Annotated in this window: 50 protein-coding genes, 4 tRNA genes and 1 pseudogene (1 of these 55 cut by a window edge); 43 read left to right on the forward strand and 12 right to left on the reverse strand. The window is 69.9% G+C overall.

The features are described 5' to 3' along the window. The 4 genes and pseudogenes from ACFY0I_RS00005 to ACFY0I_RS00020 form a co-directional block, all read right to left on the reverse strand. Window positions 1-218: pseudogene (locus ACFY0I_RS00005) on the reverse strand (2-oxoglutarate ferredoxin oxidoreductase subunit alpha); the annotation flags it as partial. 301 nt (window positions 219-519) lie between these two features. After that, window positions 520-1,179: a LuxR C-terminal-related transcriptional regulator gene (locus ACFY0I_RS00010; RefSeq protein WP_281210401.1), complete on the reverse strand. Its 660-nt coding sequence runs from the start codon at window positions 1,177-1,179 to the stop codon at window positions 520-522. A gap of 241 nt (window positions 1,180-1,420) precedes the next feature. Beyond that, on the reverse strand, window positions 1,421-2,722 hold the full coding sequence (locus tag ACFY0I_RS00015; RefSeq protein ID WP_388887977.1) for a sensor histidine kinase: 1,302 nt from the start codon (window positions 2,720-2,722) through the stop codon (window positions 1,421-1,423). 343 nt (window positions 2,723-3,065) lie between these two features. Continuing rightward, a complete protein-coding gene (locus tag ACFY0I_RS00020; protein ID WP_388887980.1) occupies window positions 3,066-4,223 on the reverse strand; it encodes a sensor histidine kinase in 1,158 nt (385 codons plus the stop codon). 156 nt (window positions 4,224-4,379) lie between these two features. Between ACFY0I_RS00020 and ACFY0I_RS00025 the strand changes: the two genes are divergently transcribed. The 12 genes from ACFY0I_RS00025 to ACFY0I_RS00080 all read left to right on the forward strand — a co-directional run bounded on the left by ACFY0I_RS00025 (window position 4,380) and on the right by ACFY0I_RS00080 (window position 16,011). Further along, on the forward strand, window positions 4,380-4,805 hold the full coding sequence (locus tag ACFY0I_RS00025) for an NADH-quinone oxidoreductase subunit A (RefSeq protein ID WP_388887983.1): 426 nt from the start codon (window positions 4,380-4,382) through the stop codon (window positions 4,803-4,805). Continuing rightward, the gene (locus ACFY0I_RS00030) at window positions 4,796-5,413 is read left to right on the forward strand and encodes an NADH-quinone oxidoreductase subunit B (RefSeq protein ID WP_388887985.1); all 618 of its coding nucleotides are present in this window, start codon (window positions 4,796-4,798) and stop codon (window positions 5,411-5,413) included. The genes ACFY0I_RS00025 and ACFY0I_RS00030 overlap by 10 nt, the downstream gene beginning before the upstream one ends. Further along, entirely contained in the window at window positions 5,410-6,792 is a 1,383-nt protein-coding gene (locus tag ACFY0I_RS00035; RefSeq protein ID WP_388887988.1) for an NADH-quinone oxidoreductase subunit C, read from the forward strand. Before ACFY0I_RS00030 ends, ACFY0I_RS00035 begins: the two co-directional genes overlap by 4 nt. After that, window positions 6,789-7,757: a complex I subunit 1 family protein gene (locus ACFY0I_RS00040; protein WP_362883857.1), complete on the forward strand. Its 969-nt coding sequence runs from the start codon at window positions 6,789-6,791 to the stop codon at window positions 7,755-7,757. The genes ACFY0I_RS00035 and ACFY0I_RS00040 overlap by 4 nt, the downstream gene beginning before the upstream one ends. After that, window positions 7,757-8,353: a NuoI/complex I 23 kDa subunit family protein gene (locus tag ACFY0I_RS00045; protein WP_388887991.1), complete on the forward strand. Its 597-nt coding sequence runs from the start codon at window positions 7,757-7,759 to the stop codon at window positions 8,351-8,353. Before ACFY0I_RS00040 ends, ACFY0I_RS00045 begins: the two co-directional genes overlap by 1 nt. After that, entirely contained in the window at window positions 8,350-9,012 is a 663-nt protein-coding gene (locus tag ACFY0I_RS00050; RefSeq protein WP_388887994.1) for an NADH-quinone oxidoreductase subunit J, read from the forward strand. The genes ACFY0I_RS00045 and ACFY0I_RS00050 overlap by 4 nt, the downstream gene beginning before the upstream one ends. Next, on the forward strand, window positions 9,012-9,371 hold the full coding sequence (gene nuoK, locus ACFY0I_RS00055) for an NADH-quinone oxidoreductase subunit NuoK (RefSeq protein WP_388887996.1): 360 nt from the start codon (window positions 9,012-9,014) through the stop codon (window positions 9,369-9,371). Before ACFY0I_RS00050 ends, nuoK begins: the two co-directional genes overlap by 1 nt. After that, window positions 9,368-11,416, forward strand: a complete 2,049-nt coding sequence (locus ACFY0I_RS00060; protein WP_388887999.1) for an NADH-quinone oxidoreductase subunit L — start codon at window positions 9,368-9,370, stop codon at window positions 11,414-11,416. Before nuoK ends, ACFY0I_RS00060 begins: the two co-directional genes overlap by 4 nt. Window positions 11,417-11,454: 38 nt before the next feature. Beyond that, window positions 11,455-13,008 (forward strand): NuoM family protein, encoded by a 1,554-nt coding sequence (locus ACFY0I_RS00065; RefSeq protein ID WP_388889259.1) that lies wholly within the window; start codon window positions 11,455-11,457, stop codon window positions 13,006-13,008. Then, entirely contained in the window at window positions 13,005-14,543 is a 1,539-nt protein-coding gene (locus ACFY0I_RS00070) for an NADH-quinone oxidoreductase subunit N (protein WP_388888001.1), read from the forward strand. The genes ACFY0I_RS00065 and ACFY0I_RS00070 overlap by 4 nt, the downstream gene beginning before the upstream one ends. Window positions 14,544-14,758: 215 nt before the next feature. After that, window positions 14,759-15,622 (forward strand): zinc metalloprotease HtpX, encoded by an 864-nt coding sequence (gene htpX / locus ACFY0I_RS00075; protein WP_388888004.1) that lies wholly within the window; start codon window positions 14,759-14,761, stop codon window positions 15,620-15,622. Further along, complete coding sequence (locus ACFY0I_RS00080; protein WP_388888006.1) at window positions 15,619-16,011, forward strand: YccF domain-containing protein; 393 nt, start codon at window positions 15,619-15,621, stop codon at window positions 16,009-16,011. The genes htpX and ACFY0I_RS00080 overlap by 4 nt, the downstream gene beginning before the upstream one ends. Window positions 16,012-16,715: 704 nt before the next feature. On the opposite strand, the gene ACFY0I_RS00085 is transcribed toward ACFY0I_RS00080, so the two are convergent. Together ACFY0I_RS00085 and ACFY0I_RS00090 are read right to left on the reverse strand one after the other, a co-directional pair. After that, on the reverse strand, window positions 16,716-18,143 hold the full coding sequence (locus ACFY0I_RS00085) for a SulP family inorganic anion transporter (protein ID WP_388888009.1): 1,428 nt from the start codon (window positions 18,141-18,143) through the stop codon (window positions 16,716-16,718). Between the two features lie 248 nt (window positions 18,144-18,391). Then, window positions 18,392-18,880 carry a YajQ family cyclic di-GMP-binding protein gene (locus ACFY0I_RS00090; protein WP_388888011.1) on the reverse strand — a complete coding sequence of 163 codons (489 nt, stop codon included), beginning with the start codon at window positions 18,878-18,880 and terminating at the stop codon, window positions 18,392-18,394. A 199-nt stretch (window positions 18,881-19,079) separates the two neighbouring features. On the opposite strand from ACFY0I_RS00090, the gene ACFY0I_RS00095 reads away from it, so the two are divergent. Then, window positions 19,080-19,161, forward strand: a tRNA-Tyr gene (locus tag ACFY0I_RS00095). A gap of 110 nt (window positions 19,162-19,271) precedes the next feature. Here the strand turns inward: ACFY0I_RS00095 and ACFY0I_RS00100 are convergent. Next, window positions 19,272-19,778 carry a hypothetical protein gene (locus tag ACFY0I_RS00100; protein ID WP_388888013.1) on the reverse strand — a complete coding sequence of 169 codons (507 nt, stop codon included), beginning with the start codon at window positions 19,776-19,778 and terminating at the stop codon, window positions 19,272-19,274. Between the two features lie 102 nt (window positions 19,779-19,880). Between ACFY0I_RS00100 and ACFY0I_RS00105 the strand changes: the two genes are divergently transcribed. Further along, the gene (locus tag ACFY0I_RS00105; protein WP_388888016.1) at window positions 19,881-20,321 is read left to right on the forward strand and encodes a DUF3574 domain-containing protein; all 441 of its coding nucleotides are present in this window, start codon (window positions 19,881-19,883) and stop codon (window positions 20,319-20,321) included. 36 nt (window positions 20,322-20,357) lie between these two features. Here the strand turns inward: ACFY0I_RS00105 and ACFY0I_RS00110 are convergent, their stop codons facing one another. Further along, on the reverse strand, window positions 20,358-21,014 hold the full coding sequence (locus ACFY0I_RS00110) for an SDR family oxidoreductase (RefSeq protein WP_388888019.1): 657 nt from the start codon (window positions 21,012-21,014) through the stop codon (window positions 20,358-20,360). 55 nt (window positions 21,015-21,069) lie between these two features. Continuing rightward, window positions 21,070-22,359 carry an amidohydrolase family protein gene (locus ACFY0I_RS00115; RefSeq protein WP_388888021.1) on the reverse strand — a complete coding sequence of 430 codons (1,290 nt, stop codon included), beginning with the start codon at window positions 22,357-22,359 and terminating at the stop codon, window positions 21,070-21,072. Window positions 22,360-22,788: 429 nt separating this feature from the next. Between ACFY0I_RS00115 and ACFY0I_RS00120 the strand changes: the two genes are divergently transcribed. The 10 genes from ACFY0I_RS00120 to ACFY0I_RS00165 all read left to right on the forward strand — a co-directional run bounded on the left by ACFY0I_RS00120 (window position 22,789) and on the right by ACFY0I_RS00165 (window position 29,814). After that, window positions 22,789-22,861: transfer RNA gene (locus tag ACFY0I_RS00120), tRNA-Thr, on the forward strand. A gap of 48 nt (window positions 22,862-22,909) precedes the next feature. Then, window positions 22,910-22,982 (forward strand) — tRNA-Met (locus tag ACFY0I_RS00125). A gap of 88 nt (window positions 22,983-23,070) precedes the next feature. Continuing rightward, entirely contained in the window at window positions 23,071-23,235 is a 165-nt protein-coding gene (gene rpmG, locus ACFY0I_RS00130; RefSeq protein WP_007265873.1) for a 50S ribosomal protein L33, read from the forward strand. 214 nt (window positions 23,236-23,449) lie between these two features. Continuing rightward, window positions 23,450-23,902 (forward strand): MaoC family dehydratase N-terminal domain-containing protein, encoded by a 453-nt coding sequence (locus tag ACFY0I_RS00135; protein ID WP_388888023.1) that lies wholly within the window; start codon window positions 23,450-23,452, stop codon window positions 23,900-23,902. A 1-nt stretch (window position 23,903) separates the two neighbouring features. Further along, window positions 23,904-24,332, forward strand: coding sequence for a MaoC family dehydratase (locus ACFY0I_RS00140; protein ID WP_388888026.1), 429 nt, complete (start codon window positions 23,904-23,906; stop codon window positions 24,330-24,332). Window positions 24,333-25,631: 1,299 nt separating this feature from the next. Then, on the forward strand, window positions 25,632-26,210 hold the full coding sequence (locus ACFY0I_RS00145) for a TetR/AcrR family transcriptional regulator (RefSeq protein WP_388888029.1): 579 nt from the start codon (window positions 25,632-25,634) through the stop codon (window positions 26,208-26,210). A gap of 135 nt (window positions 26,211-26,345) precedes the next feature. Continuing rightward, window positions 26,346-27,791, forward strand: coding sequence for a DHA2 family efflux MFS transporter permease subunit (locus tag ACFY0I_RS00150; RefSeq protein ID WP_388888032.1), 1,446 nt, complete (start codon window positions 26,346-26,348; stop codon window positions 27,789-27,791). Between the two features lie 105 nt (window positions 27,792-27,896). Continuing rightward, complete coding sequence (locus ACFY0I_RS00155) at window positions 27,897-28,295, forward strand: DUF3291 domain-containing protein (protein ID WP_388888034.1); 399 nt, start codon at window positions 27,897-27,899, stop codon at window positions 28,293-28,295. Between the two features lie 45 nt (window positions 28,296-28,340). Beyond that, window positions 28,341-29,396, forward strand: a complete 1,056-nt coding sequence (locus tag ACFY0I_RS00160; protein ID WP_388888036.1) for a UDP-N-acetylmuramate dehydrogenase — start codon at window positions 28,341-28,343, stop codon at window positions 29,394-29,396. 1 nt (window position 29,397) lies between these two features. Beyond that, the gene (locus tag ACFY0I_RS00165; RefSeq protein ID WP_388888039.1) at window positions 29,398-29,814 is read left to right on the forward strand and encodes a hypothetical protein; all 417 of its coding nucleotides are present in this window, start codon (window positions 29,398-29,400) and stop codon (window positions 29,812-29,814) included. On the opposite strand, the gene ACFY0I_RS00170 is transcribed toward ACFY0I_RS00165, so the two are convergent. Both ACFY0I_RS00170 and ACFY0I_RS00175 read right to left on the reverse strand, forming a co-directional pair. Continuing rightward, window positions 29,804-30,823, reverse strand: a complete 1,020-nt coding sequence (locus tag ACFY0I_RS00170; RefSeq protein ID WP_388888042.1) for an adenosine deaminase — start codon at window positions 30,821-30,823, stop codon at window positions 29,804-29,806. The genes ACFY0I_RS00165 and ACFY0I_RS00170 overlap by 11 nt on opposite strands. Window positions 30,824-30,995: 172 nt before the next feature. After that, window positions 30,996-32,222, reverse strand: coding sequence for a pyridoxal phosphate-dependent aminotransferase (locus ACFY0I_RS00175; RefSeq protein ID WP_388888044.1), 1,227 nt, complete (start codon window positions 32,220-32,222; stop codon window positions 30,996-30,998). 191 nt (window positions 32,223-32,413) lie between these two features. Between ACFY0I_RS00175 and ACFY0I_RS00180 the strand changes: the two genes are divergently transcribed. The 11 genes from ACFY0I_RS00180 (at window position 32,414) to ACFY0I_RS00230 (ending at window position 46,672) form a co-directional block, all read left to right on the forward strand. Then, a tRNA-Trp gene (locus tag ACFY0I_RS00180) sits at window positions 32,414-32,486 on the forward strand. Between the two features lie 105 nt (window positions 32,487-32,591). Continuing rightward, window positions 32,592-32,873 carry a preprotein translocase subunit SecE gene (secE, locus tag ACFY0I_RS00185; protein WP_030298162.1) on the forward strand — a complete coding sequence of 94 codons (282 nt, stop codon included), beginning with the start codon at window positions 32,592-32,594 and terminating at the stop codon, window positions 32,871-32,873. Window positions 32,874-32,957: 84 nt separating this feature from the next. Continuing rightward, window positions 32,958-33,884, forward strand: coding sequence for a transcription termination/antitermination protein NusG (gene nusG, locus ACFY0I_RS00190; RefSeq protein WP_388888047.1), 927 nt, complete (start codon window positions 32,958-32,960; stop codon window positions 33,882-33,884). Window positions 33,885-34,068: 184 nt separating this feature from the next. Next, window positions 34,069-34,503 carry a 50S ribosomal protein L11 gene (gene rplK / locus ACFY0I_RS00195; RefSeq protein ID WP_351821568.1) on the forward strand — a complete coding sequence of 145 codons (435 nt, stop codon included), beginning with the start codon at window positions 34,069-34,071 and terminating at the stop codon, window positions 34,501-34,503. A gap of 85 nt (window positions 34,504-34,588) precedes the next feature. After that, entirely contained in the window at window positions 34,589-35,317 is a 729-nt protein-coding gene (rplA, locus tag ACFY0I_RS00200; protein WP_281204222.1) for a 50S ribosomal protein L1, read from the forward strand. 151 nt (window positions 35,318-35,468) lie between these two features. Continuing rightward, window positions 35,469-36,365 (forward strand): LppX_LprAFG lipoprotein, encoded by an 897-nt coding sequence (locus tag ACFY0I_RS00205; protein ID WP_388888050.1) that lies wholly within the window; start codon window positions 35,469-35,471, stop codon window positions 36,363-36,365. A 49-nt stretch (window positions 36,366-36,414) separates the two neighbouring features. Beyond that, a complete protein-coding gene (locus tag ACFY0I_RS00210) occupies window positions 36,415-37,338 on the forward strand; it encodes a hypothetical protein (protein ID WP_388888053.1) in 924 nt (307 codons plus the stop codon). A 250-nt stretch (window positions 37,339-37,588) separates the two neighbouring features. Continuing rightward, on the forward strand, window positions 37,589-38,119 hold the full coding sequence (gene rplJ, locus ACFY0I_RS00215) for a 50S ribosomal protein L10 (protein ID WP_030710304.1): 531 nt from the start codon (window positions 37,589-37,591) through the stop codon (window positions 38,117-38,119). 110 nt (window positions 38,120-38,229) lie between these two features. Next, a complete protein-coding gene (rplL, locus tag ACFY0I_RS00220) occupies window positions 38,230-38,610 on the forward strand; it encodes a 50S ribosomal protein L7/L12 (protein WP_281204225.1) in 381 nt (126 codons plus the stop codon). Window positions 38,611-39,177: 567 nt separating this feature from the next. Further along, window positions 39,178-42,660, forward strand: coding sequence for a DNA-directed RNA polymerase subunit beta (gene rpoB, locus ACFY0I_RS00225; RefSeq protein WP_281204226.1), 3,483 nt, complete (start codon window positions 39,178-39,180; stop codon window positions 42,658-42,660). Window positions 42,661-42,757: 97 nt separating this feature from the next. Continuing rightward, window positions 42,758-46,672 (forward strand): DNA-directed RNA polymerase subunit beta', encoded by a 3,915-nt coding sequence (locus ACFY0I_RS00230; RefSeq protein WP_388888056.1) that lies wholly within the window; start codon window positions 42,758-42,760, stop codon window positions 46,670-46,672. Window positions 46,673-46,812: 140 nt separating this feature from the next. On the opposite strand, the gene ACFY0I_RS00235 is transcribed toward ACFY0I_RS00230, so the two are convergent. Next, a complete protein-coding gene (locus tag ACFY0I_RS00235) occupies window positions 46,813-49,299 on the reverse strand; it encodes a YfhO family protein (RefSeq protein WP_388888058.1) in 2,487 nt (828 codons plus the stop codon). Between the two features lie 401 nt (window positions 49,300-49,700). Here ACFY0I_RS00235 and rpsL point away from each other — a divergent pair, with 401 nt between their 5' ends. The 8 genes from rpsL to rplD all read left to right on the forward strand — a co-directional run. Beyond that, window positions 49,701-50,072 (forward strand): 30S ribosomal protein S12, encoded by a 372-nt coding sequence (rpsL, locus tag ACFY0I_RS00240; RefSeq protein WP_007265893.1) that lies wholly within the window; start codon window positions 49,701-49,703, stop codon window positions 50,070-50,072. A gap of 2 nt (window positions 50,073-50,074) precedes the next feature. Further along, window positions 50,075-50,545, forward strand: coding sequence for a 30S ribosomal protein S7 (rpsG, locus tag ACFY0I_RS00245; protein ID WP_266626462.1), 471 nt, complete (start codon window positions 50,075-50,077; stop codon window positions 50,543-50,545). Window positions 50,546-50,584: 39 nt separating this feature from the next. Continuing rightward, window positions 50,585-52,717, forward strand: coding sequence for an elongation factor G (gene fusA / locus ACFY0I_RS00250; protein WP_362882660.1), 2,133 nt, complete (start codon window positions 50,585-50,587; stop codon window positions 52,715-52,717). Window positions 52,718-52,867: 150 nt separating this feature from the next. Then, window positions 52,868-54,061, forward strand: coding sequence for an elongation factor Tu (gene tuf / locus ACFY0I_RS00255; RefSeq protein ID WP_281204230.1), 1,194 nt, complete (start codon window positions 52,868-52,870; stop codon window positions 54,059-54,061). A gap of 220 nt (window positions 54,062-54,281) precedes the next feature. Further along, window positions 54,282-55,469: a hypothetical protein gene (locus ACFY0I_RS00260; RefSeq protein ID WP_388888062.1), complete on the forward strand. Its 1,188-nt coding sequence runs from the start codon at window positions 54,282-54,284 to the stop codon at window positions 55,467-55,469. Window positions 55,470-55,934: 465 nt separating this feature from the next. Beyond that, on the forward strand, window positions 55,935-56,243 hold the full coding sequence (gene rpsJ, locus ACFY0I_RS00265) for a 30S ribosomal protein S10 (protein WP_003948644.1): 309 nt from the start codon (window positions 55,935-55,937) through the stop codon (window positions 56,241-56,243). 14 nt (window positions 56,244-56,257) lie between these two features. After that, on the forward strand, window positions 56,258-56,902 hold the full coding sequence (rplC, locus tag ACFY0I_RS00270; protein ID WP_281204232.1) for a 50S ribosomal protein L3: 645 nt from the start codon (window positions 56,258-56,260) through the stop codon (window positions 56,900-56,902). A 4-nt stretch (window positions 56,903-56,906) separates the two neighbouring features. Then, window positions 56,907-57,229, forward strand: the 5' end (the start) of a protein-coding gene (rplD, locus tag ACFY0I_RS00275) for a 50S ribosomal protein L4 (protein ID WP_030725940.1). 328 nt of this gene lie beyond the right edge of the window; 323 of the gene's 651 nt are visible here — the first part of the coding sequence; the start codon lies at window positions 56,907-56,909; its stop codon lies beyond the right edge, outside the window.

The raw sequence follows: 57,229 nt of genomic DNA on the forward strand, positions 1-57,229 counted from the left end.
GTCGAAAGGTCGTTGCCGAAGGACGCCGTCTCCGAAGTGAAACGGTCACCCGTCAGCTGCATACCGTCACCCGAATCACCCGCGAAACGGATGATCACACGATCGACGCGGCGGATTTCCTTGCCGGATCCATCCGTACGGGGCGCTGTGCGCTGCCCCGCGATGGCTCCTCCGGCCCCGTCGGCCTGCTCGGCCGGGCTACTGACCTGGCTGGTCACTGAACTGGACCTCCTTCGAGGCTGGGCGTTCGTTCCCAAGGCCAACCCTACGTCCGTGGGGATGTCCAACCCTGGGTTTCCCACATCGTGGAACATCGCGCTGGACCATGTGTCCAGCGGACGTCGTGCGCTACACGGATATTCCTAACCGTTCAGGGGCGATGTCGGGGGCCGACCTGCGCGACCCGCCGTCACCGCCACCGCTTCTCGTACTTTCCGGGCCACCGGTCCGGCTTTCGGCCTGCCTTTCGGCCGACTTTCGGCCGTCTCGCGGCGCCCTATCTGACAGGGTGTCAGTCGATCAAGATTTCAGATAGGTGAGAACCGCCAGAACACGCCGGTGATCCCCGTCACTCGGGGACAGCCCCAGCTTCATGAAGATGTTGCTGACGTGCTTCTCCACCGCCCCGTCGCTCACCACCAGCTGTTTCGCCACGGCGGAATTGGTCCGTCCTTCCGCCATCAGCCCGAGCACCTCGCGCTCACGGGGGGTCAGCCCCGCCAGTACGTCCTGCTTCCGGCTGCGTCCCAGCAGCTGGGCGACGACCTCGGGGTCCAGCGCCGTACCGCCCCGCGCCACCCGCACCACCGCGTCCAGGAACTCCCGTACCTCGGCCACCCGGTCCTTGAGCAGGTAACCCACACCGGTGGTGGAACCGGCCAGCAGTTCGGTGGCGTACTGCTCCTCCACGTACTGCGACAGCACCAGCACCCCGATCCCCGGGTACTCGCGGCGCAGCCGGACGGCGGCCCGCACCCCCTCGTCGGTGTGCGTCGGCGGCATCCGTACGTCGGCCACCACCACGTCCGGCAGCGCGTCCTCCGCCGCCAGCTCCGCCACCGTCTTGATCAGGGCTTCCGCGTCCCCGACGCCTGCCACGACGTCATGCCCCCGGTCGGTCAGCAGCCGGGTCAGGCCCTCACGGAGCAGCACTGAATCCTCGGCGATGACCACCCGCACCCTGTCGTCCACGTTTCAGCAGCTCCCGCATCGTCACTCGTCGTCCGCAACCCACATCCGTCACCGGGCGTGCCCGGCATGGCCAAGCATCCCAGCCCGGTGGCGCGGAACGGCCCCGTCCGGCCAACACGTGTGTGTACGGACGGAGTTTCCGCGAACGGAAGGGGCCCCGGCGGCGCGGCGCGCCGGGGCCCCGAGTGGTCGTGCGGTGGGCGGTGCGAAGAGTTCCCGGAGCCGTGGGTCAGGGCCGCCAGGGCAGTTCGGCGGTCACCGTCGTCCCGTGTCCGGCGGCCGAATCGACGACCAGGACGCCGTCCACGGCGTCCAGCCGCTCGGTCAGCCCCGCGAGCCCGCTCCCGGCGCTGACGCCCGCCCCGCCCCGCCCGTCGTCCGCGACCTGGATCAACAGGCGCTCCCCGGACTTCCAGACGTCGACGGAGGCCGAGCGGGCCCGGGCGTGCTTGCTGACGTTCTGCAGCAGCTCGGAGACGGTGAAGTAGGCGATCCCCTCGATGGCGGCCGCGGGGCGGGCCGGCAGGTCCACCGCCACCCGCACGGGGACCGTGCACCGCGAGGCCACCGACGACAGGGCCGCGTCCAGCCCGCGGTCGGTCAGGACGGCCGGGTGGATGCCGCGGGCGAGGTCGCGCAGCTCCTGGAGGGCGACCTTCACCTCGCCGTGCGCCTCGTCGACCATGCGGGCTGCGGCCTGCGGGTCCTCGGTCAGCTTCTCCTTCGCCAACCCCAGGTCCATGGCCAGCGCCACCAGCCGGGCCTGGGCGCCGTCGTGCAGATCGCGTTCGATGCGCCGCAGGTCGGCGGCGGCGGTGTCCACGACGACGCCGCGGTCGGACTCCAGCTCGGTGACCCGGCTGTCCAGGCGGGAGGGGCCCAGCAGTCCCATGACGAGCACCCGGTCGACGGTGGCCAGCGCACGGATGACCCAGGGCGCGGCCAGGGTGACGGTGAGCCCGATCAGGCTGGTCGCGATGATGGCGAGCGGCGAGTCGAGGTAGAAGGAGTAGTCGTCGTTCTGGAACAGCTGGAGCCCCGGCTGGTCGGTGAACGCGGGGAACACCCAGAACCACAGCGGGTACAGCAGGTAGGCCCACCCGGCCGCCCACAGCGTGAGCGACAGGACGAACGCGAACACCGCCCACGGGAAGTGGATCACCGAGTACAGCAGGTGCCGCCAGGCGCTGCCGCTCTTGAGCAGCGCCCCCACGGCCGGCAGCAGCCCGCTCCTGGCCGCCCGGATCGGCGCCGGATCGGCGAGCGGCACCCGCAGCAGGCCCCGCACGCGGGCCCGCTCCACCTGACCGAACCCCCGGCACATCGCCAGCACGCCCGCCAGCACCGGAACACCGACGAAGGTAACCAGCAGCCCGGCGCCGAGGCTCACGCCGGCGATGGCCAGCGAGAAGTACAGGGTGCTCAGCGGCAGGCCGAGGAGCAGGTACGCCAACTCCCGCCAGGTCCGCGCCGCCAGCGGCGCCCGCAGCACCTCGACGACCCCCCGCCCGCTGTCCTTGCCGTTGCCCATGTCCGACCCGCCCTTCGCGTCATCCCCGGTGCCCGGATGTCCCGGTGTCCCGATGCCCCGGTGTCCGGGTATGCCTCCACAGTGCCGCCGCGGCCCCGCTCCGGACCATGCGGCAGGTGGGCGTCCGCGCAGGGGGGTTATCCCCACCCCGAGGCCGCCCGGGCCGTGCCGGAGGCCGGCCGGGGCGGGGCGAGGGCGGGCAGGCGTACGGGCGTACGGGCTTGCGGTGGGGCCGGTCACGCGGACGGGACCCCCGCCCGTTCGGGCAGGGGTCCCGGTCAGTGCCCGACAGGGCCTGGGCACGGTCGCGCCAGGGGCAGTGCCCGCTGGGGCGGGGTCCTGGCTACGTGCGGTCGCGCCAGGGGAGTTCCGCCGTCACGACCGTGCCCTCGCCCTCGGGGGAGTCCAGGAGGAAGACCCCGTCCACCGCCCCCAGCCGCTCCGCGAGGCCGGCCATGCCGGTGCCGCCGGACAGCCGCGCGCCGCCCCGGCCGTCGTCGGACACCCGGATCAGCAGCCGCTTCTGCGACCGCCACACCTCGACGCTCGCCCCCCGCGCCCGCGCGTGCTTGCTCACGTTCTGGAGCAGCTCCGACACCACGAAGTACGCGATCCCCTCGATCGCCTCCGCCGGGCGGCCCGGCAGGTCCACCGCCACCTTCACCGGCACCACGCACCGCGAGGCCACCGACGACAGCGCCGCGTCCAGCCCACGGTCCGTCAACACCGCCGGGTGGATGCCCCGGGCCAGGTCGCGCAGCTCCTGCAACGCCAGCTTCACCTCGCCGTGCGCCTCGTCGACCATCGCCGCCGCCCCCTCCGGGTCCTCCAGCAGCTTCTCCTTCGCCAGACCCAACCCCATCGCCAGCGCCACCAGCCGCGCCTGCGCCCCGTCGTGCAGGTCCCGTTCGATGCGCCGCAGGTCCGCCGCCGCCGTGTCCACGACCACCCCGCGTCCCGACTCCAGCGCCGCGATGCGCCGCTCCAACTCGTCGGAGGGCGACAGCAGGCCCCGGACCATCGCGCGGTCCACGTTCGCCAAGCCGCGCACCACGTAGGGCAGCACCGGCCACAGCACGAACAGCCCGGTCAGCGCGACGGTGAAGGTGAGCACCCCCCACGGCAGCCTGACCAGCTCGTACAGCACCGTCCGCCAGGCCACCGGGTCCTTGACCGCCGCCCACAGCCAGGCGAAGAACCCGCCCGACCGCTTCGGACCGGGAAGCGGAGTCGGCTCGTCCACCCGTACGCCCAGCAGCGCCCGCGCCCGCGCGCGATCGAGCTTTCCGAGCTGCCGTGACCCGTAGAGCACGCATGCGAGCAGCGGCAGACCGATCGCGGTCACCGACAGACCACCCGCCGTCGAAATCATGACAACCGTGTAAACGAAACCGATCAGCGCCACCGGCAGGTTGCTCAGCAGGTACGCGATCTCCTTCCACGTCACCACGTCGAAGGCCGGGCGCACCGGAGGAGGGGAAGCTTGATCGTTCACTGTCATGGGCCACAGCCTGCCAATTCGGGGGCGCCGGTGCCATGGGGTGACCAGGCGCCAGTGAACGGGGGATAACCCCACCCCGCGGGGCCCAGGCCCTAGACTCCCGTCCGTACCAGATCAACAACACCGTCGACAGTGGCCGAGAAGCGAGGAACGGACGTGCCCGACCCAACGGTATCGACCGTGCCCGCGAACGCGATCGCGACCGTGCTCGCCGCGGACTATTTCCGCAGCTATTCGGTCGTCGGGCTGCTCGCCGTCCTCGGCGTGCTGTTCGTCGCCGTGGCCTTCGGCGCCGGCCGCCTGCTGCGGCCCGTCGTCCCCACCCCGGAGAAGCTGCTGACCTACGAGTGCGGCGTGGACCCCGTCGGCGAGGGCTGGGCGCACACCCAGGTCCGCTACTACGTCTACGCGTTCCTCTACGTCATCTTCGCCGTCGACTCCATCTTCCTGTTCCCCTGGGCGACGGTGTTCGCCGCCGCCGGCTACGGCGCCACGACCCTCGTCGAGATGTTCATCTTCCTCGGGTTCCTGGCCGTCGGCCTGCTCTACGCGTACAAGAAGGGCGTCCTCGAATGGACGTGACACCGGACCCGGCACCGGCCGCGAGCCCCGCCGAGCCCCAGCTGCTCCCGGAACCCAAGCGCCTGGGAGTCCTCTCCCGCCTCGCCCCGGAACCGATGAAGGTGGTCCTCAACTGGGGACGCCGCTACAGCCTGTGGGTCTTCAACTTCGGCCTCGCCTGCTGCGCCATCGAGTTCATCGCCGCCTCCATGGCCCGGCACGACTTCATCCGCCTCGGCGTGATCCCCTTCGCGCCCGGCCCGCGCCAGGCCGACCTGATGATCGTCTCGGGCACGGTGACGGACAAGATGGCCCCGGCCGTCAAGCGGCTCTACGAGCAGATGCCGGAGCCGAAGTACGTCATCTCCTTCGGCGCCTGCTCCAACTGCGGCGGCCCGTACTGGGACTCGTACTCCGTGACCAAGGGCGTCGACCAGATCATCCCCGTCGACGTGTACGTACCCGGCTGCCCGCCGCGCCCCGAAGCGCTCCTCCAGGGCATCCTGAAGCTCCAGGAGAAGATCGCCAGAGAGTCCCTCGCGGAACGCTACGCGGCGGGCCCCTCCGTGGCCCAGCTCACCAGCGGCCTGGTCACGCCCCCGCCCGCGACTCCGGGAGCCGGCGCGTGAACCTTTACGACTCCCTGCCCGACGCCGCCCCGGCCGTCTTCGGCGCCGAGGCCGTCGCCTCGTACGCGTACGAGGTCCTCACCGTCGACGTCCCCGTCGGATCCTGGATCCCCGCGCTCGAAATCGCCCGCGACAAGCTGGGCTGCACCTACTTCGACTGGCTGAGCGCCGTCGACGAACCCGGTACCGGCTTCCGGATCTGCGCGCACCTCGTCTGCCTGGAGAACCACCGCGTACGCCGCCTGCTGCTGCGCACCACCGTCCCGCACGGCGCCCCCTCGCTGCCCTCCGCCGTCGCCGTCTACGCCGGCGCCGAATGGCACGAGCGGGAGACCTTCGAGATGTTCGGGGTGACCTTCACCGACCACCCCCACCTGGTGCCGCTGTTGCTCCCCGAGAACTTCGAGGGGCACCCGCTGCGCAAGGACTTCGTCCTCGCGGCGCGCGTCGCCAAGGCCTGGCCCGGCGCCAAGGAGCCGGGCGAGGGCCACGACCCCGACGCCCCGAAGCGCCGCCAGATGCTTCCGCCGGGCGTTCCCGACCCGAACGACTGGGGCCCCCTCAAGGGCCAACTCCCCCCGGCCCCCACCCGCCCCGCCCGCACCCCCCGAGCCGGCGCCCCGACCCGCACCCCGCGCGAGGGCGCCCCGGCCCGCCGCCCCCGCCCGGGCGCGGCCCCCGGGACCCCGGAAACCCCGCTGCCCCCGGAGTCGGACGCCCCGGTCCGCCCGGCACGTCGTACCCGCTCGGTGGCGGACGGCTCGGCGAGCCAGGCCGCCGCGGAGGCTGCCGCGTCGCCGGAGTCGGCGCCCGCGTCGTCCCCGGAGTCGGACGCCCCGGTCCGCCCGGCACGTCGTACCCGCTCGGTGGCGGACGGTTCGGCGAGCCAGGCCGCCGCGGAGGCCGCGCCGTCGCCGGACTCCGAAGCCCCGCCCCGCTCCGCGCCCGAGGGCGCGTCCGCCCCGGACACCGAGACCCCGACCCGCCCGCCGCGTCGTACCCGTTCCGCCGCGGACGGGTCGACCGGCCAGGCCGCGCCGCCCGGGGCGGAGCCCGCGCGCCGCCCCGCCCCGCGCAGCGCGGACGCGCCCTGGCACGACCCGAAGCCCGCCTTCGAAGACGCCGCGGCACCCGCCGCCGGCGCCGGGCCCACCTCCGACGAGCCCGGGCCGAAGGGTGCGCCCGAGCCCGAGCCCGACCCCGCGACGGGCACGAAGCCCGAGGCGGTCCCCAAGCCCGAGGCGGCCCCCAAGCCGAAGCCGGACCCCGAGCCCGCGCCGGACCCCGACCCCGCGCCCGGCACGGACCCCGCTCCCGAACCGGAGCCCGGCCAGGGCAACGGCAATCCCGACCACGACACCACCGGAGGCGACGCGTGAACGACGTCCTCGACGTCGCCCTGCGACTGATCGTCGTCTTCGCCGTCTTCCTCGTGCTCCCGCTCGTCGTCGGGCAGGCCGAGCACAAGGTGATGGCCCACATGCAGGGCCGCCTCGGCCCCATGTACGCCGGCGGCTTCCACGGCTGGGCCCAGCTCGTCGCCGACGGCGTGAAGTTCGCGCAGAAGGAGGACATCGTCCCGGCCAACGCCGACCGACGGATCTTCCAGCTCGCCCCCGCCGTCGCACTGCTCCCGTACCTCCTCGTCCTCCTCGCCATCCCGGTGGGACCGGGCGAGGGCGCCGTCGGGCAGGTCATCGACGCGGGCCTGTTCTTCGCACTCGCCGTCATGGGCGTCGGAGTGCTCGGCTCGCTCATGGCCGGCTGGGCCTCCGCCAACAAGTTCTCCCTCCTCGGAGGCCTCCGCACCGCCGCACAGCTGCTCGCGTACGAGCTGCCCATGCTGCTCGCCGCCGCCTCCGTGGCGATGGCCGCCGGGACCGTGTCCCTGCCCGGCATCGTCGAAGCCTTCGAGTGGTGGTGGCTGCCCTGGCAGATCACCGGCGCGCTCGTCTTCTTCATCGCCGGCCTCGCCGAACTCCAACGGCCCCCCTTCGACATGCCCGTCGCCGACTCCGAGATCATCTTCGGCGCGTACACCGAGTACACCGGCCTGCGCTTCGCGCTGTTCCTGCTCGCCGAGTACGCCGGCATCGTCGTGCTCTGCGCCCTCACCACCGTCCTCTTCCTCGGCGGCTGGCACGGCCCCTTCGGCGGCGACGACCTCGGCTGGGTCTGGACCCTCCTCAAGGTCGCCGTCCTCGCCTTCGTCGTGATCTGGCTGCGCGTGAGCTACCCCCGCCTGCGCGAGGACCAGCTCCAGAAGCTCGCCTGGACCGTGCTCATCCCCCTCGCGCTCGCCCAGATCGCGCTCACCGGCATCGTGAAGGTGGCGATCCAGTAATGTCCCCGGTCCCCGGATCCGGCCTGGCCAAGGGCCTGGCCGTCACCCTGCGCACGATGACCAAGCGCGCGCACACCGCCCAGTACCCCGAGGTACAACCCGAACTCCCGCCCCGCAGCCGCGGGGTCATCGGCCTGTTCGAGGAGAACTGCACGGTCTGCATGCTGTGCGCCCGCGAGTGCCCCGACTGGTGCATCTACATCGACTCCCACAAGGAGACGGTCCCCGCCGCCGCTCCCGGCGGTCGCGAGCGCAGCCGCAACGTCCTCGACCGGTTCGCCATCGACTTCTCGCTCTGCATGTACTGCGGCATCTGCATCGAGGTGTGCCCCTTCGACGCCCTGTTCTGGTCGCCGGAGTTCGAGTACGCGGAGACCGACATCCAGGACCTCGTCCACGAGCGGGACAAGCTCCGCGAGTGGATGTGGACGGTGCCGGCGCCGCCCGCCCTCGACCCGGCCGCCGAGGAGCCCAAGGAGATCGCCGCCGCCCGCAAGGCCGTGGAGAAGTCCGAAGCCGCCGCGGCCGCGGCCGCCGCCGCAGCGGCAGCCGCCACCGGCGACGAACCCCCGACCACCCCGGAGGCAGACGCGTGAGCCCCGCCGCCACCCTGGCCGCCGCCGCCACGACGACCGGCCCCGGCTTCCTGTCGCCCACCGGCGTCGAGATCGCCTTCCTCCTCGTCGGCCTCGCCACCCTCGGCGCGGCCGTCATCACGGTTACCACCAAGCAGCTCGTGCACGCCGCCCTCTGGCTGGTCGTCGCACTCGGCGGCGTCGCCGTCGAGTACCTGCTGCTGACCGCCGAGTTCATCGCCTGGGTGCAGGTCCTGATCTACCTCGGCTCCGTGGTCGTCCTCCTTCTCTTCGGGCTGATGCTCACCAAGGCCCCCATCGGCCGCTCCCCGGACGCCGACTCCCACAACCGCTGGGTCGCGCTCGGCGTCGCCGTCACCGCGGGCGCCGCACTCGTCTGGGTGGTCGTCGACGCCTTCCGCACCACCTGGATCGACCTCGACGGACCCGCCCAAGGCTCCACCAAGGTGACCGGCGAGATCCTCTTCCAGCACTGGGTGCTGCCCTTCGAGGCGCTCTCCGTGCTCCTCCTCGCAGCCCTGATCGGTGCCATCGTGCTCTCCCGCAGGAACACCCCCGCCGAGGACGCCGAGGACGCCGCGAACGCGGCCGCCTCCGCCTCCGCCGCAGCCGCCGCGGCCGGCGACGCCGCCACCGGCGACCGGAAGGGGCGGAGCTGATGCACCTCGTCTACCCCGCCGTACTGGCGTCCCTCCTCTTCGCCGTCGGCCTCTACGGAGTCCTCGCCCGACGCAACGCCATCCTGGTCCTGATGTCCGTCGAGCTCATGCTCAACGCCGTCAACCTCAACCTGGTGGCCTTCGACGTCTGGCTGCGCGACGCCCTGCACGCGGGCCAGGCCCTCACCCTTTTCACGATCGCCATCGCCGCCGCCGAGATCGGCATCGGCCTCGCGATCGTGCTGATGGTGTACCGCAACCGCGGCACCTCGGACGTCGACAGGCTCCGTGACACCGCCGAAGGCCACGAGCCCGCCCTGCCCGACGACACCACCGCCCGGCCGGAGGTCGCCGCGTGAGCACCACGACCCTCGCGGTCCTCGTCCCCCTCCTGCCGTTCCTGGGCGCGGTGGCGGGCCTCCTCCTCGGCCGTGCCGCCCCCGGGTTCGTCCGGCCGCTCGCCGTGCTGCCGACCCTGGCCGCCGCCGTACTGGCCGTCCTCGTCGCCGTCCGCCAAGGTGGCGACGGCGCCATCGACACCGCCACCGAACTCACCCCGACCGGCTCCGTGCCGATCGAGCTGTCCCTGTACATCGACGGCTTCGCCGTGCTCGTCGCCGTCCTCGTCGGCGTCGTCGCCACCTGCGTGCAGCTGTACTCGACGGCGTACCTGCGCGACGACCCGCGCTACCCGTCCTACGCCGCGCTCGTCTCCCTGTTCACCTCCGCGATGCTGCTCGTCGTCTACTCCGGCGACCTGATGGTGCTCCTGGTCGGCTGGGAGGTCATGGGCATCTGCTCGTACTTCCTCGTCGGCCACTACTGGGAGACCGAAGCCGCGCGCTCCGCCTCGCTCAAGGCGTTCCTCGTCACCAAGCTCGGCGACGTCCCCTTCCTGATCGGCCTGTTCGCGCTCGCCACGGACGCCGGTTCCTTCCGGATCACCAAGATCCTGGACACCGTCGCCGCGGGCGGACTCGACCACCCGACCCTGATCGCGCTGCTCCTCCTCGCCGGAGTCGCCGGCAAGTCCGCGCAGTTCCCGCTGCACACCTGGCTCCCCGACGCCATGGCCGGCCCCACCCCGGTCTCCGCGCTGATCCACGCCGCGACGATGGTCGCCGCCGGCGTGTACTTCATCGCCCGCCTGCTGCCCGTCTTCGCGGCGTCCCGCGCCGCACTGGTGGTGATGGCCGTCATGGCGGCCGTCACCATGGTCGGCTCCGCCCTCGCCGCCCTCGCCCAGGACGACATCAAGCGGGTCCTCGCCTACTCCACCGTCGGCCAGCTCGGCTACATGACCGGAGCCCTCGCCGTCGGCGACCGCGGCGCCGCCGTCTTCCACCTCCTGTCCCACGGCGCCTTCAAGGCGCTCCTCTTCCTCGGCGCCGGCGTGATCATCCACGCGGCGGGCACCAACTCCCTCGCCGCGATGTCCCGCATGGACGGCCTCACCAAGCGCGTCCCCGACGCGTTCTGGACGATGACGCTCGCCCTGCTCGCGCTCGCGGCGATCCCGCCCTTCGCCGGCTTCTTCTCCAAGGAAGCCGTCCTCGTCGCCGCCGAGCAGACCGCCCTCGGACACTCCGACTCCGCACCCTCCTCGGCCGGCTGGCTGATCCTGGTCGCCGGCGTCCTCACCGCCCTGCTCACCGCCGCCTACGCCACCCGGCTGTGGCTGATGGCGTTCCGCGGCCGGGGCGCCGCCGCCCCCGACCACGGCAAGGAACCCGTCGCCATGACCGGCGTACTGTGGCTGCTGGCCGTCCCCACGGTCGGCTTCGGCCTCGCCGCCGGTCCCCTCGGCGACTGGTTCGACGGCCGACAACTCACCCCGACCGTCACCACCTCGCTGCTCGGTACGGGCGCGGCCCTCATCGGCGTGCTCCTCACCTACGGCCTCTGGCAGCGCGCCGCGGCCCGCCTCGCGACGGCCCCCGCCCCCGTCGGCCCCGCCGCCGCGGCAGCCGCGACGGACACCCCCGCCGTCACCGCCACCGTGTCCGCGGCCACCGCCGCCGCCGAGTCCGCCGCCGAGACCCCCGAGGTCGCGGAGGTCACCCACGAGCACCCCGCCGTCCCGGCGGGACCCGCCCCCGACCCCGGACGCGCCCTCCTCGGCCCCCTGCACCGCCACGCCGCCGACGGCTTCCACCTCGACGCCGTCTACGACCGCCTGTTCGTCCGCCCCGTCCGCGGGGCCGCGAGCCTGGTCCGCTTCCTCGACCGCGAGGTCGTGGACACGTACGTCCGCGGCGCGGGCACCGGCACCCGGCTGCTCGGCAGCCTCGTACGCCGCGCCCAGACCGGCAACGTGCAGACCTACCTGAGCGCCCTGCTCGCCGGCGCCGTGGTCCTGGCGATCGCCACCGCCGTCCTCGCCAACGTCAACGCCGGATCGTGAGCCGTGAGTCAGCCGTGATTGATATCAGCCCGTCCGTGATGCAGTTCCTTCTGGCGTTCATCGTGGCCGCACCGCTCCTCGGGGCCGTCGCCGCCCTCCTGCCGGCCCCGCCCGGACTCAAGGGCAGGAGCCCCGAACAGGCCGTCCTGCGCCACGGCGTGACCGTCACCGGCGTCATCCTCGTCGCCGCGATCGCCCTCACCGCCGGCTTCGACCACGACGCCCCGTCCCGCTTCCAGGCGACGACGGACATCAGCTGGATCCAGGCGCTGAACATCCGGATCCACCTCGGCATCGACGGCATCTCGCTCCCCCTCCTCCTGATGACCGCGCTGCTGTTCTTCCTCTGCGCGGTGTACAGCTACCACAAGCTCCCCGAGGGCCCCTCCCCGAAGGCCTTCGTCGCGCTGCTCCTCGTCCTCGAATCGGGGACACTCGCGACCTTCGCCGTCCTCGACCTGCTGCTGTTCTTCCTCGCCTTCGAGATGGTCCTCATCCCGATGTACTTCCTCATCGCCCGCTGGGGCGGTGCTCAGCGGCAGGCCGCCGCCTGGAAGTTCATCCTGTACACCCTCCTCGGATCCGTCGTCATGCTGCTCGGTCTCCTCCTCATCGGACTGAACAGCGGCACCTTCGACATGGTGGCACTCGCCTCTGACAACGGCCGCGAACTGACGCACACCACCCAGCTCCTGGCCGTCCTCGCCATCGGCATCGGCCTCGCCGTCAAGACCCCCATGTGGCCGCTCCACAGCTGGCTCCCCGACGCCCACACCGCCGCCCCCACCGTCGGCTCCGTCCTCCTCGCGGGCGTCATGCTGAAGATGGGCACCTACGGGTTCGTCCGCATCCTGCTCCCCGCCACCCCCGACGGCATGCACACCTTCGCCCCGTACCTCGGCGCCTTCGCCGTCGTCGGCATCGTCTACGGATCCCTCGCCTGCCTCGCGCTGGCCCGCAAGGGCAACAAGGGCGACCTGAAGCGCCTCATCGCCTACTCCTCCGTCGGCCACATGGGCTTCGTCCTGCTCGGCATCGCCTCCATGACCCCGACCGGGGTCAACGGCGCCCTGTTCGCGAACATCGCGCACGGCCTGATCACCGGCCTGCTCTTCTTCCTGGTCGGCGCCCTCAAGGACCGCTACGGCACCGCCGACCTCGACACCCTCGCCGGCGCGACCGGCGCGGCCCTGTACGGCCGCGCGCCCCGCCTCGGCGCGCTCCTCGCGTTCGCCGCCGTCGCCTCCCTCGGCCTGCCCGGCCTCGCCGGCTTCTGGGGCGAGATGCTGGCCCTGTTCGGTGCGTTCGACCCCGCCGAAGGCCTGTCGCGACCGGCCTTCCTCACCTACACGGCCGTCGGCGCGTTCGGCACCCTGCTCACCGCCGCCTACCTGCTGATCGTCGTACGGCGCGTCTGCATGGGCGACCCGAAGGCCGACCCCGGGATCACCGTCGCGGACGTCCAGCGCTACGAGTTCGCCGCCTGGACCCCGCTCGTCGCCCTCACCGTCCTCGCGGGCCTGTGGCCCGCGGTCCTCCTCGGCCTCACCGACCCGGCCGTCCAGAAGCTCCTCGCAGGAGGCAACTCATGACGGCCCCGACGGTCCTCGCCGCCGAAACCCCCGGCCTCGTCCAGAGCGTCGACTGGCTCGCGATCACCCCCGTGGTGGTCCCCGCCGCCGTCGCCCTGCTCGTACTGGTCGCCGACCTGTTCCTGCCCGAGCGCCGCAAGCCGCTCCTCGGCTGGATCTCCGTCGCCGGCCTCGCCGCCGCGACCGCCTCCCTGCTGCCCCTGCGCGCCGGCGACCGCACCACCTTCTGCCTCACCGGCGACCCGACCGCCTGCAGCTACACCGCCGACCACTTCGCGCTCGTGGTGCAGTTCCTCGTCCTCGCCGGCGCCCTCGTCACCGCCCTCATGTCGGTCACCGCCGTCCGCGAGACCCGCATGCCCGCCGGCGAGTACTGGTTCCTGCTGCTCTCCTCGGCCGCCGGCGCGGCCCTGCTGCCCGCCTCCCGCGACCTCGCCACCCTGATCGTCGCCCTCGAAGTGGCCTCGCTGCCCGCCTTCGCCCTCGTCGGCATGCGCCGCGGCGACCGGCTGTCCTCCGAGGCCGCCCTCAAGTTCTTCCTGTCCTCCGTCACCGCCACCGCCGTCTCCCTCCTCGGCGTCTCCTTCGTCTACGCCGCGACCGGGTCCCTGCACCTCGACCGGGTCGCGGACCGCCTCGAAGACGTACCCGCCCAGTTCGACACCCTCGCCATGGCGGGCGTCGCGCTCACCCTCGTCGGCTTCGCCTTCAAGACCGCGGCCGTCCCCTTCCACTTCTGGGTCCCCGACACCTACGTCGGCGCCCCGCTGCCCATCGCCGGCTACCTCTCCGTGATCGGCAAGGCCGTCGGCTTCACCGGCCTGATCCTCGTCACGGTCATCGCCTTCCCCGCGTACTCCGACATCTGGGGCCCCGCCCTGGCCGTCCTCGCCGCCCTGACCATGACCCTCGGCAACACCGCCGCCCTGCGCCAGTCCGCGGACCGCGCCAACAGCGCCGTACGGCTCCTCGCCTGGTCCTCCGTGGGCCAGGCCGGCTACCTGCTGGTCCCGATCGCGGCGGCCGCGTACTCCGAACGCGACCAGATCGGCTCCACCGTCGCCTACGCCCTCATGTACGGGGCCGTGAACCTCGGAGCCTTCGCGGTGGCCGCACTCGTCGCCCGGACCAAGCCCCTCCACAGGATCGCGGACTACCGCGGCCTCTACGCCGAGCGCCCGTTCGCCGCCCTCGCGATGGCCTTCTTCCTGCTGTGCCTCGCGGGGCTGCCGCCGGGCATCATCGGCCTGTTCGCGAAGGTCACCGTCTTCCGGTCGGCCGTCGACGCCGGGCTCGGCTGGCTCGCCGTGGTCATGGCCGCCAACGTCGTCGTCGCCCTGTACTACTACCTGCGCTGGACGGCGCTGCTCTTCCGCACCCCCGAGGAGGCCGCCCCCGCCGGGCGGCCCGCCGCGGCCAAGGTCCCCTGGCCGGTCACCGCCGCGATCGTGCTCACCGCGGCCACCGCCGTGGTGCTCTCCGGCGCCCCCCAGCTCGTCCTGCGGTTCGCCTCGGGCAGCCTCTTCCCGCAGTAGGCCGCGGCAGGACGTCGCAGGTCGGAGCAGGTTCACCCGCACGGCCCAACGCCCGCCGGCGCGCCCGGGCCGGGCCCGCGGGGGCGCCGGCCCCGCCGCGCCCCGGGAACCGTACGGCCCCATCTGGCGTTGACCAGGAAGGGAGGGTCCACTGGACGGTAGACCCTCAGACCTTGGACGGGGTCCCCCCTGCCGCACCACTTGGAGGGCGTACCGTGCACCGCCGGCACAACGGGCTCAAGACCGCCGTACTCCTCGGCGGGCTGTCCGCACTCATCATCGGCATCGGAAGCTTCTTCGGACGGACCGGCCTGATCGTCGCCGTCCTCGTCGCCCTCGGGACGAACGCCTACGCGTACTGGAACAGCGACAAGCTGGCTCTACGCGCGATGCGCGCCCGGCCCGTCAGCGAGTTCGAAGCCCCCGAGCTGTACCGCATGGTGCGCGAACTCTCCACGTCAGCGCGCCAACCCATGCCACGGCTCTACATCTCCCCGACCGAAGCCCCCAACGCCTTCGCGACCGGCCGCAACCCGCGCAACGCCGCGGTCTGCTGCACCGAAGGCATCCTGCGCATCCTCGACGAGCGCGAACTGCGCGGGGTGATCGGCCACGAGCTGAGCCACGTCTACAACCGTGACATCCTGATCTCCTCGGTGGCCGGAGCACTGGCCTCCGTGATCATGTTCCTGGTGAACTTCGCCTGGCTGATCCCGATCGGCCGGTCCAACGACGACGAGGGCCCGGGGCTCCTCGGCATGCTGCTGATCATGATCCTCGGCCCACTGGCCGCGTCCGTGATCCAGCTCGCCATCAGCCGCTCGCGCGAATACGAGGCGGACGCCTCCGGCGCGCAGCTCACCGGCGATCCCCTCGCCCTGGCCAGCGCCCTGCGCAAGCTGGACGCAGGCACCAAGCAGCTCCCGCTGCCCGCCGAACCGCGCATCGAGACGGCGAGTCACATGATGATCGCCAATCCCTTCCGGCCGGGCGAAGGACTGTCCAAGATGTTCTCGACACACCCTCCGATGGCCGAGCGCATCGCCCGGCTCGAACAGATGGCAGGCCGCAGTCAGTGAAGACCATCCTCAACATCATTTGGCTCGTGCTCAGCGGGATCTGGCTGTTCCTGGGCTACTGCCTGGCCGGCGTGATCCTCTGCATCACGATCATCGGCATTCCCTTCGGCATAGCGGCGTTCCGCATCGCCGTGTACGCCCTCTGGCCGTTCGGCTACACCGCCGTCGAACGCCGTGACGCCGGCGCCGCCTCCTGCGTGGGCAACGTCCTGTGGCTGGTCCTGGCCGGCTGGTGGCTCGCCATCGGCCACATCGTCACCGGCATCGCGCTGTGCGTCACGATCATCGGCATCCCGTTCGGCATCGCCAACTTCAAGATGGTCCCGCTCTCCCTGCTGCCGCTCGGCCGCGAGATCGTCCCGACGGACGCCCCCTTCGCCTCGCGCTGACCTCGGTCCTCCGGGGTTGTCCACAGGCTCGGACGGATGTGGGCGCCATGCGTCACCATGAACGCATGAACGAATCCGAGCAGTTGCCGTCGCAAGTCACCCGCTGTGCGCGAGGCCGCGCGGGCAGGCAGCAGGAACGCCTGCCCGCGTGGCCCGACCCCGGGGAAACGGTCCGGGCCGGCCCCTTACCCGGCCCCGCCCGCTTCCCCCCGCCGCTCCCTCGGCCCGTGCTCGCGCCGGCCGCCGCGCCCGCGCGGGCCGGGCGGCGCCGGCCGGCCCGGCCCGCTGCCGCCGCGACGGGCGGCCCCGCCCCACCCACGGCCCGCCGGTCGCCCCGTACCCGCCGGCTCCCGCCCCCACCAGGCGCGTCGCCTTCCCGAGCGCCTCCCGGAGCCCCGCCCCCGCTCGGGTCCTGACCCCGGAGCCGAGCCGACTCCGCACGCCATCGGGCCGGCGCGCCCAGGGGCGGCGCCCTCGCCCCCGTGATCACCGACGTGAGGTGCGGCGCACAGGACGGCGCCACACACCGAACGACCCGACCGCGACGACGGCATGCCCCTTGACACCTGAACCGAGAGCCCGCGCGCAGTCCACGTGCGAGCATTCGCGATCGCGTAGTGGGCCGGCGCTCCGCACCGGCGGGAAGCCGAGCGCACCCCGCGGATCGGCCGTGGCCGAGAGCACCGCCACCACCGCGGGACGGCCTAGACGACGCCTTCCCGGCCGGGGAGCGGCGTCCGCTTGCGTTCCCACCCCTCCAGGGCGGTCAGGCAGGCGTGGTCCAGGTGTCGCAGCCCGCTCAGGTCGAGCCGCACCTCCTGCCCGTTCGGCAGCGCGTCCAGGGCGTCGAGGAGCTTGGGCAGCCTCAGGAAGCTGGCGTTCCCCACGACCCGCACGCACAGTTCCCCGCCCTCCCGGACCTCCTCGATGTGCACGTGGGAGGTCTCCCAGGCCGCCTTGGCGACGGCGAGCCCCAGACCGATCAGCACCCCTTCGAAAAGGTTGGTGACCACGATCGCCGAGGCCGTGACCAGCAGGACCACGGCCTCCCCCCGGTGCGTGCGCCACAGCCCGGCCACGGCCCGGGCCGGCAACAGCTTCCAGCCCGCGTGGAGCAGCACCCCGGCCAGCGCGGCGAGCGGGACGACCTCCAGCAGCTGCGGGAAGGCGACGGCGAACAGCAGCAGCCAGGCCCCGTGCATCACCCGGGCGGCGCGCGTCCGGGCCCCCGCCTCCACGTTGGCGGCGCTGCGGACGATGACGGCGGTCATCGGTAGGGAACCGAGCATCCCGCAGACGCTGTTGCCGACGCCCTGGGCGATGAGCTCCTTGTCGTAGTGCGTCCTCGGCCCGTCGTGCATCCGGTCGACGGCCGCGGCGCTGAACAACGTCTCGGCGGAGGCGATCAGCGAGAGCGCGATCACGGTCCCGACGGCTCCGACGGAGGCGAGCACCCCGAAGTCGCCCCAGCCGGGCGGCGCCACCGCCTCCAGCACCCCCGTCACCCGCACCTTCTCCACGGGCAGGCTCAACAGCACGGCCACCGCCGTCGCGGCCGCCACCCCGACGAGCGCCCCCGGCACGATCCGGAGCCCGGCCGGCACCCGCGGCCACGCCACCAGCACCGCGACGGTCGCGGCGCCCAACGCCACGGCCGACCAGTCGGCCCGCGCCGCGAGGGCCGGCAGCCCGCCCAGCTTGGCCAGGGTGTGCCCCGGCGCGGTCACCCCGGCCAGGGCGTAGAGCTGCCCGGCGATCAGCACGAGCCCGATCCCGGCCAGCATCCCGTACACGACGGCGACCGAGATCGCCCGGAACCACCGCCCGAGCCGCAGCACCCCCATGCCCAGCTGCAACAGTCCGGCGGACAGCACCAGCACCCCGAGCGCGGGCAACCCGTACGCCCGCACCGCCTCGTAGACCAGCACGGTGAGCCCGGCCGCCGGCCCGCTCACCTGGAGCGAGCTCCCCCGGAACCACCCGGTGACCAGCCCGCCGACCACCCCGGTGACGATCCCCAACTCGGCCGGCACCCCGGAGGCGACGGCCACCCCCACACACAGCGGAAGCGCGACCAGCGCGACGACCACGGACGCCGCGAAGTCTTGGCGGAACGTGTCGGCCCCAGGCATGCGGAACTCCCTGCCATCCGATGATTGACGATTCACCCAGCGTGGAGGCCGCACCGGCCGGTGCCCAGTGATCACAGGGGGGCCGCGGAGGAGCACGCGCCGTTCACGCCCCGCACACACCCTGCGAGCGCCGACGACGAAGGGCACGACACGGGCGCCCGCCGGAAGCTCCCGGCGAACCGCCCCCGTCGTGCCCTCGGGGTTCGTTCAGCGCAGCACGAACGGGCCCGGACCCCCGGGCCCGCCGATCAGCGGTAGTTCACGAACTGGATCGCGAAGTCCAGCTCCTTGCCCTTGAGCAGCGCCTGGATGGCCTGGAGGTCGTCACGGCTCTTGGAGCTGACGCGCAGCTCCTCGCCCTGGACCTGGGCCTTGACGCCCTTGGGGCCCTCGTCACGGATGATCTTCGCGACCTTCTTGGCGTTCTCCTGGGAGATGCCTTCCTCGATCGTCGCGAAGATCTTGTACTCCTTGCCGGACAGCTGCGGCTCGCCGGCGTCCAGCGCCTTCAGCGAGATCCCGCGCTTGACCAGCTTGGTCTCGAACACGTCGAGGACGGCCTTGACGCGCTCCTCGGAGTTCGCCTCCATCAGGATCTTCTCGCCGGACCAGGCGATCGACGCGCCCGTGCCCTTGAAGTCGTAACGCTGCGAGAGCTCCTTCGCGGACTGGTTGAGGGCGTTGTCGACCTCCTGCCGCTCGACCTTCGAGACGATGTCGAAACTGGAGTCGGCCATGTGCTGTGGCTCCTTGAAGTCGGCTGTGATGTGCCCCGAAGGGCGCGGCCGGACATCCCCGGTCCGCTCGGCAAAGCCTAGCCACCGTGCCCACGTGGAGGGCTGATCAATCCGGTGGCGGACCACCCCCGCACATCGGGTATTGTTTACGTCGTTGCCACGGAGCGCCGCCGCAAGGCGGAAAGACGGCAATGATCATGGCGGTGTGCCCGAGTGGCCAAAGGGAGCAGACTGTAAATCTGCCGGCTCAGCCTACCCAGGTTCGAACCCTGGCGCCGCCACGCGAGTAGAACCCCCGTCCATCCGCGAAAATGCGGTGGGCGGGGGTTCTTTCGTACGTTCCGCACCAGGCGAGCGCCCGCGGGACGCCCCGCCGGCGTCCCCGGGGCACTCAGGAAGGCCCGGCCACCGTCAGGTGGTAGGTCGTGTCCACCCAGAAGCCGTTCGTCGCCGAGGCCTCGATCTCCAGCACGAACTGACCCGCCGGCAGCGGTTCGAGCGCGCACCACAGGCCCCACGTGACCCGCGGTACGCCCATGGACAGGAACGTCCCCGAGGTGAACTCGCGCACCGCCAGCGGGCAGCTGTTCATCGCCGCCGACGCCCGGGTCACCTCCATCCGCCACGGCTTCGTCAGCAGCGGCACCACCGGGCGCTGCGTGTTCAGGACCGGGAAGAACAGCCGACGCTCCGCCGGGACCGTGCAGCGCCGCACCACCCTGCCGCCGTACGTCCCCGCGAGGAACCAGAGGTCCTCGGGCTGCCGCCAATCGGCGTACGCCCCCGTCGTATCGCTCACCGGGCTCCGGTCCTCCGGCGCCGACAGCGCCCACTTCCACCACCGGGCCGCCAACCGGCCGCCCTCCGCCGCCCCGACCCGCCAATCGCCGTCGCCCATGCCCGACCCCGCACCTCGCGCGACCACCCCCTGCGGCCGACATCCGGGTGACCCTACCGGCGCCCCCGCGCACCGATGCGGGCGGCCGGTCGTTCACCGGCCGTGACATGGACAACGGACACACGCGGAAAGGTCGGGGGCGGCGTCCTGCTCGCCCTGCTCGGCGCCGGCATCCCCGCCCTGGTCGGGGCGGCACTGCACACGCAGGTCGGAGAGCCCTACCGGGAAACCCGGCTGTACTTCGGCACGCAGCGCCCCGACGGCCGGGAGCCCGTGGGGGAGGCGGAGTTCCTCCGGTTCCTGGACCACGACATCACCCCGGCCTTCCCGGAGGGACTCACCCTCCAGGACGGGCGCGGCCAGTGGCGCGGCGCGGACGGCACGACCGTCCGCGAGACCTCGTACGAAGTCATCCTGCTCTACCCCGAGAAGGAGGCCGAGGAGCGCACGGTCCGCGTCGAACGGATCCGGCAGGCCTACGAGAAGCAGTTCCAGCAGGACTCCGTCGGACGCTCGGACGACAAGCTGGACGCCGACTTCTGACGCCCGCTCAACGACGCCCCGGGCGCCCGCCCCCGCTCAGCTGCCCGCCATGTTCTTGACGGCCACCGACACCGGGGTGGAGCCCTCGACCAGCTCCAGGGTCAGGCCCGCCGTCGCCGGCGTCTCCAGCAGCTCGGCGAGCACCGCGGCGACGTCGTCGCGCGGGACGGACCCGCGGCCCGTTTCCGCCTCCAGGCGGACCTCGCCCGACCCCGCCTCATCGGTCAGCGAACCGGGCCGCAGGACCGTCCACTCCAGGCCCAACCGGGTCCGGACGTACTCGTCGGCCTCGCCCTTCGCCCGCAGGTAGACGTCGAAGACCTCGTCGCCCGGGTGCCGGGCGTCCGCGCCCATCGAAGAGACCATCAGGAAGCGGCGCACGCGAGCCCGTTCGGCCGCGTCGGCGAACAGCGTCGCCGCGTCCCGGTCCACGGTCTCCTTGCGGTCCGCCCCGCTGCCCGGACCGGCACCGGCGGCGAACACCGCGACGTCCGCGCCCTGAAGGATGCCCGCCACGTGCTCGACGGACGCCGACTCCAGATCGCACAGCACCGGTTCGGCGCCCGCCCGCCTGAGGTCGTCGCCCTGCCCCGGATCGCGGATGATGCCCGCGACCTCGTACCCGCGCGCGGCGAGCAGTCGCTCCAGCCGCAGCGCGATCCGACCGTGTCCACCCGCGATGACGATGCGCATGTCCCGACCGTACGTCCCACCAGGCGCGGGCGCCCGCGAGCGCCCGCCGGTCGCCTCAGGGACCGGACTCCGTACGGCCCTGCCTGGGCAGGTCCAGAGCCACCGCGACCGCCGAGTCGCAGTACTCCCGTACGGCACTCGTACGGGCTACGACGCGCCCCCGATGGATCACGATCCGGCTGTACGCCAACGACAGCACCGCGGCGATCCGATCCCCGCGCACGGCGAGCAGCTCCGCCGGGAAGCCGGCCTCCACCCGAACCTCGGGGAGCCCCATCGCCTCGCGGGCGGCGCTGCTGACGGTCTCGTACGCCTCCGCCGCCCGCAGCCCGCCCTGGGAGGCCAGCAGGTACGCGGCCTCCAGCGGATCCCCCCGCCCCACCGGGTTGCCGGCGTCCCGCAGCGCCCCGCTCCCGGCCGTGACGCGCACCCCGGCCGCCCGCAGCAGTCGTACCGGGGCGGTGCGCAGGCCGCGCCGCTCCAGGGCCGCGCAGTCGCCCTGGGGCAGGCACGTGACCCGCACGCCCGCCGCCGCCAGCTGGTCGGCGGCCCGCGAAGCCACGTCCAGCGGGAGCCGCGACAGCCCCCCGCAGGGGCCGATGCTCACCCCGGGGCGCAGCCCGCCCGCCATCGCCGCGAGCCGGGCGAGGCGACCGGGGTCGTCACCGTCGGTGTGCAGATCGACGGGGCAGCCGTGCTCCGCGGCCATTTCCAGGACCGCCTCGACGAAGCCCGTCGGATCGGGATCCAGATCCGGGCAGCCGCCGATCACCGACGCGCCCATCTTGACGGCGTCGCGCAGCATGGCCAGCCCGTCCGCCCCGGCGGCCCCGGTCAGCAACCGGGGCACGGCCACGGCCGTCAGGTCGGCCAGCCCGCGCAAGGACCGCCGCGCCTGGAGGACGGCCTCCATCGGGCCGAGCCCGTGCACGTCGCCGATCCGTACGTGGGAGCGGACGGCGGTCGCGCCGTGCCCGAGCTGGAGTAGGGCCGCCTCGGTGGCCCGGCGCTGCACCTCGTCCGGGCCGTACGAGACGGGCCCCTCGCCATCGGCGGTCAAAGCGGTGTCCCCGTGTGCGTGGGGCTCGGCGGGGGCGGGGAGCAGCAGGTAGCCGCGCAGGTCGACCCGGGACAGGGTGGGCGCGGTCAGACTGCCCGCGGTCCCGACGGCCTGGATGCGGCCGCCGCCGAGCCGGACGTCGACGGTACGACCGTCGGTGAGCCGCGCCCCGGCGAGGAGCAGACCGGTGGCCTCGGGGGCGGCCCCGCCGGCGGGAGCCCGGGAGGGGCCCTCGGCCGGGTTCCGCGAGGAGTGGGAGGGCTGCTGCGGCTGGCTGTCGGACATCGCGCTCCTGCGGTGGCTCGGGCGGTTCCTGCGCCGTGGCCACAGCCCGCGGCCCAAGATCACGCAGCGTGGTCAGAGCCTAGGGCGCCCGACTGCCGGCTTCGCGGAAGAGCGCAATAGTCGTACCGGTGTGGTGCCCGTACGCGCCCCGGCGGCACCGATCACCCCGGCGTGGGGAGGGGGAGGAGGAAGGGGGAGGCGCGGGTCCGGTGGGCCGGGTCGGGGTGGGGAGGGGCCGGAGGAGGCGGGTGGGGAGTGCGGGGCGCCGACGGCGGGGCGCCGGATGTGAGCCCGCGCACATTTACCCCGGAAAACCGCCGGGCCAGCACTCGGATGGTGATCAAGAATCCCCGCCGACCTCCCCCTGAGCCCAGACGCCGCAAAGGATTTGGGCGATCGGCGGGCAACCGTGTAATGTCTTCATCGCTCGCCCCAATAGCTCAGTCGGTAGAGCGTCTCCATGGTAAGGAGAAGGTCTGCGGTTCGATTCCGCATTGGGGCTCTGATGAGTGAGGTTCCCCACCCTCGGGTGGGGAGCGGATCACATCAAAGCGGCGTAGCTCAGTCGGTAGAGCAAGCGGCTCATAATCGCTGTGTCACCGGTTCAAGTCCGGTCGCCGCTACAACTAGTAGCCGATTGCGGGGTCGGTCTCCCGATCGGCTACTCTTTTATGCGTTCATCCGTCCCATATTCCGTCAAGGAGCACTCACGTGGCTGCCACCGACGTCCGCCCGAAGATCACGCTGGCCTGCGTGGAGTGCAAGGAGCGGAACTACATCACCAAGAAGAACCGGCGTAACAACCCGGATCGCATGGAGATGAAGAAGCACTGCCCGCGTTGCAACTCGCACACCGCGCACCGCGAGACCCGCTGATCCTGGCGAAGTCTCGAATACAGGCACCGTCACGAGGTCGTCCCCGTCATTGGGGGGCGGCCTTGTGTCGTTTCCGCACGGATCACGAACCGGTGCGGGGCGGCGTGGACGGTGCGGGATGGCACGGGAGAGCCGTCGCGGTGCGGACATCGACGTGACGTGCGTCACCCTCTTTGTCTGTTTTTCGTGTCCCTTCCACAGGAGGTAGTGAGCCATGGCCCTCGACCAGACCTTCGTCGGGCGGACCTACCCGCCCACCGATCCGTACGAGGTCGGCCGGGAGAAGATCCGCGAATTCGCGGTCGCGGTGGGTGACGAGAATCCCGTCTACAGCGACCCGGAGGCGGCCAAGGCGTTCGGCCACCCCGACGTGATCGCCCCCCCGACCTTTGTGTTTGCCATCACATTCAAGGCGGCGGGCCAGGTCGTCGAGGACCCCCAGCTGGGTCTCGACTACAGCCGCGTCGTGCACGGCGACCAGAAGTTCTCGTACGTCCGTCCCGTCCGCGCGGGCGACCGGCTCTCGGTGACCTCGACGATCGAGGCCGTGAAGTCGATGGCCGGCAACGACATCATCGACATCCGCGGTGAGGTCCACGACGCCTCCGGCGAGCACGTGGTGACGGCGTGGACCAAGCTCGTTTCCCGCGCCCCCGAGGAGGCCTGAGATGGCTGCCCAGATCCAGTACGCCGACGTCGAGGTCGGCACCGAACTGCCGGCGGCGTCCTTTCCCGTGTCGCGCGCGACGCTCGTGCGCTACGCCGGGGCCTCCGGTGACTTCAACCCGATCCACTGGAACGAGAAGTTCGCCAAGGAGGTCGGTCTGCCGGACGTGATCGCCCACGGCATGTTCACCATGGCCGAAGCGATCCGCGTGGTGACCGACTGGGTCGGCGACCCGGGCGCGGTGGTCGAGTACGGAGTCCGCTTCACCAAGCCCGTGGTGGTCCCGAACGACGACGAGGGCGCACTGATCGAGGTCACCGCGAAGGTCGCCGTCAAGATGGACGACAACCGCGTACGGGTCGACCTGACGGCGATGAGCGCGGGCCAGAAGGTCCTCGGCATGTCCCGCGCGGTGGTCCAGCTGGGCTGAGGGCGGGGTGGGGGCTGCGGGCTTGCGGCTGCGGCTGCGGGTGCGGCTGCGGGTGGGGCTGGGGTCTGGGGCCTGGGGCTGCGGGTGGGTGGGGTCGGTGCTGCTGGGCGGGGTCGGGGGTGGTCGGGGTGCCCGTGATCCGGATCGGGGAGGGTTTGGGGGGTTCCCGCCGGTCTCATCGTCTCTTCGTGGCGGGCCGGTCCCTCAAGGGCGCTCCCTTCGGTCGCGTCGCTTCGCGATGGCCTTCGGCCACCCTTGACCGACCGACCCGCCACGAAAATCCGAAGACCGACGGGAACCCCCCAAAAGAACGGTCACGGGGGACGGATGAGCAGGAGCGGGTCCCTCAGTGACGAGGCGAGGGGCCGGGCGTCGGCCGACAGGGCATACGGGCACGTCACAGCACCTCTCCACACCCGGCAGACGACCAAAGGCCCCTACCCGCTCGTCAGGACGACGACATCAACCGGGATTGCGGGTAGCCGGGAAAGCGCATCGGATCGCTACGAACTTCGCTCGGCTCAGCGACTGACCACCGGCCGTGGCTGGACATAAGCCGCACCAGCCCGGTTCATGGCCGAGGCCGTCTCGGCGACTGACCACCGGCCATGGTCCGACCAGCAGATCGCCAGACGGGCGCCTGGTTTGTGTCGTCGAGTGGCAGACGCACGCCGTGGGCCACCACGGACGGTAGGGGCGGCTTATGTCCGGCCACGGACGGTCGTCGGACGCTTGACCGGGCGACGGGACACGGCGAACCGGCGCGTATCCCCGCCCTCCCTGCACTCCAGGTTGATGTCGTCGTCCTGACGGGCGGGTAGGGGCCTTGGTCGTCTGTCGGGTGTGGAGAGGGGCTGTGACGTGCCCGCATGCCCTGCCGGCCGACGCACGGTCCCTCGTCTCGTCACTGAGGGAGCTGCTCCTGCTCCTCTGACCCGTGACCGTTCTTTTGGGGGGTTCCCGTCGGTCTTCGGCTTTCCGGGACGTGCCGGTCGGTCAAGGGTGGCCGAAGGCCATCGCGAAGCGACGCGACCGAAGGGAGCGCCCTTGAGGGACCGGTACGGCACGGGGAGACGATGAGACCGGCGGGAAACCACCAAACCCACCCTGATCCGGATCAACGAGATCCCGCCCCCACCGGAACCCCGACCCGGTGTCCGGAACCCCGACCACCCGCACCCCGACGCCCCCGACCCCGCCACACCGGCCCCGCCCCGCAGACCTCGCCCCGCCCCCTCCTCCCTCGCTCCCACCCCCCACCCCTTGACCAAGTTAGTGATTGAGCACTAACTTAAGGCCATGGCAAGGATGAGTGCGGAAGAGCGGCGCGAGAGTGTCGTGCGGGCGGCCATGTGCGAGTTTGCGCGTGGTGGCTACTACGGGACGTCCACCGAGGCGATCGCCAAGCGGGTCGGGGTTTCGCAGCCGTACTTGTTCCGGCTCTTTCCCAACAAGCAGGCCATGTTCCTCGCCGCCACCACCCGGTGCATGGAGGAGATCAGGCTGGTCTTCGAGGAGGCGGCGAAGGGGCTCAGTGGTGCGGAGGCCCTGGATGCCATGGGGGCGGCGTACCTGACGCTGATCGCCGAGCAGCCCGACAAGCTTCAGATGCAGCTCCAGGTGTACGTGACCGTGGCGGCTGCCGAAGCCGCGGGGGAGAAGGAGTTCGGGGAACTGGTCCGGGCCGGCTGGATGGACCTCTGGGACACCGTGCGGATGCCCCTGGGTGGCGACAGCGCGCAGGCGGGTTCCTTCATGGCGTACGGGATGCTCATCAACACCCTTTCGGCCCTCGGATTCCCGCCCGGGCACCGGGTGTGGGAAGGGTGCTGGCTCTCCGGGGCCGACCATGCCGCCCGCGAGTCCCCGCAGGGCTGAGTCCGCCCCTCCCGCCTCCGGTTTCCGCCCCGGCCTTCCGGGCCTGCCATTTCCCGACCCGCCCGCCGGCGACGTCTGCACACAAAAGTTAGTAAGCAGTCACTACCTAAAATCGACCAGGGGGAACCAACCACCATGAGTACCCAACCCACCCAACCAGCCCTCGGAGCGCCCGCCATCTGGGCACTCGTCCTCACCGGCGCAGCCAGTTTCATGGCCGCGCTCGACAACCTCGTCGTCACCACCGCCCTCCCCGCGATCCGTTCCGACCTCGGCGGGAAGTTGGAGGACCTGGAGTGGACGGTGAACGCCTACACGCTGACCTTCGCCGTCCTGCTCATGTTCGGCTCCGCCCTCGGGGACCGGTTCGGTCGGCGGCGGCTCTTCATCATCGGGCTCGGGATATTCACGGCCTCCTCCGCCGCGGCGGCGCTCTCGCCCGGCATCGACGCGCTCATCGCAGCCCGCGCCGTCCAGGGCGTCGGGGCGGCGATCATGATGCCGCTCACCCTCACGCTGCTCACCGTCGCCGTCCCGGCCGCCCGTAGGGGCATGGCCCTCGGGATCTACGGGGCCGTGACGGGGCTCGCCGTCGCCAGTGGTCCCCTCATCGGGGGCACGCTCACCGAGCACATCTCCTGGCAGTGGATCTTCTGGCTGAACGTTCCCATCGGCCTCGCCCTGATCCCCCTCGCCCGCCTGCGCCTCGCCGAGTCCACCGCGCCGAACGCCCGTCTCGACGTGCCCGGCACCCTGCTGATCAGCGCCGGTCTCTTCGGCATCGTCTACGCACTGGTCAACGCCAACGCCGACGGCTGGACCAGCGCGCCCGTCCTCACCGGCCTCATAGCGGGCGGCGCGCTCATCGGCGCCTTCATCCGGCACGGCATGCGCGCCGCCGACCCCGTGCTGCCCATGCGGCTCTTCCGTGACCGCGGGTTCCTCGGGATCAACGTCGCGGGCCTGCTCATGTTCCTCGGCATGTTCGGCTCGATCTTCCTGCTCAGCCAGTTCCTCCAAGGGGTCGTCGGCTACTCGCCCACCGAAGCCGGCCTGCGCATGCTCCCCTGGACCGGCATGCCGATGATCGTGGCGCCGCTCGCCGGGATCCTCTCCGACCGGATCGGCGGGCGGCCCGTCGTCGCCGCCGGGCTGGCGTTCCAGGCCGTCGGGCTCGGCTGGTTCGCCGTGATCCTGAGCACGGACGTCTCCTACGCCGCCCAACTGCCGGCGCTGATCCTCAGCGGGATCGGCATGGCCCTCTACTTCGCCCCGGCCGCCAACGTGCTCATGTCCACGGTGCGCCCCGCCGACCAGGGCAAGGCCTCCGGGACCAACAACGCCCTCCGCGAGGTCGGCGGGGCCCTCGGCGTGGCCGTCCTCGCCTCCGTGTTCTCCGCCCAGGGCGGCTACGAGACCCCGCAGGCCTTCACCGACGGGACCGTCCCCGCGCTGTGGATCGGGGCCGTCGCCGTCGCCCTCGCCGCCGGGTTCGCGCTGCTCGTGCCGCGTCGGGGCAGCGGGCCCCGGACCGGGGCGCAGCCGGCCGCCGAGGTCCGGAAGGTGCCCGTCGCCGGCTGAGGCGCCGCTCGCCGGCCGGGCCCGACGCCCGGGCGCGGCCGGGAGAACCGCAGCACCGCCCGCACGCGAAGTTCCGTACGACGACGCATCGCGAAGGAGCCCGTCATGCCCGACGTCCCCTGGTACACGCCCACCCAGGCCGACCCCGACGCCGAGGTCCACGTCATGGCCTCCCGCTTCGAGACCGACAGCCTCCTCGGAGCGCTGAGGTTCTTCCTCAAGGCGCCCGGCATCATCGCCCAGGTCCGCAAGGCGCCCGGTGCGCACGGCGCCGCCCTGCGGGCCCGGGTCCTGCGGCGGACCTTCCTCACCCTGTCCGCCTGGGAGGACCGCGAGGCCCTCCAGCGATTCGCGGCCAGTGATCCGCACCGCGCCTCGGCGCGCGCCGCGGCCGCCTATACGAAGGAGGCCGAGTTCACCTTCTGGACCGTGCGGGCCCGCGAACTGCCCCTCGGCTGGGCGGAGGCCGAGCGCCGTCTGGCCGAGCGGAAGCGGGCCCACTGAGTGCCCCGCCGGGATGCGAGGGGGACGGACCGTACTCTTGTGCTCGTGCAGGAACTCCACGACGCCCCCCTCGCCCCGCTGACCACCTTCCGCCTCGGCGGCCCCGCGGCCCGGCTGATCACCGCGACCACCGACGCCGAGGTCGTCGACGCCGTTCGCGCCGCGGACGCCAGTGGCACGCCGCTGCTGGTCATCGGCGGCGGCAGCAACCTGGTCATCGGTGACCAGGGCTTCGACGGCACCGCCCTGCGCATCGCGACGACCGGGTTCGTCCTCGACGGCACCCGCCTGGAGCTCGCCGCGGGCGAGAACTGGAGCGACGCCGTCGCCCGCACCGTCGACGCCGGACTCGCGGGCATCGAGTGCCTGGCGGGGATCCCCGGCTCGGCCGGCGCGACCCCGATCCAGAACGTCGGCGCGTACGGGCAGGAGGTCTGCGACACCATCACGGAGGTCGTGGCCTACGACCGCACCAGCGGCGAGACGGTCACCCTGACCGCCGCCGAGTGCGACTTCCGCTACCGCAACAGCACCTTCAAGGACCAGCCCGACCGGTACGTCGTCCTGCGCGTGCGCTTCGCCCTGGAGGACGCGGGCGGCCTCTCCGCCCCGATCAAGTACCCGGAAACGGCCCGCGCCCTCGGCGTCGGCGCCGGCGACCGGGTCCCGGCCGCCGCCGCCCGCGAGACGGTGCTGCGCCTGCGCGCCGGCAAGGGCATGGTCCTCGACCCCACCGACCACGACACCTGGTCGGCCGGCTCCTTCTTCCACAACCCGATCCTGACGGACGAGGCGTACGCCGCCTTCCTCGCCCGCGCCCAGGACCGGCTCGGCTCCGACACGGCCCCGCCCGCCTACCCGGCCGGCGAAGGGCGTACGAAGACCAGCGCGGCCTGGCTGATCGACAAGGCGGGCTTCACCAAGGGCTACGGCACCGGCCCCGCCAGGATCTCCACCAAGCACACCCTGGCCCTGACCAACCGCGGCGAGGCCACCACCGAGGACCTCCTCGCGCTGGCCCGCGAGGTCGTCGCCGGCGTCCACGAGGCCTTCGGCGTCACGCTCGTCAACGAGCCGGTGACGGTCGGCGTCCGCATCTGACATGAACTGCCCCCAGCACGGGGCCGGCACCGATCCCACGCGCCTGGTGGGCCGCGAGATCAGCCGGGTCGTCGCGTCCTGGCACGTCTGTGACGGCGAACGCTCCGAGGCACCGCTCGACGTGTGGCTGATCGACAGCGTCGGCGACTCCACGCGGATCACCACCGGCTCCGACCGGTGCCTCATCGTCGAGGCGGCGGCCCCGCACGAGCCCTACGACCTGGGGGAGTGGGGCCGCATCGAGGTCGGCGAGGACCTCGGGGACCACCCGTTCCTGCCCCATGTCGGGCGCACGATCGCCTCCGTCGCCGAGTTCGCCCTGCCCGAGCAGGGCCGCACCCACCTGGAGATCGGCTTCCCCGGCGGCCACCGGGTCCGGGCCGACTGCTACGAGGGCGACCTGCGGCTCACCCGCTGAGCCAGTGGTCGATCCCGTCCAACAACTTGGCCTGGACGTCGTCCGGCGCCGCCGAACCGCGCACCGACTGCCGGGCCAACTCGGCCAGCTCCGCGTCCGTGAACCCGTGGTGGCGGCGGGCGAACTCGTACTGGGCCGCCAGCCGCGAACCGAACAGCAGCGGGTCGTCCGCGCCCAGCGCCATCGGCACACCGGCCTCGAAGAGGGTGCGCAGCGGCACGTCCTCCGGCCGCTGGTACACCCCGAGGGCGATGTTGGAGGCCGGGCAGACCTCGCAGGTGATCTGCCGGTCGGCCAGCCGTTTGAGCAGCCGCGGGTCCTCGGCGGCCCGTACGCCGTGCCCGATGCGGGCGGCGTGCAGGTCGTCCAGGCAGTCCCGGACGGAGGAGGGCCCGCTCAGCTCGCCGCCGTGCGGGGCCGCGAGCAGGCCGCCCTCGCGGGCGATGGCGAAGGCCCGGTCGAAGTCGCGGGCCATGCCGCGGCGTTCGTCGTTGGAGAGCCCGAAGCCGACGATGCCGCGGTCGGCGTAGCGGACGGCGAGACGGGCGAGGGTGCGGGCGTCGAGCGGGTGCTTCATGCGGTTCGCGGCGATGACGACGCGCATGCCGAGACCGGTCTCCCGGGAGGCCGCGTCGACGGCGTCGAGGATGATCTCGACGGCCGGGATCATGCCGCCCAGCAGGGGGGCGTAGGAGGTCGGATCGACCTGGATCTCCAGCCAACCGCTGCCGTCGCGGACGTCCTCCTCGGCGGCCTCGCGGACCAGCCGGCGGATGTCGTCGGGCTCGCGCAGGCAGGACCGGGCGGTGTCGTAGAGCCGCTGGAAGCGGAACCAGCCGCGTTCGTCGGTGGCACGGAGTTGGGGGGGTTCGCCGCTGGTCAGGGCCTCGGGCAGGCGGACGCCGTACTTGTCGGCCAGCTCCAGCAGCGTCGAGGGGCGCATGGACCCGGTGAAGTGCAGGTGGAGGTGGGCTTTCGGCAGAAGCGTGAGATCGCGTACGTGCTCCATCTGGTGATCCTGCCGTACTTGTCACCCGATCGGCAGCCGCTTTCCCTGAACGGGACCTTGCCCGAACGTAAATATGAGCTGCTGGGGGCCCGCGCGGGCCGGCCGCGGGAACGACGGAGCGGCGCCGCCCCACCGGGACGACGCCGCTCCGTACCGCTTCCTACCGCGCGGCCTAGGCCTTGGCCTCGGCGAGCAGCTTCTGGATCCGGGACACGCCCTCGACCAGGTCCTCGTCGCCCAGGGCGTACGAGAGGCGCAGGTAGCCGGGAGTGCCGAAGGCCTCGCCCGGAACGACCGCGACCTCGGCCTCGTCCAGGATCAGCGCGGCGAGCTCGACGGAGGTCTGCGGGCGCTTGCCGCGGATCTCCTTGCCGAGCACCTCCTTGACCGACGGGTACGCGTAGAACGCGCCCTCGGGGGTCGGGCAGAACACGCCGTCGATCTCGTTCAGCATCCGCACGATGGTCTGGCGGCGGCGGTCGAAGGCGGTGCGCATCTCGTGGACGGCGTCCAGGTTGCCGGAGACGGCGGCGAGCGCCGCGACCTGGGCCACGTTGGAGACGTTGGAGGTGGCGTGCGACTGCAGGTTCGTCGCGGCCTTCACGACGTCCTTCGGGCCGATGATCCAGCCCACGCGCCAACCGGTCATCGCGTACGTCTTGGCGACGCCGTTGACGATGATGCACTTGTCGGCGAGCTCGGGGACGATCGCCGGGAGCGAGACGAACTTGGCGTCGCCGTAGACCAGGTGCTCGTAGATCTCGTCCGTCAGGACCCACAGGCCCTTGTCGGCGGCCCAGCGGCCGATGGCCTCGGCGTCGGCCTCGGTGTAGACGGCGCCCGTCGGGTTGGACGGGGAGACGAAGAGGACGACCTTGGTGCGCTCGGTGCGCGCGGCCTCCAGCTGCTCGACGGAGACCCGGTACCCGGTGGTCTCGTCGGCGACGACCTCGACCGGTACGCCGCCCGCGAGGCGGATCGACTCCGGGTAGGTGGTCCAGTACGGGGCCGGGACGATGACCTCGTCACCCGGGTCGAGGATGGCCGCGAACGCCTCGTAGATGGCCTGCTTGCCGCCGTTGGTCACCAGGACCTGGGACGCGTCCACCTCGTAGCCGGAGTCGCGCAGCGTCTTCGCGGCGATCGCGGCCTTCAGCTCGGGGAGGCCGCCGGCGGGCGTGTAGCGGTGGTACTTCGGGTTGCGGCAGGCCTCGACCGCCGCCTCGACGATGTAGTCCGGGGTGGGGAAGTCGGGCTCGCCCGCACCGAAGCCGATCACCGGACGCCCGGCGGCCTTGAGGGCCTTGGCCTTGGCGTCGACGGCGAGGGTGGCGGACTCGGAAATGGCGCCGATACGGGCGGACACCCGGCGCTCGGAGGAAGGCGTTGCAGAGGTCATGCGGCCAATCGTCCCAGACGGCCCAGAAGGCCCGCACACCGTTTCAGGGACCGGACGGAGCAGGTCCGGATCTCTTCTGTTCGACGTCAGGTCCCGGACCACGTACACTCACCTGTCGTTGGTCCTCGCCGACCGTCCGAAACGTGAGCACTCCGTGCACTCGCTCGGATGCGGTAGGTTGGGGAACGCAAAGGGTCGTAGCTCAATTGGTAGAGCACTGGTCTCCAAAACCAGCGGTTGGGGGTTCGAGTCCCTCCGGCCCTGCTCCACACTCCTTCTCGGATGTGTGCGCAGGTACGTACTTCGATGCAACGCCGTGCGGCGCAACCGGGCGCGGCTACGGCCACGACCCGGATTCAGGTGAGAGACATGACGGACGCCCTGGGCTCCATCGACATGCCTGACGCCGAGGACGACACTCGCGAGAAGAAGGCCCGCAAGGGCGGTAAGCGCGGCAAGAAGGGCCCTCTGGGCCGGCTCGCGCTCTTCTACCGTCAGATCGTCGCGGAGCTCCGCAAGGTCGTTTGGCCCACTCGTAACCAACTCACGACGTACACCACCGTGGTGATTGTCTTCGTCGTCATCATGATCGGTCTGGTGACCGTGATTGACTATGGGTTCCAGGAAGCCATCAAGTTCGTCTTCGGCTGATCCCCGCGGAGGGCGGCGCCTTGATGGGTGCCGCCCGTTTTCGCATGTTCCACCACCTTTTGTATCCAGGAAGAAGCAGCCACCGTGTCTGACCCGAACCTGAACGTGAGCGACGAGTCCGTCGAGTCCGTCGAGTCCGTTGAGGACCAGCTCGACATCGTCGAGGCTGCCGACGCTGTGGACCCCGATGAAGCCGAGCTCGCCGACGCCGACGCGGGCATCGCCGCCGAAGAGGCCGCGCTGCACGTCGAGGACGAGGTCGACGCCGAGGCTGAGGACGACGCCGAGGTCGAAGAGGCCGCGGACGCTGACGACGCCGAGGCCGAAGCCGTCGCGGACGACGCCGACGACGAGAACGTCGAGGAGGCCGAGGAGGCCGTCCCCGCCGAGCCCGTCGACCCCACCCAGGCCCTGCGCGACGAGCTGCGCCTGCTCCCCGGCGAGTGGTACGTCATCCACACCTACGCGGGCTACGAGAAGCGCGTGAAGGCGAACCTGGAGCAGCGTGCCGTCTCGCTGAACGTCGAGGAGTTCATCTACCAGGCCGAGGTGCCCGAGGAAGAGATCGTCCAGATCAAGAACGGCGAGCGCAAGAACGTCCGGCAGAACAAGCTGCCCGGTTACGTTCTCGTCCGCATGGATCTGACGAACGAGTCCTGGGGCGTCGTCCGCAACACCCCCGGTGTCACCGGCTTCGTGGGCAACGCGTACGACCCGTACCCGCTGACCCTGGACGAGATCGTCAAGATGCTCGCGCCGGAGGCGAAGGAGAAGGCCGACAAGGCCGCCGCCGAGGCCGCGGGTCTGCCGGCTCCCGCCGTGAAGCGCACCATCGAGGTCCTGGACTTCGAGGTCGGCGACTCGGTCACCGTCACCGACGGCCCGTTCGCGACGCTCCAGGCGACCATCAACGAGATCAACCCGGACTCGAAGAAGGTCAAGGGTCTCGTCGAGATCTTCGGCCGCGAGACGCCGGTCGAGCTGAGCTTCGACCAGATCCAGAAGAACTGATCCAGCTCCGCTGATCCGGATCTTCTGAACGACGCTTCCGAAGCAGGTCAGATCACCCCGTAAAGGGGGGTCTGACCTGCTCGGTTTTTAGCCCCGCACCAGTACCCGTTATCGTGGTGCGGTATGCCTCCATCCGGATGACCGGTTGGCGGCTGAAAACTCTCACTAGGACCCGGAGAGAGCAATGCCTCCCAAGAAGAAGAAGATCACGGGGCTTATCAAGCTCCAGATCAAGGCCGGTGCGGCCAACCCGGCTCCGCCGGTCGGCCCCGCGCTCGGTCAGCACGGCGTCAACATCATGGAGTTCTGCAAGGCCTACAACGCCGCGACCGAGTCGCAGCGTGGCATGGTCGTGCCGGTGGAGATCACGGTCTACGACGACCGTTCCTTCACCTTCATCACCAAGACTCCGCCGGCCGCGCGTCTCATCCTGAAGAGCGCGGGCGTGGAGAAGGGCTCCGGCGAGCCGCACAAGACCAAGGTCGCGAAGCTCACGCGTGACCAGGTCCGCGAGATCGCCACGATCAAGATGCCTGACCTCAACGCGAACGACATCGACGCCGCCGAGAAGATCATCGCCGGCACCGCGCGTTCGATGGGCATCACGGTCGAAGGCTGATTCAGCCACCCAGCACGACAGTGGTAGGGCCAAGCGCTGGTCCGCACCACGACTCCACGCCTGAAGTCACTACACAGGAGCAGAAGTGAAGCGCAGCAAGACTCTCCGCGCTGCGGACGCCAAGATCGACCGGGACAAGTTCTACGCCCCGCTCGAGGCCGTCCGTCTCGCCAAGGAGACCTCCGCGACCAAGTTCGACAGCACCGTCGAGGTCGCCTTCCGCCTGGGTGTCGACCCGCGCAAGGCCGACCAGATGGTCCGTGGCACCGTGAACCTCCCGCACGGCACCGGCAAGACCGCCCGGGTCCTGGTCTTCGCGACCGGTGACCGTGCAGCGGCCGCGGAAGCCGCCGGCGCCGACATTGTCGGCGACGACGAGCTGATCAACGAGATCGCCAAGGGCAACCGCCTGAACGAGTTCGACGCCGTTGTCGCCACGCCGGACCTCATGGGCAAGGTCGGCCGCCTCGGCCGCGTGCTCGGTCCCCGTGGCCTCATGCCGAACCCGAAGACCGGCACCGTCACGATGGACGTCGCCAAGGCTGTCACCGAGATCAAGGGTGGCAAGATCGAGTTCCGCGTCGACAAGCACTCGAACCTGCACTTCATCATCGGCAAGGTCTCCTTCTCCGATGAGCAGCTGGTCGAGAACTACGCGGCGGCCCTGGACGAGATCATCCGTCTGAAGCCGTCCGCCGCGAAGGGCCGCTACATCAAGAAGGCCGCCCTGAGCACCACGATGGGTCCGGGCATCGCCCTGGACTCGAACCGCACCCGGAACCTCCTCGTCGAGGAAGACCCGGCCGCGGTCTGAGCCTGACCGGCTCGCGGTACCACTGAGCGGGCCCCCCACCACCCTCAACGGGCGGCGGGGGGCCCGTTTTTCGTGTTCCGCGCCACAGAGGACCGCGGAACCCGTAATGGCCGCGCGTTCGTACGTGACGGGAACGTAAAGTCGATACCAAATGACGATCACACAAGGGGTGGGGACCTTCATGTCTGCATACCGCAGGAAGACCATCGGCGCCGCGCTGACCGCCGTACTGCTCGTGGGCGGGGCCACGGCGTGCGAGGACGGGAACGCCGCGAAGAAGGACGGCGCCGCGGCTCCGGCACCGTCCACGTCGGCCCCGGCGACGCCCGCGATGGCGCCGGCCGCGTTCCTGGAGAAGACGAAGAAGAAGTCCGCGGAGATCACCTCGCTGCGGTACACCATGTCCGGCACCGCCGCGGGCAACGCGATCTCCGGCGAGGCCGCCATGCGCCTGAAGCCCGACGTCGCGATGTCCATGACGATGGCCTCGCCCCAGACGCCCGGGCAGGACGTCGGCATCCGCCTCCTCGACGGCGCGCTCTACCTGGGCAGCGAGGGCAAGTGGATGAAGTTCGACCTGAAGGCCCTGGCTCCGGACCAGGCCAAGCAGCTGGACGCCCTCGGCGGCGGCCAACAGGGCGAGAACCCGGGCGACAAGGCGAACGACCTGAGCCTGTCCAAGGACCTGAAGACCGTCGGCGAGGAGACCATCGACGGCCAGAAGACCACCCACCTGACGGGCACGGTCGCGCTGGACCAGCTGAAGGATCCGAGCGCCGCCACCACGCCCGAGGCCAAGGCCCGCCAGGAGAAGAACCTGAAGATGCTGGAGGCCCAGGGCATCAAGGAACTGACGATGGACATCTGGATCGACGAGTCCGACCAGACCAAGCAGGTCCGCACCCGCGGCCAGGGCACCGAGGGCCCGATGGACGTCACCATCAAGTTCCACGACGTCAACAAGCCCGTCGAGGTCACGGCGCCGCCGGCCGATCAGGTCATGGACCTGGGAGAAATGATGAAGGGCAGCACGGGCGGCACCGCCTGAGTGCCCTCTACGGCACCGCGGTACCAGTTCCGATGACGGGGGAGAACGAATGAACACGGCTGTACGGACCCTGACCAGGGCCGGCACGGCAACGGCGGTTGCGGCGTTGCTCGCGGCGGGACTCACCGCCTGCGGGGACGCCGGCGGGGACCGGGACGGGGCCGCCGGGGACCGGCGCGGGGCGAACGCGACCCAGGTGAAGGAGGCCGCCCCCGCCGACGTCGTGAAGCTCTCGTACCAGAAGACGGTGGTCGCCCGGTTCGCCGCGGTGGAGATGACCGCCACCGGGAGCGAAGGTACGCCGGACCAGGTCGTCGGGGCGAAGGGTTGGTACCCGAACAGCACCGGCATCGCGGTCAAGGGCGGCGCCCCGGGCACCGCGGGCTTCCAGATCCTGATGGACGGCGTCGTCTACACCCACTCGGACAAGCCCGTGCAGGGCAAGCCCTGGATGAAGATGAACCTGACCAAGGACGGTGCGCCCCGGCCCCGGCTCAACGACGACCCCGCCGAGTACCTCGCGCTCCTCCTCGGCCAGCAGAAGGTCACGCGCGTCGGCACGGAGCAGCTCGACGGCGTCGCCGCCGAGCACTACAGGGCCGCCCTCACCCACGAGGACCTGCTCAGGGCCGACGAGTCCACCAAGGTGATGGAGGAGGCGAACCGGCGCTACCTCCAAGAGGCGGTCAGGGACGTCAAGACCTACGACATCGACCTGTGGATCGGCAAGGACGGCCATCCCGTGCGCGTCGACACGGTGCGTACCGTCGGGGACGGTACGGCGAGGACCACGGCGAAGTTCTCGGGGTACGGGACGACGGCGCCGGTGGTCGCACCGCCCGCCGACCAGGTGACCGACTTCGACGACGCGTTGAAGGGCATCGACGCGAGCCTCAAGGAGACCGAACGCATCCTGGGCGAGGCGGACCGGAAGCTGAGGGAAGCCGGACAGGGCGGCCTCAAGCGTCCCTGAGGCGATTTGCCTCGACTGGACCGCTTCACGTACGCTTCACCAGAAGCCAAAGACCGCTGGTCGTTGCCGTGCTCGCAAGAGCGTGGCGGCCGAAGGATCCGCTGAGTGCGGACGTCCTGCGCAGGTGTTCGTGGAGAAGCTCCCGGAGTGATTCGGTCGAGCTTACGCCCCGTGCGCTTGCGCCGGGGCGTTTCGTTTTGTTCAGCCCCTTCTGAGCGGTCCTCATCACCCGGAAGGAGGCCGACGCTCTATGGCAAGGCCCGACAAGGCTGCCGCGGTAGCCGAGCTCACGGACCAGTTCCAGAGCTCGAACGCCGCTGTGCTGACCGAGTACCGGGGTCTCACCGTTGCGCAGCTCAAGACGCTGCGTCGTTCGCTCGGTGAGAACGCCCAGTACGCCGTGGTGAAGAACACGCTGACCAAGATTGCGGCCAACCAGGCCGGGATCACCGCGCTGGACGAGCACTTCGCTGGTCCGACCGCGGTCGCCTTCATCACCGGTGACCCGGTGGAGTCGGCGAAGAGCCTGCGTGACTTCGCCAAGGACAACCCCAACCTCATCATCAAGGCGGGTGTCCTTGATGGTAAGGCGCTCACCGCCGATGAGATCAAGAAGCTTGCGGACCTCGAGTCCCGCGAGGTTCTGCTCAGCAAGCTGGCCGGCGCGTTCAAGGGCAAGCAGTCCCAGGCTGCCTCGCTCTTCCAGGCGCTGCCGTCGAAGTTCGTCCGCACCGCGGAAGCGCTTCGCGTCAAGCTCGCCGAGCAGGGCGGTGCCGAGTAATTCGGCTCGCGCACTGATCCACGCCGCCTAGTGCGTGGGTCGTAGCGGGCCGTTACGCCCGCCTCTATATACATCCGGCACCTGCCGATTTAGTGGAAGGATCGCCCATCATGGCGAAGCTCACCCAGGACGAACTCCTCGCCCAGTTCGAGGAGCTCACCCTCATCGAGCTCTCCGAGTTCGTTAAGGCGTTCGAGGAGAAGTTCGACGTCACCGCCGCCGCGGCCGTCGCCGTTGCCGGTCCGGGCGCCCCCGCCGCCGTTGAGGCCGCTGAGGAGCAGGACGAGTTCGACGTCATCCTCACCGGTGCCGGCGACAAGAAGATCCAGGTCATCAAGGTCGTGCGCGAGCTGACCTCCCTGGGTCTGAAGGAAGCCAAGGACCTGGTTGACGGCGCCCCGAAGCCCGTCCTCGAGAAGGTCGCCAAGGAGGCCGCTGACAAGGCCGCCGAGGCCCTCAAGGCTGCCGGCGCCGGCGTCGAGGTCAAGTAACACCTCTGAGGCTCTCCGAAGCCTCTTCCGAAGGGCGATCACCCGTAAGGGTGGTCGCCCTTTGGCGTACCCGCAGTGCCTGATTTGCCCTGGTCTCGTTGGGGAGTAGGGTGATCATCGTTGCCCCGGAGCAGGGTCCGAAGATGATCCGCTCGGAGCACGGGGCCTTGACGAACGGCCGGCGGCGCGCAATTCTCAGTCCCGTTGCCGACTCCGCCCGGTGGGATTCGAAATACCAGGCATGGATCGGTTACGAAGAGGGCAGTACTGATACGCGCTCTGTGTGCGATGCCGAGCGTTGGCAGGGGTAGTTCAAACGACATGGGGAAGGCCTGTTGCCGGTTTCCGGAAACCTGGTCTGGACATCAGTGAGCCGAGTGGCTACACTGACCCTTTGCGCTGCCTGTTAGCTGCCCCCTGCCCGTCGCCAGGGGCATGCCCACGCTTGAGCACACTGATTGATCGTCTCCGACCTGGTCTTTTCTGCCGGATCGAGAACGTCCGTCTTCCGTGTCGGCTGGGACCGGTACGCGCGTAGTGAGTCCGAGCCCTCGGAAGGACCCCCTCTTGGCCGCCTCGCGCAACGCCTCGACCAATACGAACAACGGTGCCAGCACCGCCCCGCTGCGCATCTCCTTTGCAAAGATCAAGGAGCCCCTCGAGGTTCCGAACCTCCTGGCGCTGCAGACCGAGAGCTTTGACTGGCTGCTCGGCAACGCCGCCTGGAAGTCTCGCGTCGAGTCGGCGCTTGAGAGTGGACAGGACGTCCCCACCAAGTCCGGTCTGGAAGAGATCTTCGAGGAGATCTCGCCGATCGAGGACTTCTCCGGGTCGATGTCGCTGACCTTCCGCGACCACCGTTTCGAGCCGGCGAAGAACTCTGTCGACGAGTGCAAGGAGCGCGACTTCACGTACGCGGCTCCGCTGTTCGTCACTGCCGAGTTCACGAACAACGAGACCGGAGAGATCAAGTCTCAGACGGTCTTCATGGGCGACTTCCCGCTCATGACCAACAAGGGCACCTTCGTCATCAACGGCACCGAGCGTGTCGTCGTGTCGCAGCTTGTCCGTTCCCCCGGTGTCTACTTCGACTCCTCCATCGACAAGACGTCCGACAAGGACATCTTCTCCGCCAAGATCATCCCTTCCCGGGGTGCCTGGCTGGAGATGGAGGTCGACAAGCGCGACATGGTCGGTGTCCGCATCGACCGCAAGCGCAAGCAGTCCGTCACCGTCCTCCTGAAGGCTCTCGGCTGGACCACCGAGCAGATCCTGGAGGAGTTCGGCGAGTACGAGTCCATGCGCGCCACCCTGGAGAAGGACCACACCCAGGGCCAGGACGACGCGCTGCTCGACATCTACCGCAAGCTGCGCCCGGGCGAACCGCCGACCCGCGAGGCCGCTCAGACGCTGCTCGAGAACCTCTACTTCAACCCGAAGCGCTACGACCTCGCGAAGGTCGGCCGCTACAAGGTGAACAAGAAGCTCGGCGCCGACGAGCCGCTCGACGCCGGTGTGCTCACCACCGACGACGTCATCGCGACGATCAAGTACCTGGTCAAGCTGCACGCGGGTGAGACCGAGACGACCGGCGAGTCCGGCCGTTCGATCGTCGTCGAGACCGACGACATCGACCACTTCGGCAACCGTCGTCTGCGCAACGTCGGCGAGCTCATCCAGAACCAGGTCCGCACGGGTCTGGCTCGTATGGAGCGCGTCGTCCGCGAGCGGATGACGACCCAGGACGTCGAGGCGATCACGCCGCAGACCCTGATCAACATCCGGCCGGTCGTCGCCTCCATCAAGGAGTTCTTCGGCACCAGCCAGCTGTCGCAGTTCATGGACCAGAACAACCCGCTGTCGGGCCTGACCCACAAGCGCCGTCTGTCGGCGCTGGGCCCCGGTGGTCTGTCCCGTGAGCGGGCCGGCTTCGAGGTCCGAGACGTCCACCCGTCGCACTACGGCCGCATGTGCCCGATCGAGACCCCCGAAGGCCCGAACATCGGTCTGATCGGCTCGCTCGCGTCCTACGGTCGCGTCAACGCGTTCGGTTTCGTCGAGACCCCGTACCGCAAGGTCATCGAGGGTGTCGTCACCGACGACGTCGACTACCTGACGGCCGACGAGGAAGACCGCTTCGTCATCGCCCAGGCCAACGCCGGCCTGAACGACGAGATGCGCTTCACCGAGAACCGCGTACTGGTTCGTCGTCGTGGCGGCGAGATCGACTACATCGCCGGCGACGACGTCGACTACATGGACGTCTCCCCGCGCCAGATGGTGTCCGTCGCGACCGCGATGATCCCCTTCCTGGAGCACGACGACGCCAACCGCGCCCTCATGGGCGCGAACATGATGCGCCAGGCCGTTCCGCTCATCAAGGCGGAAGCGCCGCTCGTCGGCACCGGCATGGAGTACCGCTGTGCGGTCGACGCCGGTGACTCGATCCGTGCGGAGAAGGACGGTGTCGTCCAGGAGGTCTCGGCCGACTACATCACCGTCGCCAACGACGACGGCACGTACACCACGTACCGCGTCGCCAAGTTCTCCCGCTCGAACCAGGGCACCTCGGTCAACCAGAAGGTCATCGTCAACGAGGGTGACCGGATCATCGAGTCCCAGGTCCTCGCCGACGGTCCCGCGACCGAAGAGGGCGAAATGGCCCTCGGCAAGAACCTGCTCGTGGCGTTCATGCCCTGGGAAGGTCACAACTACGAGGACGCGATCATCCTGTCGCAGCGCCTCGTACAGGACGACGTCCTCTCCTCGATCCACATCGAGGAGCACGAGGTCGACGCCCGTGACACCAAGCTGGGCCCCGAGGAGATCACCCGGGACATCCCGAACGTCTCCGAAGAGGTCCTCGCCGACCTCGACGAGCGCGGCATCATCCGCATCGGTGCGGACGTCGTCGCCGGCGACATCCTGGTCGGCAAGGTCACGCCCAAGGGCGAGACCGAGCTGACCCCGGAGGAGCGTCTGCTCCGCGCGATCTTCGGTGAGAAGGCCCGCGAGGTGCGTGACACCTCGCTCAAGGTTCCTCACGGTGAGATCGGCAAGGTCATCGGCGTCCGCGTCTTCGACCGCGAGGAGGGCGACGAGCTTCCTCCGGGCGTGAACCAGCTGGTCCGCGTCTACGTCGCCCAGAAGCGCAAGATCACCGATGGTGACAAGCTCGCCGGCCGTCACGGCAACAAGGGTGTCATCTCCAAGATCCTTCCGATCGAGGACATGCCCTTCCTTGAGGACGGCACGCCGGTCGACATCATCCTGAACCCGCTGGGTGTCCCGTCCCGAATGAACCCGGGTCAGGTCCTGGAGATCCACCTCGGCTGGCTCGCCAGCCGCGGCTGGGACGTCTCCGGTCTCGGCGAGGAGTGGGCCGAGCGCCTCAAGGTCATCGGCGCCGACCGCGTCGAGCCCGGCACCAACGTCGCCACCCCGGTGTTCGACGGTGCCCGCGAGGACGAGCTCACGGGTCTGTTCGAGCACACCATCCCGAACCGCGACGGTGACCGCCTGGTCCTCCCGTCCGGCAAGGCGCGTCTGTTCGACGGCCGCTCCGGCGAGCCGTTCCCGGACCCGATCTCCATCGGGTACATGTACATCCTCAAGCTCCACCACCTGGTCGACGACAAGCTCCACGCGCGGTCGACCGGTCCGTACTCGATGATCACGCAGCAGCCGCTGGGTGGTAAGGCGCAGTTCGGTGGCCAGCGCTTCGGTGAGATGGAGGTGTGGGCGCTCGAGGCTTATGGCGCCGCTTACGCCCTCCAGGAGCTGCTGACCATCAAGTCCGATGACGTCACCGGCCGCGTGAAGGTCTACGAGGCCATCGTCAAGGGCGAGAACATCCCCGAGCCGGGCATTCCCGAGTCCTTCAAGGTGCTCATCAAGGAAATGCAGTCGCTCTGCCTCAACGTGGAGGTGCTGTCCTCGGACGGCATGTCCATCGAGATGCGCGACACCGACGAGGACGTCTTCCGCGCGGCGGAGGAGCTCGGTATCGACCTGTCCCGGCGTGAGCCGAGCAGCGTCGAAGAGGTCTGACGGGCCTGACGGGGGGCTCGCTCAAGAGCCCCCCGTCATCCCCGGGACCGTTCAGACCATGATTGAGACTCGACCCCGAAAGAGGGATTGACGCACAGTGCTCGACGTCAACTTCTTCGACGAGCTGCGGATCGGCCTTGCCACCGCGGACGACATCCGAACCTGGTCCCACGGCGAGGTCAAGAAGCCGGAGACCATCAACTACCGCACGCTCAAGCCCGAGAAGGACGGACTCTTCTGCGAGAAGATCTTCGGTCCGACCCGGGACTGGGAGTGCTACTGCGGCAAGTACAAGCGTGTCCGCTTCAAGGGCATCATCTGTGAACGCTGTGGCGTCGAGGTCACGCGCGCCAAGGTGCGTCGTGAGCGGATGGGCCACATCGAGCTTGCCGCTCCCGTCACCCACATCTGGTACTTCAAGGGCGTCCCGTCGCGCCTCGGATACCTGCTGGACCTCGCGCCGAAGGACCTCGAGAAGGTCATCTACTTCGCCGCGTACATGATCACGTTCGTGGACGACGAGCGCCGCACCCGCGACCTGCCGTCGCTGGAGGCCCACGTCTCCGTCGAGCGCCAGCAGATCGAGAACCGCCGCGACTCCGACCTCGAAGGCCGCGCCAAGAAGCTCGAGACCGACCTGGCCGAGCTCGAGGCCGAGGGCGCGAAGGCCGACGTACGCCGCAAGGTGCGCGAAGGTGCCGAGCGCGAGATGAAGCAGCTCCGTGACCGCGCCCAGCGCGAGATCGACCGCCTCGACGAGGTGTGGAACCGCTTCAAGAACCTCAAGGTCCAGGACCTCGAGGGCGACGAGCTGCTCTACCGCGAGCTGCGCGACCGCTTCGGTACGTACTTCGACGGTTCGATGGGTGCCGCGGCGCTGCAGAAGCGCCTGGAGTCCTTCGACCTCGAGGAGGAGGCCGAGCGCCTCCGCGAGATCATCCGTACCGGCAAGGGCCAGAAGAAGACCCGTGCGCTCAAGCGCCTCAAGGTCGTCTCCGCGTTCCTGCAGACCAGCAACAGCCCCAAGGGCATGGTTCTGGACTGCGTGCCGGTGATCCCGCCGGACCTCCGTCCGATGGTGCAGCTGGACGGTGGCCGCTTCGCGACCTCCGACCTGAACGACCTGTACCGCCGCGTGATCAACCGCAACAACCGCCTGAAGCGCCTTCTCGACCTCGGTGCCCCCGAGATCATCGTGAACAACGAGAAGCGCATGCTCCAGGAGGCCGTCGACGCCCTCTTCGACAACGGTCGTCGTGGTCGTCCGGTGACCGGTCCCGGTAACCGTCCCCTGAAGTCCCTCAGCGACATGCTGAAGGGCAAGCAGGGTCGATTCCGTCAGAACCTCCTCGGCAAGCGCGTGGACTACTCCGCGCGTTCCGTGATCGTCGTCGGTCCGCAGCTGAAGCTGCACCAGTGTGGTCTGCCCAAGGCCATGGCGCTGGAGCTCTTCAAGCCGTTCGTGATGAAGCGCCTGGTCGACCTGAACCACGCGCAGAACATCAAGTCGGCGAAGCGGATGGTCGAGCGCGGCCGCACGGTCGTCTACGACGTCCTCGAAGAGGTCATCGCCGAGCACCCGGTCCTCCTGAACCGTGCGCCCACGCTGCACCGCCTCGGCATCCAGGCCTTCGAGCCCCAGCTGGTCGAAGGCAAGGCCATCCAGATCCACCCGCTCGTCTGCACCGCGTTCAACGCGGACTTCGACGGTGACCAGATGGCCGTGCACCTCCCGCTCTCCGCGGAGGCGCAGGCCGAGGCCCGCATCCTGATGCTGTCCTCGAACAACATCCTGAAGCCGGCCGACGGCCGTCCGGTCACGATGCCGACCCAGGACATGGTCCTCGGTCTGTTCTTCCTGACCACCGACGGTGAACTCCGTGACGTCAAGGGTGAGGGCCGCGCGTTCGGCTCCTCCGCCGAGGCGACCATGGCGTTCGACAACGGCGAGCTCGCGCTCCAGTCGTCCGTCGACATCCGCTTCCCGGTGGGCACCATCCCGCCGCGTGGTTGGGTGCCGCCGGTCGCCGAGAGCGGCGACGACGTCGTCGGGGAACGAGAGTTCCAGCCGGGCGACAGCTTCCGTCTGAAGACGACCCTGGGTCGCGCGCTCTTCAACGAGCTGCTGCCCGAGGACTACCCGTTCGTCGACTACTCGGTGGGCAAGAAGCAGCTCTCCGAGATCGTCAACGACCTGGCGGAGCGCTACCCCAAGGTCATCGTGGCGGCGACGCTCGACAACCTGAAGGCGGCCGGCTTCCACTGGGCGACCCGTTCGGGCGTCACCGTGGCCATCTCCGACGTCGTGGTTCCCGAGGCGAAGAAGGAAATCGTCGCGGGCTACGAGGCCAAGGACGAGAAGGTCCAGAAGCAGTACGAGCGCGGTCTGATCACCAAGGAGGAGCGCACTCAGGAGCTCATCCAGATCTGGACGCAGGCGACCAACGAGGTCGCCGAGGCGATGAACGCGAACTTCCCCAAGACGAACCCCATCTTCATGATGGTTGACTCGGGTGCCCGAGGAAACATGATGCAGATGCGACAGATCGCCGGTATGCGTGGTCTGGTGTCGAACGCGAAGAACGAGACCATCCCGCGTCCGATCAAGGCGTCCTTCCGTGAGGGCCTCACCGTTCTGGAGTACTTCATCTCCACGCACGGTGCCCGTAAGGGTCTGGCGGACACCGCCCTGCGTACCGCCGACTCGGGTTACCTCACCCGTCGTCTGGTGGACGTCTCGCAGGACGTCATCATCCGCGAGGAGGACTGCGGCACCGAGCGCGGCCTCAAGCTCAAGATCGGTGTCAAGGACGAGGCGGGTGTCCTCCGCAAGGCGGACGACGTCGAGACCTCCGTGTACGCCCGCATGCTGGCCGAGGACGTCGTCATCGACGGCAAGGTCATCGCGCCGGCGAACGTGGACCTCGGTGACGTGCTCATCGACGCCCTCATCGCGAACGGCGTCGAGGAGGTCAAGACCCGCTCGGTCCTGACCTGCGAGTCCGCGGTCGGCACCTGTGCCTTCTGCTACGGCCGCTCGCTGGCCACCGGCAAGCTGGTCGACATCGGTGAGGCGGTCGGCATCATCGCCGCCCAGTCCATCGGTGAGCCCGGTACCCAGCTGACGATGCGTACCTTCCACACCGGTGGTGTGGCCGGTGACGACATCACGCAGGGTCTGCCGCGTGTCGTCGAGCTCTTCGAGGCCCGTACCCCGAAGGGTGTCGCCCCGATCTCCGAGGCCGCCGGCCGCGTGCGGATCGAGGAGACCGAGAAGACGAAGAAGATCGTCATCACGCCCGACGACGGCAGCGAGGAGACGGCGTTCCCGATCTCCAAGCGCGCCAAGGTCATCGTGCACGAGGGCGACCACGTCGAGGTGGGCCAGAAGCTCACCATGGGTGCCACCAACCCGCACGACGTGCTGCGCATCCTCGGCCAGCGTGCCGTCCAGGTCCACCTGGTCGGCGAAGTCCAGAAGGTCTACAACTCGCAGGGCGTGTCGATCCACGACAAGCACATCGAGATCATCATCCGGCAGATGCTGCGCCGCGTGACGATCATCGAGTCCGGCGACGCGGAGCTCCTGCCGGGCGAGCTCGTCGAGCGCTCGAAGTTCGAGACCGAGAACCGTCGTGTGGTCACCGAGGGCGGTCACCCCGCCTCCGGTCGTCCGCAGCTGATGGGTATCACCAAGGCCTCGCTGGCGACGGAATCCTGGCTGTCGGCCGCCTCCTTCCAGGAGACGACCCGAGTCCTGACGGATGCGGCGATCAACGCCAAGTCCGACAGCCTCATCGGCCTCAAGGAGAACGTCATCATCGGTAAGCTCATCCCGGCCGGTACGGGTCTCGCCCGCTACCGCAACATCCGGGTGGAGCCGACCGAGGAAGCCAAGGCAGCGATGTACTCGGCCGTCGGTTACGACGACATCGACTACTCGCCCTTCGGCACCGGCTCCGGCCAGGCGGTCCCGCTGGAGGACTACGACTACGGCCCGTACAACGGCTGAGTCGCAACAGAGCGGTAAACGCAGGGCGGTCACCCGAGAGGGTGGCCGCCCTGCGGCGTTCCCCGGGGACCGGTCCGTCCCGTGCCCGGGTACGAGTGAGCCCCCCGGCCGTCCGGCCGGGGGGCTCACTCGCGGGGCCGCTACGCGTTCTTCTCGCGCCGTCGGCGGACGTACGCGGTGGTGGTGACCGAGGCGAGGGTGAGGAGGGCCAGGGCGGCGGCTGCCAGGCCCGGGGTGAGGCCCTTCGGGGTGAAGGTGCAGGAGACCTTCGAGGTGCCGGGGGCGACGTCCAGGGCGACCAGGCCGTGGAAGGGGCGGATCGGGGCGGAGCACTGCCAGCCCGGGACGTTCGTCATGGCCAGGACGGCGGTGCCCGAGGCGCCGCGGGGGAGGGTGGCCTCGATGGTGTGGCCGCCCGCGTCGACGGAGGTGGCGCCGGTGGCGGTCAGGTCGCGGATCCGGGCGTCCAGGGCGGCCCGGTCCAGGCAGCCGATGGGGTGGGCGCCGGCCGTGGCGTTCTCGGTCCGGGTGTCGACGGTGACCGCGACGGCGCCCGAGGCGGGGACGGGACCCAGGGGGACGACGCCGCTCATGCGGTCCTCCAACGCGCGGCGGGAGGAACCGTACGTGAGGTTCCCGTAGAGCTCGGGGGAGTACCAGAAGGCCTCGGAACCGGGGGTGCACCGGGCGGCGTACGTCTGCGCGGTGGCGGTGCCGCCGCTGCGGACCTCGGGGACGCGGTACACCGTGGCGCCCAGGACGTTCTCCTGGCGGGCGTAGACGCTGTCCGCGGGGTTCGGGGAGGTGTACGGGGTCGAGCGGAGGGTGACCAGGGGCGGCGCCGGGAAGGTGGTGCCCGTCCAGGAGTCGGGAGCGGGGCCCGGGCGGACCCGGGCGCCGATCGAGAAGATCGCGTCGAGCACCGGGTTGTCGGCGCCGAAGAAGGTCCGGCCGTCGTTCTTGTAGCCGTAGCCCAGCGGCTCCAGGGCCCGGTACGTGGCCTCCGGCAGGTAGCTGCTGTAGTACTGCGGGCCCTCCGCCCGGAGGGCCAAGGCATCGTTGTACGAGGTCTGCGGCGCGCCCGAGTCCGTCCGGTGGGCGGGCCATCCGTCCACCCCTCGGACGGCCTCGAAGTGGTTGGTGATCGACTGGCTGGAGGTCGCGGCCGGCTTCGCCCAGCGTTCGCGCGCGCGGCGGGCGTCCGCGTTGGCCGCGGCGGCCGTGGACTCGGCGAACACCACGGCGACCATCAGGGCGGCGGCCACCGGAACCAGGAACCGGCGCTTCTCGCCGAGCCCGAGGAGGACCAGGGCCAGCAGCGAGAGCGCGCCGCCCCCGAGGACCGCGGGCCACGTCCAGCCGCCGAAGTCGTCGGTGCGGCGGAGCACGAAGGTCGCCACGACCAGCAGCGCGGCGGCGAGCGCCAGGTGGAGCGGGCGGGGCCGGTTGGCCAACGACAGCCAGGCCAGGACCACGACCATGCCGCTGAAGACGAACGCCTCGCGGTACGGGTTGCCGTTGGGCACGGCCAGCCCGTGCCACAGGTACTGCGTCGGCGGGAACTGGAAGGAGACGACGACCAGCAGGGTCGCGGCCGCCCACACCAGCCGCGTCCGCTTCGCGATGGCGGTGTTGAAGAGGAAGGCGGCGGCCAGGATCAGGCCGAGCGAGGCGATGTAGAGCCGGGGCCGGCCGCCCCACAGGTGCGTCGCCGGCAGCATCCCCGCGAGGAAGACCTCGATCCGCACCGGGTCGAAGGCGCCCGCCCCGGTGGGCTGCGCCGCCCCGCTGGACAGGAACGACGGCAGCAGCAGGGGCAGCGTCAGCAGGATGCCCGTCACCGCCGCGGTGGCCGCCCGGGCCAGGGCCCGCAGCCGTTGGGCGCCCGTCAGGTCGAGGGTGATCAGGCGGATGGCGAGGAGCACGCAGGCGGCCATCGTCGCCATCATCGCGGTGTAGAAGTTGCCGAACCAGGCGAGGGAGACCAGCAGGGCCACCCCAGGCCACCGGCGCCCCTCCAGGCACCACTCGACGGCGATACCGAGCAGCGGCAGGGCCACCAGGCCCCACAGCCACATCGGGATGTACGAGGCGTCGCTCAGCGCCCAGCCGCACAGTCCGTACGTCGCCCCGAGCACCCCCCGCTGCCACCACGGGCCGGGCTGGAGTTTGCCGAGGTACACCGTCATCAGCGCGGCGGCCGTGCCCATGGTGATCGGGGTGATCGCGAAGACGGCCAGGTCCACGTGCTCGCGCGGAACGAGTACGGCCAGCCAGGAGAACGGGTTGCCGAGGTACGTGTAGTAGTCGGACAGGAACTGTTGTCCGAAGCCTCCGCGCCAGGTGAACAGGACGTCCCCGGCGGCCTGGCCGTGGACCAGGTCCCAGAGCGCGCGGTGGAACGGGACGTACTGGTTGGCCTGGTCGTTGAGGGCCCGACCGGTGTTGCCGAAGGGGAAGGTGCCGCGCGCCACCCAGGCCGCGCAGAACGCGCCCGAGGTGACCAGGAACGCGAGGAGCGGACCGTAGAGGCCGGTCAGGGGGGTGCGGCGGCGCGCCGAGGGGCTCCGGCCGCCGTCGGGAGGCGGACTTCCGGCCGTCTTCGGCTCCGAGGTGACCGTCCCCAATGTCCTGCTCCTGGCGCTCGTACGTTTTTGGACTGACTCGCTGGGATTCGCTGGAAGTGTAGTTGGCCCGCCCTACCACGCCGGTTCGAACTCCGCGCGGCCGGCCCGCCTCAGGGGGCGTACGCCCGTGCGGCGCCTGAGCTGTGGGGGTGCGGCGGTCGGGGCGGCGAGGCTTATGTTTTGACCGGAGTGGATGCGGTGGGTACGCTCAGACCTTGTGCCTGGGGTGTGCCTGGGCTCCTGTGCGTGTCCATCAACCGCACCTGAGCCCGCATCGGCCACCGCGATCCATGCGTTTCCGTGCTTGCGCGGAGGTCCGCCGGATCCGACACACCCGACCGCGTGGGTCGGCAATGTTCCAGGTTAGTTTCACTACACGGCACACAGAAACCGGAGAAGTAGTGCCTACGATCCAGCAGCTGGTCCGTAAGGGCCGGCAGGACAAGGTCGAGAAGACAAAGACCCCCGCGCTTGAGGCTTCGCCCCAGCGTCGCGGCGTCTGCACGCGTGTGTTCACGACCACCCCGAAGAAGCCGAACTCGGCGCTCCGTAAGGTCGCGCGTGTGCGTCTGACCTCCGGCATCGAGGTCACCGCTTACATTCCGGGTGAGGGACACAACCTGCAGGAGCACTCGATCGTGCTCGTGCGTGGTGGCCGTGTGAAGGACCTGCCGGGTGTTCGTTACAAGATCATCCGCGGTGCGCTTGACACCCAGGCTGTCAAGAACCGCAAGCAGGCCCGCAGCCGCTACGGCGCCAAGAAGGAGAAGTAAGAATGCCTCGTAAGGGCCCCGCCCCGAAGCGCCCGGTCATCATCGACCCGGTCTACGCATCTCCTCTGGTGACGTCGCTCATCAACAAGATCCTCCTGAACGGCAAGCGCTCCACCGCCGAGCGCATCGTTTACGGCGCCATGGAAGGCCTCCGCGAGAAGACCGGCGCTGACCCGGTCATCACGCTGAAGCGCGCGCTGGAGAACGTCAAGCCGTCGCTCGAGGTCAAGTCCCGCCGTGTCGGTGGCGCGACCTACCAGGTTCCGATCGAGGTCAAGCCCGGTCGCGCGTCCACCCTCTCGCTGCGTTGGATCGTGGGTTACTCCCGCGCCCGTCGCGAGAAGACCATGACCGAGCGCCTCATGAACGAGCTCCTCGACGCCTCGAACGGCCTCGGTGCGGCCGTCAAGAAGCGTGAGGACACGCACAAGATGGCCGAGTCCAACAAGGCCTTCGCGCACTACCGCTGGTAGTCCCACCCCACATCGAGACCGAGAGAAGACCGAAGCCTTATGGCTACCACTTCGCTTGACCTGGCCAAGGTCCGCAACATCGGGATCATGGCCCACATCGACGCGGGCAAGACGACCACCACCGAGCGCATCCTGTTCTACACCGGTGTGTCTTACAAGATCGGTGAGGTCCACGACGGCGCCGCCACGATGGACTGGATGGAGCAGGAGCAGGAGCGTGGTATCACCATCACGTCTGCCGCCACCACCTGTCACTGGCCGCTCGAAGACGTCGACCACACCATCAACATCATCGACACCCCGGGTCACGTCGACTTCACCGTCGAGGTGGAGCGTTCGCTCCGCGTCCTCGACGGCGCCGTCACCGTGTTCGACGGTGTCGCCGGTGTTGAACCGCAGTCCGAGACCGTTTGGCGTCAGGCGGACCGCTACGGCGTCCCGCGCATCTGCTTCGTCAACAAGCTGGACCGCACCGGCGCCGAGTTCCACCGCTGCGTCGACATGATCAAGGACCGCCTCGGTGCGGTTCCGATCGTCATGCAGCTCCCCATCGGTGCCGAGGCCGACTTCCAGGGTGTCGTCGACCTCGTCACGATGAAGGCGTTCGTCTGGTCCGCCGAGGCGACCAAGGGCGAGATGTACGACATCGTCGACATCCCGGCCACGCACACCGAGGCTGCTGAAGAGTGGCGCGGCAAGCTGGTCGAGACCGTCGCCGAGAACGACGACGAGATCATGGAGCTGTTCCTGGAGGGCAACGAGCCCTCCGTCGAGCAGCTGCACGCCGCCGTGCGTCGCATCATCCTCGGCTCCGGCAAGGGCAAGGGCGAGCCCACGATCACCGCGGTGTTCTGTGGCACGGCGTTCAAGAACAAGGGTGTTCAGCCCCTGCTCGACGCCGTCGTCCGCTACCTCCCGTCGCCGCTGGACATCGAGGCCATCGAAGGCCACGACGTCCGTGACGCCGAGGTCGTCGTGAAGCGCAAGCCCTCGGACGAGGAGCCGCTCGCGGCGCTCGCGTTCAAGATCATGCGTGACCCGCACCTCGGCAAGCTCACCTTCGTCCGGGTTTACTCGGGCCGCCTGGAGGCCGGCACTGCGGTGCTGAACTCCGTCAAGGGCAAGAAGGAGCGCATCGGCAAGATCTACCGCATGCACGCGAACAAGCGTGAGGAGATCGCGTCGGTGGGCGCCGGTGACATCGTCGCCGTCATGGGTCTGAAGCAGACCACCACCGGTGAGACGCTGTGTGACGACAAGGCCCCCGTGATCCTGGAGTCCATGGACTTCCCGGCTCCGGTCATCCAGGTCGCCATCGAGCCCAAGTCCAAGGGTGACCAGGAGAAGCTGGGTGTCGCCATCCAGTCTCTCGCGGAGGAGGACCCCTCCTTCCACGTTCACTCGGACGAGGAGACCGGCCAGACCATCCTCGGCGGTATGGGCGAGCTGCACCTCGAGGTGCTGGTCGACCGTATGAAGCGCGAGTTCAAGGTCGAGGCCAACGTCGGCAAGCCGCAGGTGGCCTACCGCGAGACGATCCGCAAGACCGTCGAGCGTCACGACTACACCCACAAGAAGCAGACCGGTGGTACCGGTCAGTTCGCCAAGGTGCAGATCGCGATCGAGCCCATCCTCGAGGCCGACGGTCCGGCGTACGAGTTCGTGAACAAGGTCACCGGTGGCCGCATCCCGAGGGAGTACATCCCCTCGGTCGACGCCGGTGCGCAGGAAGCCATGCAGTTCGGCATCCTGGCCGGCTACGAGATGACCGGCGTTCGCGTCATTCTTCTCGACGGTGGCTACCACGAGGTGGACTCCTCGGAGCTCGCCTTCAAGATCGCCGGTTCGCAGGCCTTCAAGGAAGCCGCCCGCAAGGCGTCTCCCGTCCTGCTCGAGCCGATGATGTCCGTTGAGGTCACCACGCCCGAGGAGTCCATGGGCGACGTCATCGGTGACATCAACTCCCGCCGTGGCCAGATCCAGGCCATGGAGGAGCGTCACGGCGCTCGTCTCGTGAAGGGCCTCGTGCCGCTTTCGGAGATGTTCGGCTACGTCGGAGACCTCCGCAGCAAGACCTCGGGTCGCGCCAGCTACTCGATGCAGTTCGACTCCTACGCCGAGGTTCCCCGGAACGTCGCTGAGGAGATCATCGCGAAGGCCAAGGGCGAGTAACTCTTCCGAGTACACGCTTTAGGCTTGTCACCGGAGCCTCTGGGGCAACAGGAGCAACCCTCCCGCTGCCCCGGGGGAGCCGGCTATCCAGCAAAGATCACCTGGCGCCGACGATTCAAGGCGTACAGAACCACTCTCAGGAGGACCCCCGTGGCGAAGGCGAAGTTCGAGCGGACTAAGCCGCACGTCAACATCGGCACCATCGGTCACATTGACCACGGTAAGACGACCCTCACGGCCGCCATTACCAAGGTGCTGCACGACAAGTACCCGGACCTGAACGCGGCTTCGGCCTTCGATCAGATCGACAAGGCTCCTGAGGAGCGTCAGCGCGGTATCACCATCTCGATCGCGCACGTCGAGTACCAGACCGAGGCGCGTCACTACGCCCACGTCGACTGCCCGGGTCACGCGGACTACATCAAGAACATGATCACCGGTGCCGCGCAGATGGACGGTGCCATCCTCGTGGTCGCCGCCACCGACGGCCCGATGCCGCAGACCAAGGAGCACGTGCTCCTGGCCCGCCAGGTCGGCGTTCCGTACATCGTCGTCGCCCTGAACAAGGCCGACATGGTGGACGACGAGGAGATCCTGGAGCTCGTCGAGCTCGAGGTCCGCGAGCTGCTCTCCGAGTACGACTTCCCGGGCGACGACCTTCCGGTCGTCCAGGTCTCCGCGCTGAAGGCGCTCGAGGGCGACAAGGAGTGGGGCGACAAGCTCCTCGGCCTGATGGACGCCGTCGACGAGGCGATCCCGACCCCGCCGCGTGACACCGAGAAGCCCTTCCTCATGCCCGTCGAGGACGTCTTCACGATCACCGGTCGTGGCACCGTCGTCACCGGTCGTATCGAGCGTGGTGTCCTGAAGGTCAACGAGACCGTTGACATCATCGGCATCAAGCAGGAGAAGACCACCACCACGGTCACCGGCATCGAGATGTTCCGCAAGCTGCTCGACGAGGGCCAGGCGGGCGAGAACGTCGGTCTGCTCCTCCGTGGCATCAAGCGCGAGGACGTCGAGCGCGGCCAGGTCATCATCAAGCCCGGTTCGGTCACGCCGCACACCGAGTTCGAGGCCGCCGCGTACATCCTGTCGAAGGACGAGGGTGGCCGTCACACCCCGTTCTTCAACAACTACCGCCCGCAGTTCTACTTCCGTACCACGGACGTGACGGGCGTTGTGACCCTCCCCGAGGGCACCGAGATGGTCATGCCCGGTGACAACACCGACATGACGGTCAACCTCATCCAGCCCGTCGCGATGGAAGAGGGCCTGAAGTTCGCCATCCGTGAGGGTGGTCGTACCGTGGGCGCCGGCCAGGTCACCAAGATCACGAAGTAATTTCGTGCTCTGACCCGGTCGTCCGCGCGAGCGGACACCATGCATGACGGAAGGGCCCCTTCCCACCGCTCCGGCGGCGGGGAGGGGCCCTTCCGCATGTCCGGCGGCCCGGGGGTGGGTGGGGAGCCGGGAGGGCTGTCAGCGGCGTGTGAGACGCTCGCTCGGCATGTACAGGAGCGCCGTAGGGCGCGGCAGGAACGTTTCACGGGGTGGGGCAGGAATGGCACAGCAGGACGACGGCGGATCGCGCATATCCGACGAGGAGTGGCAGCGGTTCGGCGAGCAGGTGGGGCAGGGGCGTTCGGACGCGCCCCAGGAGCCGTCGGCACGGGCGCGGATGGTGACCGAGCGGCTGCGGCGCGAGGACGAGGAACGGCGGAAGGCGGCGGGCCGCTTCGGACGCAAGGGCAAGGCGGCAGCCGCGGCGCCGCCGGGCTGGCGGACCGGGCCGGCCTGGCAGGAGAGGGAAGGGCGGGGGAGGGGCAAGCGCCGGCTCAAGGCCGCTGCGGCGATCGTGTTCGTGGCCGGCCTGGCGCTGATCGCCCTGCGGCCGGAGTTGCTGATCGACCGGGTCACGGGGAAGGCCGAGTCGCGCCAAGAGGCGGAGCGCGGCGGGCCGTTGGCGGCGGAGTCCGCCCGCCCGACCGGGGCGCCGGAGGTCGCGTACCCCGACCGTCCGACGCCGAAGGATCCGTTCCGCGGCTCGCCGGCCCTCCAGTGGGCGGACGGCGCCGCCGGCATCGAGGTGCCGCCGGCCGAGGCCGTCAACGGCGTGGACAAGGACCGGATCGCGGACGGGCTCGCCAAGGCGAAGCAGTTCCTGGTGGCGGCGAACCTGGACCCGGCCGTGCTGCGCGGCGAGCGCCCGGTGGCGGCGCTGGCGCTGCTCGATCCGAAGGACGACGTGACGCACCGGCGGATGCGGACGGCGTACGAGCGGCCGACCGAGGAGGCGGACCCGCTGGAGCTCTTCACCCGGTACGACCCCGCGGAGCTGCGACCGGTCGGCGACGTGGTCAAGGTGCGCGGGCGGATGTGGCTGGAGGCGGGGCCCGAGCGCGGACAGGCCGCGATCAAGGTGGACTACTCCTTCGTCCACCCCTTCGTGAAGGTCAAGGGGAACCCGGAGGACGTGGCCCGGAGCATCGTGCGGCGCGAGATGACGTTCCACGTCGTGGACGCGAAGGCGTGGGAGTCGACCGCCGGGACGTTGTGGATCCACGAGAACCTGCGGGACGTCGCCAACACCGCCTGCGACCGGTACGACGGCTACCTGCACCCGTCCTTCTTCTCGGACCCGACGGAAAGCGGACCGGAACCCTCCGGAGCGGCGGTCGACCCGTACGACCGCAGCCGCGGCATCGACACCTCCGGCCAGGAGGAGTGCGGGACGCTGTCCCGGTCCTGACCAGGCAGGGACCCCGTCGGGCAAACGCGCGCCGCAGTTTGACGTGTCCGCGCGGCGGGGTATTCTCTTCCGCCCGATTGGCCAGGTACGTGTCTCGTATGGCAGACTACTCAAGTTGCTCGGTTGAGTGCCGATGCTGCGCGCCTCCCGCCGGGAGGACCGGAAGCGAGTCCCACAGTACTCGTCGTCCTTAATCTGCCTCTCGGGGCAGCAATGGGGACGGACGTACGGGAATCTTCTGGGAAGCGTCAGCAAGGTGCTTACCAGGCACTCGGTGGGTGTTTCTCCCCCGATGCGCGGTCAGGGACCGCATCCCCTTGGACGAGGGAATTTCCGTATGGGAATTTTCTGTAGAGGGAGTGCGACACGCCCGACCGCGTGGGTCGGAGGAAAGACTGCGGGAGTCATCCCGCGGCCAACCGGGAGCCAGAGCGTTCCACATACAGACAGGACTACGGAGTAGCCATGGCGGGACAGAAGATCCGCATCCGGCTCAAGGCCTACGACCACGAGGTCATCGACTCCTCGGCGAAGAAGATCGTCGAGACGGTGACCCGCACTGGTGCGTCGGTCGCAGGCCCGGTGCCGCTGCCCACTGAGAAGAACGTGTACTGCGTCATCAAGTCGCCGCACAAGTACAAGGACTCGCGCGAGCACTTCGAGATGCGCACGCACAAGCGCCTGATCGACATCCTCGACCCGACTCCCAAGACCGTTGACTCGCTGATGCGCCTGGACCTTCCGGCCGGCGTTGACATCGAGATCAAGCTCTGAGAGGCGTCGAGAAGATGGCAAAGCAGATCAAGGGCGTCCTGGGCGAGAAGCTCGGCATGACCCAGGTCTGGGACGAGAACAACCGTGTCGTCCCGGTCACCGTGGTCAAGGCCGGACCCTGCGTCGTTACCCAGGTCCGTACGAACGACATCGACGGCTACGAGTCGGTCCAGATCGCCTTCGGCGAGATCGACCCGCGCAAGGTGAACAAGCCCCTCAAGGGCCACTTCGCCAAGGCCGACGTCACCCCCCGCCGCCACCTGGTGGAGCTCCGCACCTCCGACGCCAGCGAGTACACGCTCGGCCAGGAGATCACTGCTGAGGTGTTCGAGTCCGGCGTCAAGGTTGACGTCACGGGCAACAGCAAGGGCAAGGGCTTCGCCGGTGTCATGAAGCGTCACAACTTCAAGGGCCTCGGTGCCGGTCACGGCGTCCAGCGCAAGCACCGCTCCCCCGGTTCGATCGGTGGCTGCGCCACCCCTGGGCGTGTCTTCAAGGGCATGCGCATGGCCGGTCGTATGGGTAACGAGCGCGTCACCACCCAGAACCTGACCATCCACGCGGTTGACGCGGAGAAGGGTCTGCTCCTCATCAAGGGTGCGGTCCCCGGTCCGAACGGCGGCCTCGTCCTGGTCCGTACCGCGGCCAAGGGGGCTTGAGGTAATGAGCACCATTGACATCCTTTCGCCGGCAGGCGACAAGGCCGGTACCGTCGAGCTCCCCGCGGAGATCTTCGACGCCAAGACCAGCGTTCCGCTGATCCACCAGGTCGTTGTCGCTCAGCTGGCTGCTGCCCGTCAGGGCACGCACAAGACCAAGCGTCGTGGCGAAGTCCGTGGTGGTGGCCGCAAGCCGTACCGCCAGAAGGGCACCGGCCGCGCTCGCCAGGGTTCCACCCGCGCTCCGCAGTTCGTCGGCGGTGGCGTCGTCCACGGCCCGCAGCCGCGTGACTACTCCCAGCGGACCCCGAAGAAGATGAAGGCCGC

The organism is Streptomyces sp. NPDC001568 (assembly GCF_042893755.1).
GTDB lineage: Bacteria > Actinomycetota > Actinomycetes > Streptomycetales > Streptomycetaceae > Streptomyces.

Coding starts and splice junctions, on each gene's coding strand:
- ACFY0I_RS00135 (WP_388888023.1), top strand. CDS start 23,450: ATGGCCCTCGACCAGACCTTCGTCGGGCGGACCTACCCGCCCACCGAT.
- ACFY0I_RS00085 (WP_388888009.1), bottom strand. CDS start 18,143: ATGCCTGGGGCCGACACGTTCCGCCAAGACTTCGCGGCGTCCGTGGTC.
- rplC (WP_281204232.1), top strand. CDS start 56,258: ATGGCAAAGCAGATCAAGGGCGTCCTGGGCGAGAAGCTCGGCATGACC.
- ACFY0I_RS00140 (WP_388888026.1), top strand. CDS start 23,904: ATGGCTGCCCAGATCCAGTACGCCGACGTCGAGGTCGGCACCGAACTG.
- rplK (WP_351821568.1), top strand. CDS start 34,069: ATGCCTCCCAAGAAGAAGAAGATCACGGGGCTTATCAAGCTCCAGATC.
- ACFY0I_RS00210 (WP_388888053.1), top strand. CDS start 36,415: ATGAACACGGCTGTACGGACCCTGACCAGGGCCGGCACGGCAACGGCG.
- ACFY0I_RS00145 (WP_388888029.1), top strand. CDS start 25,632: ATGGCAAGGATGAGTGCGGAAGAGCGGCGCGAGAGTGTCGTGCGGGCG.
- ACFY0I_RS00030 (WP_388887985.1), top strand. CDS start 4,796: ATGGACGTGACACCGGACCCGGCACCGGCCGCGAGCCCCGCCGAGCCC.
- ACFY0I_RS00110 (WP_388888019.1), bottom strand. CDS start 21,014: ATGCGCATCGTCATCGCGGGTGGACACGGTCGGATCGCGCTGCGGCTG.
- ACFY0I_RS00170 (WP_388888042.1), bottom strand. CDS start 30,823: ATGGAGCACGTACGCGATCTCACGCTTCTGCCGAAAGCCCACCTCCAC.
- nuoK (WP_388887996.1), top strand. CDS start 9,012: ATGCACCTCGTCTACCCCGCCGTACTGGCGTCCCTCCTCTTCGCCGTC.
- ACFY0I_RS00015 (WP_388887977.1), bottom strand. CDS start 2,722: ATGGGCAACGGCAAGGACAGCGGGCGGGGGGTCGTCGAGGTGCTGCGG.
- ACFY0I_RS00045 (WP_388887991.1), top strand. CDS start 7,757: ATGTCCCCGGTCCCCGGATCCGGCCTGGCCAAGGGCCTGGCCGTCACC.
- ACFY0I_RS00090 (WP_388888011.1), bottom strand. CDS start 18,880: ATGGCCGACTCCAGTTTCGACATCGTCTCGAAGGTCGAGCGGCAGGAG.
- ACFY0I_RS00175 (WP_388888044.1), bottom strand. CDS start 32,222: ATGACCTCTGCAACGCCTTCCTCCGAGCGCCGGGTGTCCGCCCGTATC.
- rpsJ (WP_003948644.1), top strand. CDS start 55,935: ATGGCGGGACAGAAGATCCGCATCCGGCTCAAGGCCTACGACCACGAG.
- ACFY0I_RS00020 (WP_388887980.1), bottom strand. CDS start 4,223: ATGACAGTGAACGATCAAGCTTCCCCTCCTCCGGTGCGCCCGGCCTTC.
- ACFY0I_RS00070 (WP_388888001.1), top strand. CDS start 13,005: ATGACGGCCCCGACGGTCCTCGCCGCCGAAACCCCCGGCCTCGTCCAG.
- ACFY0I_RS00205 (WP_388888050.1), top strand. CDS start 35,469: ATGACGATCACACAAGGGGTGGGGACCTTCATGTCTGCATACCGCAGG.
- ACFY0I_RS00100 (WP_388888013.1), bottom strand. CDS start 19,778: ATGGGCGACGGCGATTGGCGGGTCGGGGCGGCGGAGGGCGGCCGGTTG.
- fusA (WP_362882660.1), top strand. CDS start 50,585: ATGGCTACCACTTCGCTTGACCTGGCCAAGGTCCGCAACATCGGGATC.
- rplJ (WP_030710304.1), top strand. CDS start 37,589: ATGGCAAGGCCCGACAAGGCTGCCGCGGTAGCCGAGCTCACGGACCAG.
- ACFY0I_RS00115 (WP_388888021.1), bottom strand. CDS start 22,359: ATGTCCGACAGCCAGCCGCAGCAGCCCTCCCACTCCTCGCGGAACCCG.
- rpsG (WP_266626462.1), top strand. CDS start 50,075: ATGCCTCGTAAGGGCCCCGCCCCGAAGCGCCCGGTCATCATCGACCCG.
- ACFY0I_RS00155 (WP_388888034.1), top strand. CDS start 27,897: ATGCCCGACGTCCCCTGGTACACGCCCACCCAGGCCGACCCCGACGCC.
- ACFY0I_RS00065 (WP_388889259.1), top strand. CDS start 11,455: ATGCAGTTCCTTCTGGCGTTCATCGTGGCCGCACCGCTCCTCGGGGCC.
- rplL (WP_281204225.1), top strand. CDS start 38,230: ATGGCGAAGCTCACCCAGGACGAACTCCTCGCCCAGTTCGAGGAGCTC.
- secE (WP_030298162.1), top strand. CDS start 32,592: ATGACGGACGCCCTGGGCTCCATCGACATGCCTGACGCCGAGGACGAC.
- ACFY0I_RS00150 (WP_388888032.1), top strand. CDS start 26,346: ATGAGTACCCAACCCACCCAACCAGCCCTCGGAGCGCCCGCCATCTGG.
- ACFY0I_RS00165 (WP_388888039.1), top strand. CDS start 29,398: ATGAACTGCCCCCAGCACGGGGCCGGCACCGATCCCACGCGCCTGGTG.
- ACFY0I_RS00260 (WP_388888062.1), top strand. CDS start 54,282: ATGGCACAGCAGGACGACGGCGGATCGCGCATATCCGACGAGGAGTGG.